The organism is Nonomuraea sediminis, from assembly GCF_018531495.1.
GTDB classification, from domain to species: domain Bacteria; phylum Actinomycetota; class Actinomycetes; order Streptosporangiales; family Streptosporangiaceae; genus Nonomuraea; species Nonomuraea sediminis.
The window spans coordinates 392,834-448,087 of sequence record NZ_JAHDTI010000007.1 but is presented as its reverse complement, the minus strand read 5'-3'; the positions used below and the strand labels follow the sequence as shown (position 1 = coordinate 448,087).

55 protein-coding genes and 1 pseudogene (2 of these 56 only partly in view) are annotated in these 55,254 nt (G+C 68.9%); 21 read left to right on the top strand and 35 right to left on the bottom strand.

What is annotated here, in order from left to right; all coding sequences use genetic code 11:
- Positions 1–383, bottom strand: partial view of a MarR family winged helix-turn-helix transcriptional regulator gene (locus KIK09_RS30540; RefSeq protein ID WP_214322841.1) — the 5' portion only. 115 nt of this gene lie to the left of the window's left edge; 383 of the gene's 498 nt are visible here — the first part of the coding sequence; its start codon is at positions 381–383; its stop codon lies beyond the left edge, outside the window.
- A gap of 81 nt (positions 384–464) precedes the next feature.
- Between KIK09_RS30540 and KIK09_RS30535 the strand changes: the two genes are divergently transcribed.
- The 3 genes from KIK09_RS30535 (at position 465) to KIK09_RS30525 (ending at position 3,605) form a co-directional block, all read left to right on the top strand.
- On the top strand, positions 465–1,664 hold the full coding sequence (locus KIK09_RS30535) for a flavin-dependent oxidoreductase (RefSeq protein WP_214322840.1): 1,200 nt from the start codon (positions 465–467) through the stop codon (positions 1,662–1,664).
- The gene (locus KIK09_RS30530; RefSeq protein ID WP_250573978.1) at positions 1,661–2,134 is read left to right on the top strand and encodes a DUF3237 domain-containing protein; all 474 of its coding nucleotides are present in this window, start codon (positions 1,661–1,663) and stop codon (positions 2,132–2,134) included. The genes KIK09_RS30535 and KIK09_RS30530 overlap by 4 nt, the downstream gene beginning before the upstream one ends.
- A gap of 274 nt (positions 2,135–2,408) precedes the next feature.
- Positions 2,409–3,605, top strand: a complete 1,197-nt coding sequence (locus tag KIK09_RS30525) for an esterase-like activity of phytase family protein (RefSeq protein ID WP_250573977.1) — start codon at positions 2,409–2,411, stop codon at positions 3,603–3,605.
- A gap of 478 nt (positions 3,606–4,083) precedes the next feature.
- Here the strand turns inward: KIK09_RS30525 and KIK09_RS30520 are convergent, their stop codons facing one another.
- The 5 genes from KIK09_RS30520 to KIK09_RS30500 form a co-directional block, all read right to left on the bottom strand.
- Positions 4,084–4,380 (bottom strand): DUF1905 domain-containing protein, encoded by a 297-nt coding sequence (locus KIK09_RS30520; protein WP_214322839.1) that lies wholly within the window; start codon positions 4,378–4,380, stop codon positions 4,084–4,086.
- A gap of 534 nt (positions 4,381–4,914) precedes the next feature.
- The gene (locus KIK09_RS30515; RefSeq protein ID WP_214322838.1) at positions 4,915–5,775 is read right to left on the bottom strand and encodes a hypothetical protein; all 861 of its coding nucleotides are present in this window, start codon (positions 5,773–5,775) and stop codon (positions 4,915–4,917) included.
- Positions 5,772–6,323, bottom strand: a complete 552-nt coding sequence (locus KIK09_RS30510) for an RNA polymerase sigma factor (RefSeq protein WP_308164370.1) — start codon at positions 6,321–6,323, stop codon at positions 5,772–5,774. The genes KIK09_RS30515 and KIK09_RS30510 overlap by 4 nt, the downstream gene beginning before the upstream one ends.
- Before the next feature lie 3 nt (positions 6,324–6,326).
- On the bottom strand, positions 6,327–6,503 hold the full coding sequence (locus KIK09_RS30505; protein ID WP_214322837.1) for a hypothetical protein: 177 nt from the start codon (positions 6,501–6,503) through the stop codon (positions 6,327–6,329).
- 219 nt (positions 6,504–6,722) lie between these two features.
- Positions 6,723–7,157: a DUF6196 family protein gene (locus KIK09_RS30500; RefSeq protein WP_214322836.1), complete on the bottom strand. Its 435-nt coding sequence runs from the start codon at positions 7,155–7,157 to the stop codon at positions 6,723–6,725.
- Positions 7,158–7,239: 82 nt separating this feature from the next.
- Between KIK09_RS30500 and KIK09_RS30495 the strand changes: the two genes are divergently transcribed.
- A complete protein-coding gene (locus KIK09_RS30495) occupies positions 7,240–7,518 on the top strand; it encodes a hypothetical protein (protein WP_214322835.1) in 279 nt (92 codons plus the stop codon).
- A gap of 61 nt (positions 7,519–7,579) precedes the next feature.
- Here KIK09_RS30495 and KIK09_RS30490 read toward each other — a convergent pair whose 3' ends face one another.
- On the bottom strand, positions 7,580–9,001 hold the full coding sequence (locus tag KIK09_RS30490; RefSeq protein ID WP_214322834.1) for a DHA2 family efflux MFS transporter permease subunit: 1,422 nt from the start codon (positions 8,999–9,001) through the stop codon (positions 7,580–7,582).
- A gap of 90 nt (positions 9,002–9,091) precedes the next feature.
- On the opposite strand from KIK09_RS30490, the gene KIK09_RS30485 reads away from it, so the two are divergent.
- Both KIK09_RS30485 and KIK09_RS30480 read left to right on the top strand, forming a co-directional pair.
- Positions 9,092–9,589, top strand: a complete 498-nt coding sequence (locus tag KIK09_RS30485) for a winged helix-turn-helix transcriptional regulator (RefSeq protein ID WP_214322833.1) — start codon at positions 9,092–9,094, stop codon at positions 9,587–9,589.
- A gap of 316 nt (positions 9,590–9,905) precedes the next feature.
- Entirely contained in the window at positions 9,906–10,559 is a 654-nt protein-coding gene (locus KIK09_RS30480; RefSeq protein ID WP_214322832.1) for a hypothetical protein, read from the top strand.
- A 183-nt stretch (positions 10,560–10,742) separates the two neighbouring features.
- Here the strand turns inward: KIK09_RS30480 and KIK09_RS30475 are convergent, their stop codons facing one another.
- Both KIK09_RS30475 and KIK09_RS30470 read right to left on the bottom strand, forming a co-directional pair.
- Positions 10,743–12,029, bottom strand: coding sequence for an MFS transporter (locus KIK09_RS30475; protein ID WP_214322831.1), 1,287 nt, complete (start codon positions 12,027–12,029; stop codon positions 10,743–10,745).
- Entirely contained in the window at positions 12,026–13,375 is a 1,350-nt protein-coding gene (locus KIK09_RS30470) for a M20/M25/M40 family metallo-hydrolase (RefSeq protein WP_214322830.1), read from the bottom strand. The genes KIK09_RS30475 and KIK09_RS30470 overlap by 4 nt, the downstream gene beginning before the upstream one ends.
- A 73-nt stretch (positions 13,376–13,448) precedes the next feature.
- Between KIK09_RS30470 and KIK09_RS30465 the strand changes: the two genes are divergently transcribed.
- A complete protein-coding gene (locus tag KIK09_RS30465) occupies positions 13,449–14,000 on the top strand; it encodes a winged helix-turn-helix domain-containing protein (protein ID WP_214322829.1) in 552 nt (183 codons plus the stop codon).
- A gap of 96 nt (positions 14,001–14,096) precedes the next feature.
- Here the strand turns inward: KIK09_RS30465 and KIK09_RS30460 are convergent, their stop codons facing one another.
- Positions 14,097–17,153 (bottom strand): NPCBM/NEW2 domain-containing protein, encoded by a 3,057-nt coding sequence (locus KIK09_RS30460; RefSeq protein WP_214322828.1) that lies wholly within the window; start codon positions 17,151–17,153, stop codon positions 14,097–14,099.
- A gap of 818 nt (positions 17,154–17,971) precedes the next feature.
- Between KIK09_RS30460 and KIK09_RS30455 the strand changes: the two genes are divergently transcribed.
- Entirely contained in the window at positions 17,972–18,967 is a 996-nt protein-coding gene (locus KIK09_RS30455) for a CAP domain-containing protein (RefSeq protein WP_214322827.1), read from the top strand.
- Positions 18,968–19,002: 35 nt separating this feature from the next.
- Here the strand turns inward: KIK09_RS30455 and KIK09_RS30450 are convergent, their stop codons facing one another.
- The 4 genes from KIK09_RS30450 to KIK09_RS30435 all read right to left on the bottom strand — a co-directional run bounded on the left by KIK09_RS30450 (position 19,003) and on the right by KIK09_RS30435 (position 23,658).
- Entirely contained in the window at positions 19,003–20,586 is a 1,584-nt protein-coding gene (locus KIK09_RS30450) for a sigma-70 family RNA polymerase sigma factor (protein WP_214322826.1), read from the bottom strand.
- A gap of 469 nt (positions 20,587–21,055) precedes the next feature.
- Complete coding sequence (locus tag KIK09_RS30445; RefSeq protein ID WP_214322825.1) at positions 21,056–22,423, bottom strand: protein kinase domain-containing protein; 1,368 nt, start codon at positions 22,421–22,423, stop codon at positions 21,056–21,058.
- Positions 22,424–22,971: 548 nt separating this feature from the next.
- Complete coding sequence (locus KIK09_RS30440) at positions 22,972–23,163, bottom strand: hypothetical protein (RefSeq protein ID WP_250573976.1); 192 nt, start codon at positions 23,161–23,163, stop codon at positions 22,972–22,974.
- A gap of 186 nt (positions 23,164–23,349) precedes the next feature.
- The gene (locus KIK09_RS30435; RefSeq protein WP_308164389.1) at positions 23,350–23,658 is read right to left on the bottom strand and encodes a PPOX class F420-dependent oxidoreductase; all 309 of its coding nucleotides are present in this window, start codon (positions 23,656–23,658) and stop codon (positions 23,350–23,352) included.
- A 91-nt stretch (positions 23,659–23,749) separates the two neighbouring features.
- Between KIK09_RS30435 and KIK09_RS30430 the strand changes: the two genes are divergently transcribed.
- Positions 23,750–24,226: a MarR family winged helix-turn-helix transcriptional regulator gene (locus tag KIK09_RS30430; protein WP_250573975.1), complete on the top strand. Its 477-nt coding sequence runs from the start codon at positions 23,750–23,752 to the stop codon at positions 24,224–24,226.
- Positions 24,227–24,265: 39 nt separating this feature from the next.
- Here the strand turns inward: KIK09_RS30430 and KIK09_RS30425 are convergent, their stop codons facing one another.
- Positions 24,266–24,871, bottom strand: coding sequence for an Lrp/AsnC family transcriptional regulator (locus tag KIK09_RS30425; protein ID WP_372455697.1), 606 nt, complete (start codon positions 24,869–24,871; stop codon positions 24,266–24,268).
- On the opposite strand from KIK09_RS30425, the gene KIK09_RS30420 reads away from it, so the two are divergent.
- Together KIK09_RS30420 and KIK09_RS30415 are read left to right on the top strand one after the other, a co-directional pair.
- Positions 24,854–25,915 carry a Glu/Leu/Phe/Val dehydrogenase family protein gene (locus KIK09_RS30420; RefSeq protein WP_214322824.1) on the top strand — a complete coding sequence of 354 codons (1,062 nt, stop codon included), beginning with the start codon at positions 24,854–24,856 and terminating at the stop codon, positions 25,913–25,915. The genes KIK09_RS30425 and KIK09_RS30420 overlap by 18 nt on opposite strands.
- Positions 25,912–26,349, top strand: coding sequence for a DUF2000 domain-containing protein (locus KIK09_RS30415; RefSeq protein ID WP_308164369.1), 438 nt, complete (start codon positions 25,912–25,914; stop codon positions 26,347–26,349). The genes KIK09_RS30420 and KIK09_RS30415 overlap by 4 nt, the downstream gene beginning before the upstream one ends.
- A gap of 67 nt (positions 26,350–26,416) precedes the next feature.
- On the opposite strand, the gene KIK09_RS30410 is transcribed toward KIK09_RS30415, so the two are convergent.
- Genes KIK09_RS30410 through KIK09_RS30390 form a run of 5 tightly spaced genes read right to left on the bottom strand, consistent with a single transcriptional unit; the run spans position 26,417 to position 31,672 of the window.
- Positions 26,417–27,364, bottom strand: coding sequence for an N-acetylglucosamine kinase (locus tag KIK09_RS30410; RefSeq protein WP_308164368.1), 948 nt, complete (start codon positions 27,362–27,364; stop codon positions 26,417–26,419).
- Entirely contained in the window at positions 27,355–28,602 is a 1,248-nt protein-coding gene (locus KIK09_RS30405; RefSeq protein ID WP_214322823.1) for a 6-phospho-beta-glucosidase, read from the bottom strand. The genes KIK09_RS30410 and KIK09_RS30405 overlap by 10 nt, the downstream gene beginning before the upstream one ends.
- Entirely contained in the window at positions 28,599–29,420 is an 822-nt protein-coding gene (locus KIK09_RS30400; RefSeq protein ID WP_214322822.1) for a carbohydrate ABC transporter permease, read from the bottom strand. Before KIK09_RS30400 ends, KIK09_RS30405 begins: the two co-directional genes overlap by 4 nt.
- Positions 29,417–30,352, bottom strand: a complete 936-nt coding sequence (locus KIK09_RS30395; RefSeq protein WP_214322821.1) for a carbohydrate ABC transporter permease — start codon at positions 30,350–30,352, stop codon at positions 29,417–29,419. The genes KIK09_RS30400 and KIK09_RS30395 overlap by 4 nt, the downstream gene beginning before the upstream one ends.
- Entirely contained in the window at positions 30,353–31,672 is a 1,320-nt protein-coding gene (locus tag KIK09_RS30390; RefSeq protein WP_250573974.1) for an ABC transporter substrate-binding protein, read from the bottom strand.
- 144 nt (positions 31,673–31,816) lie between these two features.
- Between KIK09_RS30390 and KIK09_RS30385 the strand changes: the two genes are divergently transcribed.
- Both KIK09_RS30385 and KIK09_RS30380 read left to right on the top strand, forming a co-directional pair.
- Entirely contained in the window at positions 31,817–32,572 is a 756-nt protein-coding gene (locus KIK09_RS30385) for a GntR family transcriptional regulator (protein WP_214322820.1), read from the top strand.
- Between the two features lie 15 nt (positions 32,573–32,587).
- The gene (locus KIK09_RS30380) at positions 32,588–33,592 is read left to right on the top strand and encodes a glycosyl hydrolase family 18 protein (RefSeq protein WP_214322819.1); all 1,005 of its coding nucleotides are present in this window, start codon (positions 32,588–32,590) and stop codon (positions 33,590–33,592) included.
- Positions 33,593–33,625: 33 nt separating this feature from the next.
- Here the strand turns inward: KIK09_RS30380 and KIK09_RS30375 are convergent, their stop codons facing one another.
- From KIK09_RS30375 to KIK09_RS30365, 3 genes are all read right to left on the bottom strand, one after another.
- Complete coding sequence (locus KIK09_RS30375) at positions 33,626–34,051, bottom strand: hypothetical protein (RefSeq protein ID WP_214322818.1); 426 nt, start codon at positions 34,049–34,051, stop codon at positions 33,626–33,628.
- A 137-nt stretch (positions 34,052–34,188) separates the two neighbouring features.
- Positions 34,189–36,087 (bottom strand): GAF domain-containing SpoIIE family protein phosphatase, encoded by a 1,899-nt coding sequence (locus tag KIK09_RS30370; RefSeq protein WP_214322817.1) that lies wholly within the window; start codon positions 36,085–36,087, stop codon positions 34,189–34,191.
- Positions 36,084–36,500 (bottom strand): STAS domain-containing protein, encoded by a 417-nt coding sequence (locus KIK09_RS30365; protein WP_214322816.1) that lies wholly within the window; start codon positions 36,498–36,500, stop codon positions 36,084–36,086. The genes KIK09_RS30370 and KIK09_RS30365 overlap by 4 nt, the downstream gene beginning before the upstream one ends.
- A gap of 163 nt (positions 36,501–36,663) precedes the next feature.
- On the opposite strand from KIK09_RS30365, the gene KIK09_RS30360 reads away from it, so the two are divergent.
- Entirely contained in the window at positions 36,664–37,032 is a 369-nt protein-coding gene (locus KIK09_RS30360; RefSeq protein ID WP_250573973.1) for a helix-turn-helix transcriptional regulator, read from the top strand.
- A gap of 72 nt (positions 37,033–37,104) precedes the next feature.
- On the opposite strand, the gene KIK09_RS30355 is transcribed toward KIK09_RS30360, so the two are convergent.
- From KIK09_RS30355 to KIK09_RS30335, 5 genes and pseudogenes are all read right to left on the bottom strand, one after another.
- Positions 37,105–39,381: a molybdopterin oxidoreductase family protein gene (locus KIK09_RS30355; RefSeq protein ID WP_214322815.1), complete on the bottom strand. Its 2,277-nt coding sequence runs from the start codon at positions 39,379–39,381 to the stop codon at positions 37,105–37,107.
- A 46-nt stretch (positions 39,382–39,427) separates the two neighbouring features.
- A pseudogene (locus tag KIK09_RS58085) lies at positions 39,428–39,694 on the bottom strand (LLM class flavin-dependent oxidoreductase); the annotation flags it as partial.
- 166 nt (positions 39,695–39,860) lie between these two features.
- The gene (locus tag KIK09_RS30345) at positions 39,861–40,430 is read right to left on the bottom strand and encodes a hemerythrin domain-containing protein (RefSeq protein ID WP_214322813.1); all 570 of its coding nucleotides are present in this window, start codon (positions 40,428–40,430) and stop codon (positions 39,861–39,863) included.
- Positions 40,431–40,578: 148 nt separating this feature from the next.
- Complete coding sequence (locus KIK09_RS30340) at positions 40,579–40,944, bottom strand: STAS domain-containing protein (protein WP_214322812.1); 366 nt, start codon at positions 40,942–40,944, stop codon at positions 40,579–40,581.
- A 401-nt stretch (positions 40,945–41,345) separates the two neighbouring features.
- The gene (locus tag KIK09_RS30335) at positions 41,346–41,693 is read right to left on the bottom strand and encodes a helix-turn-helix transcriptional regulator (protein WP_214322811.1); all 348 of its coding nucleotides are present in this window, start codon (positions 41,691–41,693) and stop codon (positions 41,346–41,348) included.
- An 84-nt stretch (positions 41,694–41,777) separates the two neighbouring features.
- On the opposite strand from KIK09_RS30335, the gene KIK09_RS30330 reads away from it, so the two are divergent.
- The 4 genes from KIK09_RS30330 to KIK09_RS30320 all read left to right on the top strand — a co-directional run bounded on the left by KIK09_RS30330 (position 41,778) and on the right by KIK09_RS30320 (position 43,200).
- Positions 41,778–42,272: an STAS domain-containing protein gene (locus KIK09_RS30330; protein ID WP_214322810.1), complete on the top strand. Its 495-nt coding sequence runs from the start codon at positions 41,778–41,780 to the stop codon at positions 42,270–42,272.
- Positions 42,273–42,585: 313 nt separating this feature from the next.
- Positions 42,586–42,828: a WhiB family transcriptional regulator gene (locus KIK09_RS30325; protein ID WP_214322809.1), complete on the top strand. Its 243-nt coding sequence runs from the start codon at positions 42,586–42,588 to the stop codon at positions 42,826–42,828.
- A 28-nt stretch (positions 42,829–42,856) separates the two neighbouring features.
- Positions 42,857–43,006 carry a GPGG-motif small membrane protein gene (locus tag KIK09_RS58080; protein WP_250573972.1) on the top strand — a complete coding sequence of 50 codons (150 nt, stop codon included), beginning with the start codon at positions 42,857–42,859 and terminating at the stop codon, positions 43,004–43,006.
- 20 nt (positions 43,007–43,026) lie between these two features.
- Positions 43,027–43,200 carry a CsbD family protein gene (locus tag KIK09_RS30320; RefSeq protein ID WP_214322808.1) on the top strand — a complete coding sequence of 58 codons (174 nt, stop codon included), beginning with the start codon at positions 43,027–43,029 and terminating at the stop codon, positions 43,198–43,200.
- A gap of 187 nt (positions 43,201–43,387) precedes the next feature.
- Here the strand turns inward: KIK09_RS30320 and KIK09_RS30315 are convergent, their stop codons facing one another.
- Positions 43,388–44,560: a serine/threonine-protein kinase gene (locus tag KIK09_RS30315; protein ID WP_214322807.1), complete on the bottom strand. Its 1,173-nt coding sequence runs from the start codon at positions 44,558–44,560 to the stop codon at positions 43,388–43,390.
- A gap of 292 nt (positions 44,561–44,852) precedes the next feature.
- On the opposite strand from KIK09_RS30315, the gene KIK09_RS30310 reads away from it, so the two are divergent.
- The gene (locus KIK09_RS30310; protein WP_214322806.1) at positions 44,853–46,514 is read left to right on the top strand and encodes an alpha-amylase family protein; all 1,662 of its coding nucleotides are present in this window, start codon (positions 44,853–44,855) and stop codon (positions 46,512–46,514) included.
- An 84-nt stretch (positions 46,515–46,598) separates the two neighbouring features.
- Here KIK09_RS30310 and KIK09_RS30305 read toward each other — a convergent pair whose 3' ends face one another.
- On the bottom strand, positions 46,599–46,943 hold the full coding sequence (locus KIK09_RS30305) for a PRC-barrel domain containing protein (RefSeq protein ID WP_214322805.1): 345 nt from the start codon (positions 46,941–46,943) through the stop codon (positions 46,599–46,601).
- Positions 46,944–47,144: 201 nt separating this feature from the next.
- A complete protein-coding gene (locus tag KIK09_RS30300; protein WP_214322804.1) occupies positions 47,145–48,110 on the bottom strand; it encodes an Lrp/AsnC family transcriptional regulator in 966 nt (321 codons plus the stop codon).
- An 85-nt stretch (positions 48,111–48,195) separates the two neighbouring features.
- On the opposite strand from KIK09_RS30300, the gene KIK09_RS30295 reads away from it, so the two are divergent.
- Positions 48,196–49,053, top strand: coding sequence for a VOC family protein (locus tag KIK09_RS30295; RefSeq protein ID WP_214322803.1), 858 nt, complete (start codon positions 48,196–48,198; stop codon positions 49,051–49,053).
- Between the two features lie 8 nt (positions 49,054–49,061).
- Positions 49,062–50,285 (top strand): carboxylesterase family protein, encoded by a 1,224-nt coding sequence (locus KIK09_RS30290; RefSeq protein WP_214322802.1) that lies wholly within the window; start codon positions 49,062–49,064, stop codon positions 50,283–50,285.
- A gap of 49 nt (positions 50,286–50,334) precedes the next feature.
- Here KIK09_RS30290 and KIK09_RS30285 read toward each other — a convergent pair whose 3' ends face one another.
- The 4 genes in view from KIK09_RS30285 to KIK09_RS30270 are tightly spaced (each overlapping or abutting the next) and all read right to left on the bottom strand, a layout consistent with a single transcriptional unit that may run on beyond the window.
- Complete coding sequence (locus tag KIK09_RS30285) at positions 50,335–51,519, bottom strand: M20 metallopeptidase family protein (protein ID WP_308164366.1); 1,185 nt, start codon at positions 51,517–51,519, stop codon at positions 50,335–50,337.
- Positions 51,516–52,664 carry an amidohydrolase family protein gene (locus KIK09_RS30280; RefSeq protein ID WP_214322800.1) on the bottom strand — a complete coding sequence of 383 codons (1,149 nt, stop codon included), beginning with the start codon at positions 52,662–52,664 and terminating at the stop codon, positions 51,516–51,518. The genes KIK09_RS30285 and KIK09_RS30280 overlap by 4 nt, the downstream gene beginning before the upstream one ends.
- On the bottom strand, positions 52,654–53,910 hold the full coding sequence (locus KIK09_RS30275) for a type I glutamate--ammonia ligase (RefSeq protein ID WP_214322799.1): 1,257 nt from the start codon (positions 53,908–53,910) through the stop codon (positions 52,654–52,656). Before KIK09_RS30275 ends, KIK09_RS30280 begins: the two co-directional genes overlap by 11 nt.
- On the bottom strand, positions 53,907–55,254 hold the 3' portion of the coding sequence (locus KIK09_RS30270; protein WP_214322798.1) for an APC family permease. It continues 92 nt past the right edge of the window; only the last 1,348 of its 1,440 coding nucleotides appear in the window; its start codon lies off the right edge, out of view; the stop codon is at positions 53,907–53,909. Before KIK09_RS30270 ends, KIK09_RS30275 begins: the two co-directional genes overlap by 4 nt.

The following is a 55,254-nucleotide window of genomic DNA, read 5'->3' as shown; positions in this document are numbered from 1 at the left end:
GCCACGCTGACCGCCTGCCTGCCCCGGTCGGTGAGCGCGACCATGACACTGCGGCGGTCATCCGGCACACCACGGCGCTCCACCAGCCCATCACGCTGCAGGGTGTTGACGGCGTTGGACACCGCCGAGCGGGTCATGGCGGACATCTCGGCGAGGTCGCTCACCCGGGTCGGCCCGAGCAGCCAGAGCTTGAACATGAGCCGGAACCCGGGAAGCGTCCAGCCCTTGGGCCGGTGGATGCGCGACTCCAGGTCGGCCACGAGCACGTACGACAGGTGCAGCAGGTTGTAGGCGAGCCCGAAGACCGACGCGTCGACGTCGGCGGGCAGCTTGGCCACGTGATCGCGCGCGTAGCGCTCGTACCAGACGTCCAGCTGTTCCACCTGGGAATCCTCCCACCTCTTGTCGCCCTCAGATAGATGTGCGCACAATAGTTTTGGCCAAACCAATCTACGGGAGTTGTCATGCGGATCCTCATCGTGGGCGGCGGTATCGGCGGCCTTGCGGCGGCCCTGAGCCTGCACGCCGCCGGGTTCACCGAGATCACCGTGACCGAGTCGGTCGAGGAGATCCGGCCGCTCGGGGTCGGCATCAACCTGCTCCCGCACGCCGTACGGGAACTGACCGAGCTGGGACTCGCCGAGCAGCTTGAGGAGACAGGGCGGGCCACGGCGGAGCTGACCTACTTCGACCGGCACGGCAGCCTGATCTGGAGCGAGCCGCGCGGGCTGGCGGCCGGATACCACTGGCCCCAGTTCTCGATCCACCGGGGCGAGCTGCAGATGTTGCTGCTGCGCGAGGTCGAGGCGCGGGGCGTGCCGGTGCTCACCGGGCGCAGGCTCACCAGGTTCGACGAGGCGGAGGCGGAGTTCGCGGACGGCTCGACGCTCGGGTTCGACCTGCTCGTCGGGGCGGACGGCATCCGCTCGACCGTCCGGGCCTGGTTCTATCCTGACGAGGGACCGCCGCCGTGGAACGGCCTGGTGCTGTGGCGGGGCACGACGAACGCGCAGCCGTTCCTGTCCGGACGGTCGATGATCATGGCCGGCGACGGAGAGCGGAAGTTCGTCGCCTATCCCATCAAGGACGGCTTGATCAACTGGATCGCCGAGCGGCCCGTCGTCGGCGAGGCGGCCGACCGGGGCGACTGGAACCGGCGGGTGCCCGCGCAGGAGATCCTGCCGCACTTCGAGCAGTGGCGGTTCGACTGGCTGGACGTGCCCGGCCTGATCGCGGGCGCGGAGGCGATCTACGAGTATCCGATGGTGGACCGTGACCCGTTGCCGCGATGGACGTACGGGCGGGTGACGCTGCTCGGTGACGCCGCGCACGCGATGTATCCCATCGGGTCGAACGGCGCGTCCCAGGCGATCCTCGACGCCCGCGCCCTCGCCTTCCACCTGGCGCGGTCCGGCGATGTGGACCATGCGTTGCTCGCCTACGAGCAGGACCGGCGCGAGCCCACCACCGCGCTCTGCCTGGCCAACCGCCAGATGGGCCCGGAGATCGTCATGAAGCTCGTCCACGAGCGGGCCCCCGACGGCTTCACCGACATCGAACAGGTCCTCCCGCGGGCCGAGCGGGAGGCCATCGCCGCTTCCTACAAGCGGCTCGCCGGGTTCCACCCCGACCTGCTCAACCAGCGCCCCTCCTACACGCCATGACGACCTACGAGCCGATGCGACCGGGCCTGGAGCCGCTGGCCCGGTTCCGGGTGGAGTTGGCCGCGGTCAAGGAGCTCGGCCAGACGCAGTGGGGCCGGCGGCGGGTCATCGACGTCCTCGGGGGATCGTTCGAGGGGCCAAGACTGGCCGGGGAGGTGCTGCCGGGCGGAGCGGACTGGCAGGTCGTGCACGCCGACGGCAGCGCCAGCATCGACACCCGCTACACGCTGCGCACCCACGACGACGCTCTGATCTACATACAGACCCAGGGGCTGCGCCACGGGCCGCCCGACGTGATGGCCGCGCTCGGCCGCGGCGAAACCGTCGACCCGGCCACCTACTACTTCCGGCTCGCGGTCAGGTTCGAGACGGCCGCGCCCGGCTATCTGTGGCTCAACAGCACCCTCGCCGTCGCCTCCGGCATGCGCGCGGCGACGGCCGTGTGCTACGACGCCTACGCACTTTCCTAGACAAGACGGGTACGCATCGTGATCCCACCCGATGCGACATAGATCGCACTCCCCCGAGGCGCCTCGACAATCGTGAATATTTCCATCTCCGACGCGATAGGGCCTGAGCTGCGGTTAAGCGTGGTGGTATTCGGCACCAAGGAGTGGCTGATCAACGTCGCCACGGCCTGCCGTACCCGAGCCATGCATACGGCGGGCCGCTGCGCTCGTCGTGGTGACGACACGTTGCCCGCCGTTCGGAATCCCGTCATGTGACCGCCCTAGGGTGCCCGCCATGAGAAGTATCGCCATCATGATGTGTGCGGGCGCCATGGCTCTCGCGGTGGCCGCCCCCGCCGCCGCCGAGCCCGAGCGTGGGGAGTTCGGCAGGGCGACGCTGACCGGCTTCGCCTCGCTGCCCGCTCAGACCTACGTCCCAGGCAGCGAGCCCTCCGGCTCACAGCTGGGCACGACCCCGATCAACGGGATCACCCCGCCGTTCCCGGGGCAGCCCGTCCAGGGCTTCAGCGGCATCGCCCGCCGCCACGACGGCACCTTCGACGTCCTGTCGGACAACGGCTACGGCGCCAAGGCGAACAGCGCCGACTTCCTGCTGCGCGTGCACCGGGTCAAGCCCGACTTCACCGGGAAGACCGTGCAGGTGCTGGGCGGGTTCTACCTGTCCGACCCGCGCGGCCTCGTACCCTTCCCGCTCACCAGGTCCGACCGCAAGCTCACCGGGGCCGACTTCGACGTCGAATCGATCGTGCGCTCCCTTGACGGCAGCTACTGGATCGGCGACGAGTTCGGCCCGTTCCTGCTGCACTTCAACGACAGGGGTGAGCTCCTCGACGCGCCGATCGAGCTGCCCGGTGTCAGGGCGCCCGAGAACCCGAACCTCGGGGGTGCCCAGCCCAACCTCGGCCGCAGCAAGGGCTTCGAGGGCCTGATCAGGGCGGTGGACGGTCGCCACCTCTATCCGCTGCTGGAGGGCACCGTCACCGGCGACCCGGCGGGCACGCTGCGGATGCAGGAGTTCGACCTGCGCAAGCGCGCCTACACCGAGCGCCGGTGGACGTACAAGCTGGACGACCCGGCCAACTCGATCGGCGACGCCATCGCGGTCGACCGGCACCGCTTCCTGATCGTCGAGCGGGACAACCTGCAGGGCGCCGCCGCCAGGACCAAGCGCATCTATCTGGTGGACAACCGTGACAGCGACGGCGACGGCCTGCTCGACAAGACGCTGGTCGCCGACCTGCTCGACCTGGCCGACCCGCGCGGCATCGGCGGCGGGACGGGCGGCACGTTCACGTTCCCGTTCCAGTGCATCGAGGACCTGATCATCCTCGACGACCGCACGGTCGGGGTGCTCGACGACAACAACTATCCGTTCTCATCGGGCCGTACGGCGGGCCAGCCCGACAACAACGAGTTCATCACCATCGAGCTCTCGCGCGGCCTCAAGGCCGACCCGCGGGTCTACCAGTAACCCAGGGTGCCAGCGGACGGGCGGCGCAGGTGATCCGCACGATCCAGTCCGAATCCCCCGCCGCCCGGGTCGCCGCCGGGCCCCGCGCCTGCCGGACATTCCATCCAGGCAGCTCAAGCGCCGTGAGAACTTGTGGAGTCCTGGCGTAGTAGGCAAGTACGCGATGGAACGCCTACGCGGGTTGCCCTGTGCGTGGCACGGTCGTCCCTGATCGGTGAGGGGTGTAGACGGCGCCGTCGGGGCGGCCCAGCCGGGCGGAACCGCGAGTCAAGGACGCATGGCTGCTCGCGGGTACGCGGGACCCGCGACGACCGCGTGGACCAGCGGCAGACCATCACGGCCAGCGCGATCGCGGCGGGGACGGGGGCGACGAAGCGGCGCAGCAGGGCGGCACACAGCGTTACGCCCCTGACGCTGACGGCAATCGTGAACATGGTGGAAGGAATCGCCACCACGCGACGCTGGCCGACATCAATCTTCAGGCGTCGAGAAGCTCGACGGTCACGCTCGCGACGTCACCGGCGCTGAGGCCTTCGGCCTCGCGAACGGCCCGCTTGATCGGCAGCGCGTAACAGCCGCGCCCCTTGTCGGGAAAGATCGAGGTCCTCCAGTTGCTCCCGCCGATCGTCACCTGCACCCGCAGCGAGCCGAACCCGTGCCGCGACCTGCCCATCAGGTCCTGGATCTCCTCGGAGTCCTCGACGGGCAGGCTGACGAAGGTCCAGCTGTCATCCCGCCGCGCATCCCAGATCCACAGCTCACCATCGAATTCCACGACCACGAGCACAGCATCGCAGGCGGGTCCGACAATCATCACGGAGTCTCCGGTCGGGGGACGAGGCAAGCCCCTTGGCCGGGGACAATGATGTCGGCCACCACCGCGCGGGCGAGGCCGGGTAGGCCGCAGTCGAGGCGGGCCGGGGCGGGGCGGGGGTGGAGTTGCGGCCCAGGATTCGCCGAGGCTTTGTTACACACCTCGCTCGCCCTGATGACCTACCTCCGCCAGAAGTGCGCGGCCGGCTTCCAGTGCGTGCTGAGCTTCGGGTCGCGGCGGGCCGTTGCCTCCGGCTCGCGGCGGGCCGCCGCCTCCGGCTCCCGGCGGGCTGTTGCCTCCGGCTCCCGGCGCGCACGCGGTGGGGGCCCGAGAAGGATCGGGCATGCGGCCTGGGGGCCGGCGCCGCCAGCGCGTGCACGCCGACCGGCCGGGGCGTGGGTGCGACCAAGAGCAGGTGTGGCAACCGAGGGTTGGCGCGTTGGGTAACGGGTGAGCAGCCGTTCCGCACCAACGAGTGCCCACCTGTTCTCCGCGTCAGAATCCGGGCGGTGGAGTCACGCCTGCCCCTGGCTCGACGTGCACGATGATCACGCCGTCGTTATAGGTTTCGGCTGTCGCCACCTTCCAAGTCGGATCGATGCGGGAAGCGGGCACGTCTTGCTCGTAGCGGACGCCCTTGCCCCCGTCCCGGAGCGGCCAGTCGAGCTCGTAGGCCACCTTCAGGTCGTGCTCGCGCACGACTTGTACCGCCTCGGCCACCGAACGTCCCTGAAGCTTGACTCCAGCCAGCGCCTCGCCTGGCCAGCTCGCATCCGCAGGGTAGGCGTACCTCTCGCCGGGCTTCGCCGGGCGGCCCAGGCTGAACTGCGCGGGCCCCTTGATGCCGGCGGTAACGCGGAAGGCCGTCAGACACCCTTCGACACGCTTGCCACAGTCGGACAGGGTGGACGACATGCGGGCGTCGGGATCACTCTTGTCGAACCCGACGACGGGCGCGCGCTGCTGCGGCGAGACGGGGATCAGCTTGACCGTGACGTTGTCCAGCCCAACCTTTCGGAAGGCCTTCTCCAGCTCGGCTGGATCGGGATCACCGTCAGTGATGTAGAAGACGAACCAGTCACCGTCGCGGTCGATGGTCACGGCCTGGCTGGCGTACACCTGCTCGGATTCGTTGAAGAGGGATGGCACGACGACAAGGGCTCCAGCCAGGACAGCCGCTGCGGCCAGGCCCAGCAGCGCGCGGCGGGGTGACCGAGTGAGTCGCCGCCGGGCCGGCTCCTGCTCCAGCAGGACGATCTCCGCCAGTAGCGCGTCCGCCCCCGCGGTGGACGCCCTGCCGACCAGGTCCTCGTCCAGCACCCTGGCCCGGTTCTTGAAGATCTGATCGTTGTTCACCGTGACTCCCTCTCGATGAGCGGCCGCGCTTCGAGGCGGGCGACCGATGGGCGGGTCTTCTCCAGCGCCTTGGCGAAGCGCTTGCGGGCCCGGTGCAGGCGGATGCGGGCGGCGTTACGTGAGCAGCCCAGCACCGCGGCGATCTCTCCAGGGTCGAGTTCCTCCCAGACGGCCAGGGCCAGCAGCTCGCGATCACCGTCGGAGAGCATGTTCATGGCCTCACCTACTTCGTCAGGCCCGGCCTGAGGAGAGGGTGTGGCGTAGAGGACTTCAACCTCGGCAGTGAGCTCGGCGTGCCGGGTGGCTCTGCGTCGCTCGCCACGCCGGTGGTTGGCCAGGACCCGCCGGGCCACGCCGTACAGCCAGAGTCTGCCTGCCTCGCCATGTGGAAGCTCTGCTATCCGCCGCCACGCGATCACATAGGTCTCGGCCACGACATCGGCCGCGTCCTCGGGAGAGGAACACCGCCGCATGGCGTAGCCAAGGATCTGTTCATATGTTTGCCGGTACATGGCGTCGAACCGGTGCCGGCTGTCGGTTTCATCCACGCGTCATCCCTCATCGGACCTTTCGAACGCTTTGGGTTTCGTTCTCTTCGTGTCCGCGAGCGACAGCAGAATTTCAGGCGACAGCGGCAGCACCGTGCCGGTCATCGCCCGGCTGGTGCAGGCCGATAGGGACACCACGATCCACCGCTTCCAGGTACGGTTGCCCGACCGGTTGGCCATGACCACGCCCTACCTGCGCCGGCGCAGCACCCAACGCCGCCACCCGGTCGTGCTGGAGGCCCAACGCCGCGAACGCGCCCGCATCCGCTCCGACCGCGGCCCCCGCTGGGCCGTCCCCACACCCCAGCAGCACCGAAGGCGTTCACGGACTCCGCACCAGGTCACAAGATCGACAGACCCGTCCAGAGCGCGATGGCCTCGGCCCGGGACACAGCCAGGTCAGCTGGTGCGCAGTGTCATGATGAGCGCGGTGGCCTCGTTCAACATGTTGATGGGGCAGCCCCAGTAGTCATAGATCCCCCCACGGGCACGGTTACTGCCGCAGACGACGAACACGCCGGTTCCCAGCTCAGCCTTCAGGTGGGTGGCCAGCCAGCCGACGAAGCCGCTGTTGTCCAGCTCGGCCGGGAAGTGAAAGGAGAAGATCCCGAACCGTTCGACATCTTGGTGCCGCTGGTCGTGTGGAACCAGGCAGCTCCAGCTTTCGTCGTCTCGGACCACTGCCAGTGTGTCGGCGGTGAGCGCCGGTGGCCGGTCTGCGGGCGACTCCTCAAAGCACCAGATGCCGTCGTGAACGACGAAGTCGGCTAGGGCGATCACATGGCGCAGGCGTTCCTCGGTCTGCTGCGGAGTCTCCCTGCTGACACTGACCATGACGTGCTCTCCTGATTCTTGCGGCCCTCTGGGCTCGTCCGGGGGGTCGTGGCATGCCGGAGAGATCCCTCAGCATGTTCGCATGGGCGAGGTTGTGCACCGACAACCGGTAAGGCATGTCAGATGCCCAGCCATCCATGCCTGTCCCGACCTGCCCGGCCTCTCCGACGCGGTGGACCAGCCGACGGTGGCGGAGATCGTGGCGCTCGGGCCCGGCGGACGGCCCTCATTCGAGGTGCTGCGGCACCGGACGCACGTGCGGGATACGCGACGGATCGCCGCCCTGATTGAACAGCACTGGACGCATGTGCGGGATACGCGACGGATCGCCGCCCTGGCTGAGCAGCACCCGCCGCCCTGATGCTGATGCTGGTTCGTCATGACCCTCACGCTAGCCAGGGTTTCTGGTACGCCCGGAATCGTTACGTGTCGGCGGGTGAGCTGCGGTCGCCGCGGGGTGTGAGGCCGAGGGCGGTGACGGCGCCGAGGGCAGCGGCTCCGGCGATGAACCACCAGGCGCCCTGGAAGCCTGCGGCCGTCTGGTGCGGCGAGGTGTCGAGCGTGCCGAGGACGGCGACCAGGACGGCCACTCCGAGGACGTATCCGAGCTGGCGGCCGGTGTTGACCACGGCGCTGCCGGTGGCGGCCTGGGCGGGCCGCAGGTCCGCGGTCGCGGCGGCGATCATGCTGGGCAGCGCGAGGCCGATGCCGATGCCGGTCACGATCCATCCGGGCAGGATGTCCGTCGCGTACCGCGCATGCGCGGAGGCGCTCACGGCCAGCATCGCCGCCCCCGCGCAGAACACCAGGTTGCCCACGGCGACGAGCGGGCCGACCGGCAGGCGCCGGGCCAGCCGCTGACCGACCATCGCGAAGATCGGGACCATCAGAGGCCCCGGCAGGATCGCGACGCCGGTGGTGATGGCGCTGTATCCGGCGCTGTTCTCCAGCCACAGGACGACGCTGGGGAACAGCGCCCCGAACGCCGTACAGAACACCAGGACCGTGACGTTGGCCCAGGCGAAGGTCGGCACCCGCCACAGGGCCGGATCGATGACGGGCGCCGGATGCCGCAGCACTCGCGCGACCAGGACCGCGATGCCGAGCACCGCGACGCCGAAGGCGCCCAGGGTCGCCGCGCCGGTCCAGCCCCACTCGTCGCCCTTCACCAGCCCGAGCGCGGCCGCGCCGATCGCGACGGCGAGCAGGCCGGCGCCGAGCGGGTCGGGCAGCCGGGTGATCGAGTTGTCGCGTGACTCCGGGATCAGGCGGAGCGCTCCGACGAAGGTCACGAGGCCGACTGGCAGGTTGATCAGGAACACCCAGTTCCAGGACACCTCGACCAGCGCCCCGCCGACCACCGGGCCGACGGCGGCGGCGAACGAGCTGGTGGTGGCCCAGATCTTCACCGCGCCCGCGCGCCGCTCGGCGGGCAGGGCGGTGAGCAGGAGCCCGAGGCTGGTCGGGGTGAGCACCGCGGCGCCGGCGGCCTGGAGCACCCGGAACGCGACCAGCCACGAGAGCGTCGGCGCCACCGCGCAGCCCGCGCTGGCGAGGGTGAAGACGGTGAGCCCGGCGAGGAAGCCCGCCTTGCGGCCGTGCCGGTCCGCCAGCCGTCCGGCCGGGATCAGCAGGGCCGCGTAGACGATCGTGTAGGCGTTGAGCACCCAGCTCAGGTCCGCCAGCGAGGAGCCGTGGAAGCTCGCGCCGATGTCGGTGAAGGCGACGTTGACCACGAAGACGTCGAGCATGGCCATGAACGCGGCCAGGCAGAGCACGACCACGATGGCGTCCGCGCGCTTCCGCTGGGGTCGCGTCCCGGCCGGCAGTGCCGCTTGATGCATGAGGATCTCCCGTTCAACCCCTGACTACACATTTGTGAAGCCAGCAGGCTGACTATACATAGGTGTAGTCATGGGCGGTAGTATGAATTCATGCCTGCCGTGATGGAGGGTCCGCTCGCGGATCTCAGCTCGTGGAAGACCGACCACTGCTCACTGGTCAAGGCCCTGGAGATCGTCGGAACCAAGTCGGCGCTGCTGATCCTGCGGGAGGCCTTCTACGGCACCACGCGGTTCAGCGCCTTCGCCCAGCGGGTCGGAATCACCCAGACGGTCGCGGCCCGGCAACTGCGCCACCTCACCGAGGCCGGCCTGCTCAACAAGCAGCCCTACCGTGACGAGGGCGGTCGTACGCGCGACGAATACGTGCTCACCGACATGGGCCGCGACCTGCTCCCGGTCGTCCTCGGCCTCATGCAGTGGGCCGACAAATATCTCCAGGACGGCGGTCCCCCGCTCCTGTACGTCGACCACGACACCGGTTCCCCGGCTCGGGTCGAGCTGCGCAGCGACGCAGGTGACCCCATCGAGCTGGAGGAACTCGGCGTACGGCTCAACCCCGCCTGGCGCAGGCCCCCGTCCGCCACCTGATCTGTCGCCTGGGACGCGCGGGGCTGAACGGCGTCCCGGCGGGCACGCAGAAGCTGTCGACCATTGGTCCAGCGCCTGTCCCGGCGGGCGCCGCTGAACGGCCTCGAGCCCGGCGGCCAGGAGTGCGATGAAGAGCAGCCCGGAGTGGTAAGAGCAACCGCGCCGCACCAGCCGGGGTTGGCCCGCCGTTCATAGGAGTCCAGCGGGTGATGTGGCCCGCCGGGTCGGGATGGCCGGAGCCGGACGCTGACGTCGCTTGACAGCACCCTTCCGGGTGAAAGGCTGAGGTTCTTCTCCCTGGTCAAGGAGGACCACGATGACCGCGACGCCCCCCGAAGCCCTCACCTCGGACCCCGCGGCACCGCAGATCGCACACTCGCTGGCAGAGATCCATACCAAGGGCGCAGGCCTGTTCTCCCGGGCGCTGGTGATGGTCAACGGAGACCTCTCCTTCGACGAGGCGCACAGCTACAGGACCCCGGTCGCGGGAGCGCGTTCCGGAGGGACGACGCGCTACTCCCTGGCGGAGACCAAGGACGCCGACCGGAGCTACCAAGGACGCGTCGACAAGGCTCAGGCGCGCATGTCCAAGCAGGACAGCGAGGTCGCCGTCCTGCAGGAAGCCTGGGACTGGATCGAGGCGCTTCATGCCTCGTTCCCTCATGGCGCCCACATCCGGGTCGTGGTGGTCGGCAACATCGGGCCGTGCACCGGATGCAAGGCCCGCCTGAAGCTGTTCCGGCAGGACCTCATCAGCGTGTTCGGACCCGGGCGGGTGATCGTGGAAAGCGTCTACGACACCAGCCAGATGTTCATCACGAAGGACTACGTAGAGAAGTACCAGGACTACGAGACGGGGACTACGAGCACGGTCTCGACGACGTACGGATACGAGGGCGCGACGGTGGAAACCTACCGGCCGCCGGGTCCTCCGCAGAGCGTGTCGTACTGGCTGTACCAGGTGGGGTAGGCGGTCCCGGGGCACCCGCAATCGCGACGCCGGGCAGGCGTCGCGAGGTCTTGCTCAGCGTGAGGCTCGGCTGCGCTGATGCTGCTGAGTGACCCCCGGCCGGAACACGCAGCCGGGGGTCACCGAGCAGTCGTTTCGGTAAGCGGGAAGCGCCTCCGGACGACCTGCGAACCAGACGCGCCTTCACACCTTCTCGGGCTGGCCTGTCAGATTGATCTGGCTTGCCGTACGGACATAACGGTCGCTGGCCAGTACGCTGACGAACGAGAGCGCGGCGAGCGCGACGAGCCAGAACGCCGGCGCGAGGGGCGTGTCGAGGGCTGCGAGCAGCCAGGTGACGGCGACCGGGGTGAGGCCGCCGAAGAGGATGGCGCCCACGTTGTAGCTGATGGACAGGCCGGTTCCCCGGGCTGTGGTCGGGAAGAGTTCGGCCATGCGGGCGGCGAGAGGTCCTGTGTACCAGGGTTTGATCAGCCCCATCAGCGTCATGACGATGGCCATCGTGACAAAGCTCGGCGCGGCTCGGAAGAGCAGGAACAGCGGGATGCCGGAGACGGCGATGCCCGCCGCCGCGATGGTGAGCATCCTGGTGCGTCCGATGACGTCGGAGACGTGGCCGGCGAGCGGAGCGATCAGCACCATGACGGAGCCGGTGATGATGACAGTGGTGAAGCTGGTCGACGCGGGCAGGCCGTACTGCCGGATGGCGTACGTCGGCATGTAGGTGATCAGATAGGAGTAGCCGGTCGACACGGCGAGGATCCCGATGCAGAGCGCCATCCTGGCCTTGTGTGAGCGCAGTGTCTGTGCCACGGGCGGCTTCAGCTGGTCAGTACGGCGCGCCTGGCTGAACTCCGGTGTCTCGCTGAGGTTCTTGCGGATGTAATAGCCGACAGGGCCGAGCAGCAGACCGAACGCGAAGGGAACACGCCAGCCCCACGACTCGAACTGCGCGTCAGACAGGGTGCCGCTGGTGATCGCGAGCAGCAGGGTGGCCAGAACTGTCGCGAAGGCCTGGCTGGCACCCTGCCAGCTGGCCATGAAGCCGCGCCGGTTGGCGTTCTGCTCGACGAGATAGCCCGTGGCGCTGCCGAACTCTCCGCCCGCGGAGAAGCCTTGCAGCAGCATCGCGAGCACCATGCCGATCGGTGCGGCGATACCGATCGTGTGGTAGCCGGGCAGGAACGTGATGATCAGCGTGGCGAGCACCATGATGCGGATGGAGGCCATCAGTGCGGGCATCCGGCCCGCGCGGTCGGCGTAGGCGCCGAGCACGAGCGCGCCGATCGGGCGGACGACATAGGCGAGTGCGACGGTGCCGAATGCCAGGAGCAGCGAGCTCTTCTCATCCTGGCTGGGAAAGAATTGTTTCGCGATGGTGCTGGCAGCCAGAGTGTAGGCAGTGAAGCTGAGCCATTCCAGCGCGTTCCCCACCGATGCCGCGGCCACGGGCCGCCACTTGCCGCTCATAGTGCACCACCGATGCTGCGCAGGACCGCGGCCGCGGTCACGATGCCGTCATGGAACCGGGCGAGTTCGAAGTTCTCGTTGGGAGCGTGGTTGCGCTCGTCGACGTTGGCCAGCGGAATGCCGTAGCAGGGCAGTCCGAGCCCGTCGGTGATGCCCGCGATCGGCAGGCTGCCTCCCATCGCGGGCGCGAACAGCGCTGACTTGTCCGCCGTGGCGCTCACCCCATCGAGCACCGCCTGCGCATAGGGCGCGTCCGGCAGGGTACGCGAGGGCTCCATCATGGCCTTGAAGACGACCTCGGCGTGCGGAAGCCGGGCGGCCACGTGCTTGCGTACCGCATCGACGACCGTGGCGGCCCGTTGGCCGCAGGCGAGCCGCATGTCACAACGGGCGATCGCGACCGACGGGATCACCGACCGGTGCTCCTGATTGTCCAGGCACGTGAGCGAGTTGATGCTGAAGGTGGGCAGCGCCAACCGCTCGTTGACCCCGGCATCGCCGTACGGGTCCATGCGCTCGAGCCCGACCCCGGCGAGCAGCTCCTGCGGGGCCACGGGCAGCGCGTCGAGTGCCGCGCGCTCGGCCGTGGTCAACCCGGTGGTGCCGGCGTCGTAGCCCTCGACGAGGACGCGCCCATCGGGTGCCCGCATCGTTGACAGCAGCCACACCAGCTCCCACGCCGGATTGGCCGCGACGTTGCCCCAGTTCCCCGAATGCAACGCGGTATCCGCGCCCCGGACCGTGATCTCGAAACTCACCACGCCGCGCACGCCGAGCAATACCGTCGGCTCGTAGCTGTCGTGAACCGGCCCGTCGCTCCACACCGCGACGTCCGCGTCGAGGTCCGTACGCATCGCTGCGAGCGTAGCCGCGAGGTGCGGACTGCCGATTTCCTCCTCACCGTCGAGCAGCACCGTCACCGAGCAGGGCAGCCCCTCCTCGCTCGCACGCAGCGCGCGTACGGCGAGCAGCTGCGCGAAATGCTGCCCCTTGTTGTCGCCTGTGCCGCGCCCGTACATCCGGCCGTCACGGATCGCGGCCTCGAACGGCGGGCTGTCCCACTGCTCGAGCGGGCCGGCGGGCTGCACGTCGTAGTGCCCGTAGATCACCACGTGCGGGCTGCCGTCGGGACCCGGCGCGTGACCAGCCACCAGCGGCCACCCGCCCGTCTCGAAGAGCCGCGGCGCGAGGCCGCTTGCGGCCAGCAAACCCTTGGCGTGCTCGGCTGCCTCCGGCATGCCCTCCCCGGTGGCACTGACGCTCGGCATCCCGATCCAGTCGGCCAGCTCTTGTTCGTGCCGCGCCCGGTTACGCGCCACGTAGTCCTTGATGTCCTCGATCGACATGCCACCGCCCTTTGCGATTGCTTCCACAAAGTGAAATCGATCCCAATAATGAACATCGGTTATACTGCTGTCAATGGCTGAACCAACGCTGTCGACGGCCGAACCGGCACCGCGCAGGCGGGCGACCCCCCAAGACCTGCGCGCCCTGACACACCCGCTGAGCTGGCGCATTCTGCGCCTCTGCCTGGAGAAATCACAGACCAACCAGCAGCTCGCACAGCGGCTCGGCGTCGCGCCGGCCACACTGCTGCGCCGAGTGCGAGCCCTCACCGACGCCGGCTTCCTCATCGTCGAGCCACCCCGTCAGGGCGAACATGGAGCATGGGAACGCCCCTACCGCGCCACCGGTGCGACCTGGCGTCTCGACCTCGGGACAGATGCGAACCAACTGACAGGTCAGATCGATCTGGCCATCGTCGATGCCCACCGCGCTGAACTCGTCGAGAACGGCCCGCCCCTCAACCGGCACACCCGACGCGCGATCCTGCACCTCGACGCCGAGGCCCGCGCGGAACTCGACCAGCGGATCGACGCCCTCCTCGACGAATTCGAGAACCGATCCACACCGGATGGCACGCCGATATCCGTCCTGTGGAACGCGGCCGAGCAGGGAAACACGCCGTAGGGCGGGCGCAGGCTGCCTGTCGTACAGACAAGATCTGTGGCTGCAGTACGAGCCGGCGGGCGCCTGGAGGGCTCCCGCCGGCTCGGCTATGGGTGTTTACCGCAACAGTTTGGCCGCTGCCCAGTCTGCATGGTCGCTGTTGATGCCGTCGCCCGCGTCCGTCACCTTCAGCACCAACGAGTTCACGCCCGCGACGCTGACGTCGATGGACTGCGTCGCGCTCGAAGGCGTCATGACCGAGGGACTCTCATACAACTTGACGCCATCACCCCAGACCTGGAACTTGATCGTCGCATTCGCGCCGACCTCGTCATCCACGCCGACATCCGACTGGAACCTCGCATACCCACCGTTCAAGGCGTAAGTGATCGTGCCATTGGCGTGCGTGCCGATGCCCTTGGCGTAGGCGGTGCCGTTCAGCCTGATGGGGTTCCCGTCGACGCTCTTGTCCTTGCGGACGGTGCCGAAGTCGCTCCTGGCGTCGGTCCAGGTGAGATCGCTGAGGGACGTCGGCGTTTGAGGGTTCCCGATGAGCTTGGCCGCGGCCCAGTCGGCGTGGTCGCTGTTGATGCCGTCGCCCGCGTCCGTCACCTTCAGCACCAACGAGTTCACGCCCGCGACGCTGACGTCGATGGACTGCGTCGCGCTCGAAGGCGTCATGACCGAGGGACTCTCATACAACTTGACGCCATCACCCCAGACCTGGAACTTGATCGTCGCATTCGCGCCGACCTCGTCATCCACGCCGACATCCGACTGGAACCTCGCATACCCACCGTTCAAGGCGTAAGTGATCGTGCCATTGGCGTGCGTGCCGATGCCCTTGGCGTAGGCGGTGCCGTTCAGCCTGATGGGGTTCCCGTCGACGCTCTTGTCCTTGCGGACGGTGCCGAAGTCGCTCCTGGCGTCGCTCCAGGTGAGATCGCTCAGATCGACCGTCTGTCCGTTCCCGCCCGTGGTGGTCGTGACGGAGACGGTGTTGCTGGCCTCGGAGACATTCTTGGCGGCGTCGACCGCCTTGACCGTGAAGGTGTACGGCGTCGCGGCCGACAGCCCCGTCGCGGTGAAGCTCGTGCCCGTCGAGGAGCCGGCGAGCGTGGTGCCGCGGTAGACGTTGTAGCCGGTCACGCCGACATTGTCGGTCGACGCCGTCCACTTCAGGTCCACGCTGTTCGACGTCACGTTGCTGGATGTGAGGTCGGTCGGCGCGGTGGGGGCCGTGGTGTCGCCGCCCGCGGTGCCGGCGGTCGCGGTCACGGATGCACCGGCGGGCACCGGCGCGGTCACGTAGGACACCGGCTGGCCGTACAGCGACTTGGTCTGCGGTGTGTAGGCGGTGCCGTTCACGGTGATCGTGGCGGGGGTGCCGTAGAACTGGGCTTCCCAGGTGATGGTGCCGCCGGAGTTGTTGGTCAGCGTGGAAGTCGTCGTACCGGTGTGCTTGAGCTTGAGGTCGTTGTCGCCGACCTTGAGGTGGTCGATCTCCACCCACGGGGTCTCGGACGTCAGCCGTGAGACGGTGGCCACCTTGGCGTGCGGGGCGTCCGGCTGGACGCCCATCATGCCGTCGATGACGTTGCTGACCGTCGTGAACGAGATCTCCGGATAGGTGTTCCTACCGGTCATGAGCTTCTTGAGCCAGGCCCAGCCTTCCGAGGACCGGTTGTACTGGTAGTACGTCTCCGGCAGATAGGAGGTCGCCTCGACGTTCAGGTTGTCATCGTTGGCGGCGACGAAGTCCAGGTAATTGCCGGTCCTGGTGCCGTAGTCGCCCAGCCCGGTGAGCATCGTCAGGTAGCTGGCCTCGTGCCCCCAGCTGCTGTAGCCCGTGCCGGCGGCGTCCTTGCCGCGGAAGTACCGGTTGTTCGACGCGTCCCACCAGTTCGTCTCGAAGTAGTCGCGCACCCGCTGAGCGCGATTGGCCCACTTCGTGCTGTTGGCGTTGTCGCCCTTCGCCTTCAAGATCGCCGCATACGCCAGCATCGACTGGTATTGGTACCCGAGCGCGTCGCCGGCGGAGACGAGATTCTCATTCGGGAACTCGAAGTATGTCGCCGTGTATTCCCCGGTCTGCTTTTTCGCCACTGGCTGCTCGCTGGACGGGTTCGCGTCGTTCCACGTCACCTCGTGGCTGGTCAGGAACGACCCCATGGTCGAGTCGTAATACGCCGAAAGGGTCGGATCGTTGATCCAGTCCGCGTTGCCCGTCCACAGGTACTGCTTGTACGCCTTGGCCATCACGTTGAACGGCGACGGCAATTCCCGGAAGCCCGTGCCGTCGATGTAATACATGATGCCGTAGGAGCTGTGCGCCCACAAAGGCCAACCATTCTGGCCCTGATCGTCGGCATCGCCGGCGAACGTCTTCAGCATGTTGAATGTCTCGGCATCCAGGCCGAGCGCGTGCGCGCCATCCGACTGATGGGCGATGTCCCGGTTGTAGAAGGCTTCCCGATTGACGTAGGAACCCCAGTAACCGGGCGCCATCGTGGTGTGCGTGGAATCCTTGAGGCGCCACCACTCGGATTCGTGCCCCATCATCGGGTTCCCCGGGTAGAACGTCATACCCAAGGCTCGATTCTTGCCCCAGTTGAAGCCGTCGTTCAGCGTCGCGTTCGGTGAATCGATGATCAGCGTGCTGGTCGGCGGCCCCACATATTTCTGGATCGTGATCCTGTCGACGCGCGGCACCTCGCCGGCGGACGCAGCCGTCAGCTTGACGGTGTCACCGGCGTTAAGCGTGACCTTGCTCGACGTATGGTTGTCGATGTTCACCGGATTGGTGTAGTCGTCGCCGTACCGCTGGGATGTTGCCCACGAATCCACGGTGGCGGAATTCACGGAAATCGTGTACGTTACTCCGCTTGCGGTCTTGCCGTTGTAGCGCGTGATGATGTCGTAGGTTCCAGCGCTGCCGGTGAAGGTCTGGGTAGCGGTGCTGGTCTGCCCTGAAACGCCCTGGATGTAGGTGACGGTCTCGATTGCCGCGCCGTTATAGGTGTGGTTGACGGTGGCTGTCGTGAAGTTGGCCAGCGTCATGCTCTCGGCTTCGATAACGTACGGCCCCGCCGCCTCGGCAGGTAAGCCGGGAAGGCCAAGTGCAGTAAGGGCCGATACTAATAAGGCAAACAGTGCACAGGTAAATCGGCGCATGCGCGATCGATTCCTTTCGATATATTCGGGGTTTCGAGAACGGGCGTCCTCTGGTGTGCCGGGCGGCGCCGGCAGCCGTTGGCGGTCCGGACGACCTGCGTTTGCATGCGGCCGGTCACGTTGCTGAGGAAGTCGGCTGGTGCGACCACCCGCCCCCGAGGCCGTCGCCATCGGCGAAGCTGCGCGGGTAGATCTGGTAGATGACGGCATCTCGCCACCAGGCACGGGCGGAGTGGCTGGTCAAGGCTGCTGACCTCCGGTCGGGGCACGCGGGCGGGGCCCGCAGGTCGGGAGGGCACGGGGTGCGCGAGAGGTCCGCGCGGGGCGCGACGGGCGATGCGAGAACCAAAAAATGAACGTTCAAAATCACGCTATGACGTTGAGGAAACAACTCGCCCTGATCGCTGTCAACCCCTGAGATGCCCCGGGTCGTGGTACGGCGCCGCTCGGGCTACCGCTGGAGGCCCGCACCACCAGGCTCGGGGTGAGCAAGCGGGCGGTCGGCTTCCTCGGTGAGGGTGTGCAGCAGCCGGTCCAGGGTGGCGGCGACGGCCCCCGGCGCGTGCGGCCGGATCCGGAAGCCGAGGTTGACGTGCTCCCATGCCGGGCGGCAGCCTCTCCCTAACGATTTGAACGTTCAACACACCATGCGTCCTGCCGGCCCATGGGGTAGCCCCCACCGACGCGACGGGCGACGGGTGTGCCGGGGCCGGACGGACTTTTAGGAATTTCTTCGCAAGATTTGTTATCGCCCTTGCTTCGTGAGGTCTCCCATGCGCCGGATCGACCGGCCATCTGCGAGACAGAGCGGAGCATTCATGCAGCACGACGACGAGAGCACCTCCGTCAGGACGCGCGGGCGGCGCAAGCGGCGCAACCGCCGAGGTGGGCTCTTGGCTGTCGGCGCCACGGCGGTCGTCGCCGCTGTCGCCGGTATCTACATATTCGGCGGGGCGGGCGACAGTATCGAGCTTGTCGACACCGCGGGAGCCGTACCCACGAAGGCGGTGGCCGGTGGCGCAGTCAGGCACCCCACGCCCGCGGCGGCCCCTAGCTTGGCGCGCCCCACGACGAAGAGGGGCAAGCGGCGCCCCACCGAGCACAAGCCGAACCCCATCAAGACCGGCGTCAAGAGCTCCACAGCCACCCCCACGAGAGTCGCTGAGACGTCCCGGCCGGAAACCACTGCCCCGATCGACACCAGCCGCTTGGTCATGCCCGAGCCCGAGGTCACCGCCACCCCCAGAAACCCTCAGCCCGACCCCACCACCGGGTGGCCCCAACCCCACCCGACCACCACGACTGGCAGGCCTCGGCCCGAGCCCACGACCACTGGCAAGCCCCAACCCGGACCCACCACGACCAAGCCCGGACCCACCACGACCAAGCCCAGACCCACCACGACGGGTCAGCCTCAGTCGGGGGACGCCTCCCAGTACGTCCAGCAGATCCTCACCCTGACGAATGCCGAACGCGCCAAGGTTGGCTGCGGGCCGCTGCGCATGGAGAGCCAGCTGCAGGCCGCCGCTCAGGCGCACGCCGACGACATGGCCGCCCGCGACTACTACTCCCACACCAGCCTCGACGGGCGGAGCCCGGGCGACCGGATCACGGCGACGGGATACGGCTGGCGGGGCTGGGGCGAGAACATCTACCGCAGCCCCAAGAGCCCCGAGGAGGCCATGCGCGGCTGGATGGACAGCTCCGGGCACCGCGCCAACATCCTGAACTGCTCATACAAGGACATCGGCGTGGGCGTGAACCTCAGCGCCAACGGTCCCTGGTGGGTGCAGGACTTCGGTATCCCGAGCTGACCGGCGTCGGGGCACGGTGTGGTCATGGTGCGGGATCAGGCCGGTTTTGCCAGGTCCTGGACCCACACCGTGCCCTCGGGCCCGAGGACGGCTGCCACACCGGTGTCCCGGTACTGGCAGTTCAGCATGTTGTCCTGGTGCATCGAACCGTCCATCCAGTCCTTGAACGCCGCCGCCGGGTCGGTGGTCCCCCTGTCCAGGTTCTCCGCCCACATGGACCAGCCATAGCCCGTGGCCGAGATCCGGTCGGCAGGGCTGTGTCCGTCCTGGCCGGTGTGGTCGAAGTAGCCATGGGCCACCATGTCCTTGGCATGCCGGAGAGCGGCGAGGCTGAGGCGGGGATCCATCCGGAGCGGGGCGCACCCGTCCTGGGCCCGCCGAGTGTTGATCAGCGCGATGAGCCGCCGTTCAGGGCTCGCGGCAGGCCGGGCGGTCTGGCGCAGGGTACGGCGCGCCATCACCAGTCCCGATATCCGCACCGCCGGGGAAGACGACGGCGCCGCGACCGGGCGATGCTCGCCGGGATGCGAGGCGGGAGGCTGGGTGGTGGGCCAGAGCAGCGTCGCGAGCAGGACCGCCCCCGCCGTGCCACCCACCGCCGCGGTCACGCGCGCTTTCCCGGCATGCCGGATCCTGCCGACGATATGCCCTCCCCCGGGTCCCCCCGCTGATCCGGCCACCCCGTGCTGCCCGGCCCCGCCCATCTGCACAACCATCCCGTGCTGCCCGGTCCCACCCGCCTGCACAACCACCCCGTGCTGCCCGGTCCCACCCGCCGCAGGAGCCATCCCTGATTGGCCCGTGGCGGCGATCACCGCGGAGTGGCCGGTCGGGGCCGTGAGGTAGGTGTACAGCGGCACCACCAACGCCAGGCCGGCGAGCAGTCCCTCGACGGGCACCAGATCCGACTGGCGCCCGGAACAGGCGGCGCACTCCCGGACGTGCCGGGCGATCCGCTTGCGCCACACGGGCGCCGGACGCCCCTCCCAGGTCGCGGTGATCAGCGCCAGCTCCTCGCAGTACGGCTCGGCGGCGAGCGCCCGTACCACCACCCGCCCGACGTCCAGCTGGGCCTTCATCCGCTGGATACGCACGGCGGCGTGTTGCGGGGTGACGCCGAGCGCCTCGGCCAGCTCGGTACGGGTGAGCTGTCCCGCGGCCTCCTGCCACCACAGCGACAGCAGCTGCCGATCGGCCGGGTCGAGCCAGCGGGTCGCTTCGGCCACTTCGCGGCGCTGCCCGGATAACCCCAGGCGCAAGATCGTGAGGTCGACGAAGTCGCCCGCAGGATCGGGTGCCTCCACCGCCCGGTCCAGGGACGCCATGGCCTGCTGAGCGGCCCAGCGTTGCCTGATCTGGTTCATCGCGATGGCGACCAGCCAGGAGCGGAAGCTGGAGGGCTCGCGTAGCCCGCCGAGCCCGTCCAGGGCGCGGAACATCGTCTCCTGTACCACGTCGTCGACGTCCGCGTGGCCGTCCAGCGCCCGGCCGACGATGTTGTACACGAGCGGAAGGTAGCCGGCGACCAGCCGTTCCCTGGCCCGGCCGTCACCCGCTTGGGCCGCGCTCACCAGCTCCGGAATGTACTTGTCGTCCCTGCGCATGCGTTCCTCACCCACTGTCCGTGCGATCCCTATCAATGGGAGATGCGCTCGCATGGAAGGCATAACAGGAACCGGCCGACAAATGCCAACGCTCGACGTCGCTCAGGGGTGGGCGAGCCAGGACTGCTCCCAACCCTGCATGAACTGCCGGTGGGCGAAGCTCGCGGTGAGGTGGACGGTGGTCCCCAGCACGTGGACGCCTCGGCTGATGTGCTCGATGACGGCCGGCGCTGCCCAGTGATGGTGACGGTCTCGATGAAGTCGCAGGCCAGCAGCGCATCGGCTGGGAACCCAGGAAGTCAGCCCAGGTGGACGCCCGTTCGGGTACGGTGCGATCGTGATGCCAAGCGCGGTGAGCTCACCGTGCACCCCCCGAAACCCCCAGGACGGGTTACCGACACCCACCCCTGGACGGCGAAGGGCCGCCGTGACGGCGATGCGGTTGACCGTGGCCATGCCGTACGGGCGACGCGCTCGCGGCGGGTCAGGGGACGTAAGGGCGAAGGCTCATGTTGACGCCGAGTTCGAGCTGCGAGATCTGACGCCGGAGCTCCTGGAGGTGTGTCTCGTCCATGCCGTAGCGGTGCTCGTCCTCCAGGAGGGAACACAGCAGTTCCAGTGCGTGCACCGAGTCTCCCAGCTGCGCGTGGCATTTCGCCTCCATGTACCTGCAGCGCAGCACGCGCGGGTCCGCCGGCGTCATCCAGCGCGTCAGGTCGGGGACGAGTCTGGCGAAATCGTCGGCGGCCGACAGGTAGTCGCCTGACAGGAAGCGCGCGTCCGCCAGTTCGACTCGTACGTGCAGAGAGTCCGCTCCGGAAACGCGCTCCATGATCCGGGCCAGCAGCTGCGTCGCCTGCACGTACCGGCCCTCTGACTTGAGTCGTCGCGCCCTCTCGCGAACGCCGTCGACTTCCTCCGGGAACGCCGTTCGGCGCATGCCGCTGTGCCGAGTCATTGATGCGTGGACGGAGGACCCGGAGCTCTGCCGTGCCGTTCCCACGTTGCCGACGACGGCCGCGTACATGCGTAACGGGTGGTCGGCGCCCGGCTCCACGTACCCGGCGAGAGGAGGGAGCCGCCGGCAGTGGGCGGCCAGCCGTTGATAGACGTCGAAAGCAGAACCGGGGCGTTCGGCGGGATCCTTGGCCAGCAGCTGCAGAACCAGGTGCTCGAGTTCGGGTGGCGCGTCCGACCGCACCGCGCGCACGGGCCTCGGAATCAACTGCATCTGGTTCCGCATGGTGGCCAGTGCCGTGGTGGCACCGAACTGATTGTGGCCGGCGAGCATCTCATCGAGCAGGACGCCCACCGCGTAGAGGTCGCCCTGCGGGCTGGTGACCCCTTTCTCGGCCTGCTCGGGAGCCATGTACTGGGGAGTGCCCATGGCGGTGCCGACGTGGGTCAAGGTGGGTTCGTACGCGGTGTGTGCCGCGGCTATCCCGAAGTCGAGCACCTTGACGGTGCCGTCGGGGCAGAGCATGAGGTTGGCCGGTTTGAGATCTCGGTGCACGAGCGAGTGGGCATGTGCCACGGCCAGCACCGAGCAGACCTGGGCAGCGATCGCCGCCGCCCAGGCGATCGGCAGCGACCTTACTTCCGCGAGTATCGCCGACAACGGCGAACCGTCGATGAGCTGCATGACCAGGTAGTGGTCGCCGTCCACGGTTCCGCAGTCGTACACGACGGGCACGCCCGGGTGTTCCAGACGCGCGGTGATGCGCGATTCGCGGACGAAGCGCTGCACGAGTTCGCGCCTGCGCTGCTCGTCGTCGGCGCAGACCCGCTGAATGAACTTGACCGCCACCGGCCGGTCCAGCTTGGTGTCGTAGCCGAACATCACCTCGCCCATCGCTCCCGCTCGGCATGAGTGGGGGTCCAGCTCGTATCGCTCACCGATTGTTCTTCTGTTCAAGCGGGATTCGCCTCCCGTGGAGAACGCGATAAGAGGGGTCATAAGGTATTGCCCTCGTGCCACCCGAAGGTGACCCGTCTTGCGTTGCCCATGGCCTGACCGCGATATTCAGAAAGCGGAATGCCATGCGGGGTGCAGGTGGAATCCAGAACACATTCCTGAGCCGCGACTCAGGAATGTTAGCAGCATCCAGGCGAATTGCCAGACGAATGTGGCAACACCGGCCGCGAAATCCGCATGGCGTTCATCGCGTGGCCGCCGGGCTTTGATGACGCTGCGTAAATAGGCGCTCGAGGACCTGGGCGGCGGAACGGATGTAGGCGGAGTACAAGCGCACGTACATGAGCGCCGACCCGTACTGGCGGTGGCGAGCCTAGGGCCTCGAACCGCCGGACACAACACAGCCCCCGCTCCTCATGCCTGCCCGCCGTCACCGGTAGCGCACGGATCGCCGTACCGCGGCGTGTCTTCCTGTCGTATGAGCACTACCGGGGAGCCTCATCCGGTGGCACGGCCACACGCTCGAGCTTGGTCCAGCCGGTCCAACCTCGCTGCTTCAGCAGCTCGATCAACCGGCGCGCGGGCGGCACGGTGTCGAACGCCATCGTGTCGCCGTCATGGTCGCCGTACGGCTTGCGCAGTCCGGCGACCTCGATCGCACTGGTTTTCGTGGTCATGTCACCATGCTGAGAGACTGACCCAGCGTCAGGGTCAAGCGGCGCGGCGACAAGACGTCCGCACTGCGCCTGCCGACGCAGTGCAGGCGGCATGTCGGTATCCGTGGAGGGCTCCGCCGAGCCGATCACGTCGGGGATGACATCATCGGCAGGCGCAGGGCGGAGCGGTGGCAGAGCCTGGTCAGGTCACTGGCTGGTGGTCTTGACCGGCCGGACGACGAGGACCACCCGGCGCTCCCTGTCACCGACGGGCGGCTCGTACGGCAGGCCGTACCGCCTGGCCAGCACGTCGAAGAAGGAGCCCTCCGTGTCGGGCTCGATCGCCTCGACCACGCCACGGATCTCCAGATAGCGGTACGGCTTGTCCGGGTCGTTGACCGAGATCGATACGCGGGGCTCGGCGGTCACGTTGCGGCACTTCTGCCGGTCCGTGGTCGTGGTGAACCGCAGCACCTCACCATCCCAGATCTGCCAGACGGGCTGCACGTGCGGAATGCCCTTGGGCCCGATCGTCGCCAGATGGACGAACAGCGGCCTGGTCAGCAGGTCCTATGGCTCTCAGGAATCATGCCGTGAAGTTATCAACATGTTGATGATTATCGCAAATGCGATGACCGAAGGTATGCTGTTGGCCATGGGCCCTGAAGAACGGCTCGGCCTGGACATCAAGCGCGCCGAGCAGGAGTTGATGGCCGCCAAGCACACCGCGCTGAAGCCGACCGGCCTGACCGTGCCACAGTACGCAGCGCTGTACACCCTGGCCGGCAACCCTGGCATCAGCTCCGCGGCCCTGGCCCGAACCTGTCTGGTCAGCCCGCAGGCCATGAACGTTCTCCTCAAGAACCTCCAGGAACGCGGCCTGGTGGAACGCACCCCGCATCCCTGGCATGGGAACGTCCTGGAGACCACGCTCACCGAGGAAGGCAGGGCGGTCCTGGCCGCCGCCGACGCACGTGCGGTCCGGATCGAGCAGGCGATCGCCGACGAACTCACCCCGGACGAGCGTGACACCCTGCGTACTCTGTTGGACCGCTGCGTCAAGGCCGTCCGTCACGCAGGTTAGTCACCCGAACGGCGGCCGCGCTCTGCCGTTCACCACATTTCACGTCGTTTCGTTCACGTCAGGGAGTCTGGCCGGGGCAGTGTTGTGCACCTGCTTGAAGATCACCGAGGTGCGGAAGCCCGCGATCTCCCGGCGCTTGCTGAGCCGATCGAGCAGGAAGGCGTGCAAGTGGTCGAGATCCTGGACGGCGACGTGGAGAAGGAAGTCGTCGCCACCGCCGAGCACGAAAACGGCGAGCACTTCGGGCATGGCGCTCGCCGAGTCCATAAAGGCATTGATGACCGTGCGGCTGAGGGGGCGCACCTGTACCGACACCATGGCTTGGACGCCGCGGTTGAGCGCAGCCGGGTTGATCTCGGCGTGGTAGCCGCGGATGACGCCACGGCGGGTGAGCGCTCTGACGCGTTCCAAGCAGGTGGAGGGCGCGATGCCGAGTCTGCGGGCCAGTTCGCGGTTGGACTGCCGTGCATCTGTCTGGAGAAGCCGGATAATCTCCGAATCAAGTTCGTCCATGTACGGCAGTTTGCCAGCCATTCCGATCATTCGTTCGGCCAAGCCGCCATTGCGCATCCGTATGCCCAATGCTTGCAGAGCAATGCCGCTCGCATGACACGGAGGTTCGCCGGCATGTCCACTCTCGATCACGAACAAGTCCTGATCCGCACGGGACCGCGCTCGGGCCTGCCGGTCATCGTCGCCGTGCATTCGTCCAAGCTCGGCCAGGCGGTCGGCGGATGCCGGCTGTGGCGCTACGCCGACTGGCGCGACGGCCTCACCGACGCGTTGCGCCTGTCGGCCGCGATGACCGCCAAATGCGCCGTGGCCGGGCTTGCCAACGGCGGCGGCAAGACCGTCGTCGCCATACCCCCGGGCGCCGAGCTGGACGCGGCGATGCGCCGCGCGTTGCTGGACGACGTGGCCGACACCATCGCCTCACTGGACGGCGCGTATGCCACCGGTCCGGACGTCGGAACGACTCCAGAAGACATGGCGGTCATCGGTGAGCGCACCCCTCACGTCTTCTGCAAGCCGATACAGCACGGCGGCAGCGGCGACTCCTCGCCGGCCACCGCGAGCGGCACGCTGGCGGCTCTGCGCGCGGTAAGCCAACGCCTCCACGGCACGCGGGCGCTCACGGGCGTACGGCTGTCGCTGGTGGGGCTGGGCAGCGTCGGCCTGCGGCTGGCGCGCCTGCTCGCCGAGGAGGGAGCCGATCTTCTCGTCAGCGACATCGATCACGCCAAGCAGGCGGCAAGTGAGGAACTCGGCGCAACCTGGGCTTCGCCAGAGCAAGCCCTCACCTCCGACGTCGACATCCTCGTTCCTGCCGCGCTCGGCGGCATCCTCACCGAGGACGTCGTACCGCGGCTGCGCTGCGCCGCCATCGCAGGGCCTGCCAACAACCAACTGGCCACGCCGACCGTCGCCGACCTCCTGCACCGGCGCGGCATCGTCTGGGTACCCGACTACGTCGTCAGCGCGGGTGGAGTCATCCACGCGCTCACCATGGAGCTGCACCACCAGCCCCCCGACGATGCACGCGAACGCGTCGAGGCCATCGAGCACACCGTCGCCGGCCTCCTCGACACGGCGGAACACCAGCAGGTGACACCCGCCCAGGCCGCGACGGAACTGGCCCGGCTCCGCCTCAACGCCTCTCCCTCCAACTCGCGACCCGCGTCCTCGTGAGCAAGAACGGAAGATCCACCATGCCCTTGGCCACGAAGCTGGTCCTCGTCGTTCGCGACGGCCTCGAGCCTGCACTCGCGGTGAACGCGGCGGCAGTCGTCGGGCTCAGCCTGGGCGCACGCCTGAACCACCCGCTCGGCAGCGACGGCGTCGACGCCTCCGGCCGATCCCACGCGGGCTTGAACCCGCACCCGGTGCCGGTGCTCACCGCCGCTGCCGACGAGCTGCGGGAATTGCACGACCGTGCCCAAGCCCGACCTGACCTGATCACTGTTGGTTTCAACGAGGTGGCCCGCCGCGCCCGCGACTACGACGACTACCTCGCCATGTTGAAGGCCACTTCCGCTGAGCACGTCGACTTCGTGGCGGTCGCCGTGTTCGGGCCACGCAACCGTGTGACCGCCCTCACCAAGCGCCTTCCCCTGCACACCTGACCGGAGGCTGAAGCCCACACCAGCCGGGTCCGCCACTCCCTCGGCGTGGGCTTTCGATGAGCCGCGGTCATCCTGAAAGTTCGGAGCGGAGCCGATCCCTCGCCTCGGCGGCAGCGGCGAAGTGGTCGAGCGCGGACAGGGCCGCGCCGAGGAGGGGCGGGGCAGTGACGACGACCGGTTCGGCCGCGGGAGCCGCCCTGGCCAGGCCGTCCTCGATCCTGCCGAACAGGCGAGCCTGCCGGGACGCGAGGACCCCGCCGCCGAGCACCACCTCGCACGGCTCGCCCAGCAGATCGAGCCGCCGCAGTGCCACCACCGCCATCGCCAGGACCTCATCGGCCAGCCGGTCCACGATCCCCCGCGCGACCGGGTCCTCCGTCGCGAGTACGGCGGGGGCGAGCTCTCTCAGGCGGGTGGCGGGAAGCTCGCCGTAGTGGAGCGAGGTCACCACGGCGGCCACCGTCGGCAGGCCGAAGTGCTCGCTGATCACGCGCTCCAGCACGGTGCGCGGGCCTCGCCCGTCCTCTCCGCGTACGGCGTGCCAGAGCGCCGCCCTTCCCACGTCCTCCCCACCGCCCCAGTCGCCGGAGATCGCCCCCAAAGCGGGAAACCGGGTGGTCCGCCCGTCTGCCGCCACCCCCACGCAGTTGATGCCGGTCCCGCACACCACCGCCACGCCGTACGGCCGAGCCGTACCGGCCCGGAGCAGAGCGAAGGTGTCATTGGCCACGCGTACCGACGGCGCCCAGCCGCGTGCGGCGACCGCTTCCTGGAGCGCGGCTTCTTCCTCAGGCAGGTCGGCACCGGCCAGAAACGCGGCGACGTGCCCGAACGCGCCGGATCCGACCTGCCCGAGGAGATCGTCGAGGACCTTCATGGCCGCGGGGACGCCGACCACCTGCGGCCTGAAGCCCTCGCCCCGGGCCCTGGCCAGCACCGCGCCCGCGCTGCTCACCACCGCGAGGTCCGTCTTGCTGTTGCCGCCGTCCACCGCGACGGCGACGTTCACGTCCACGGCAGGTACCTCCGGTTGGCGGCGACGAGCCGATCGGCGAGGTCGTGGGCGACGGTGGCCTGGCCGATCAGGGGGTGGGCGAGGAGCGCGTCGGCGACGCGGGTGATGCCGCCGTGCAGCGCGGCCTCCAGCGCCAGTTCCTCGTAGGCGGACACGTGCGCGATGAGTCCGGCGTAGCGGGGCTCGACGGGCGACACGGGCAGGGGCTCCGGACCTAGCGCGCCGATGGTGGCGGGCACCTCGATCACGGCGTGGTCGGGCAGGAAGGGCAGGGTGCCGCGGTTACGCAGGTTCACGACCTGTGTGTCTCCTTTGTTCTCCACCAGCGAGGCGACAAGCTGCACCGCCGCTTCGGAGTAGTACGCGCCGCCGCGTTCCTCCAGCAGCGCGGGCTTGTCCACCACCGCCGGGTCGGCGTACATCGCCATCAGCTCGCGCTCGATCGTCGCGACCCGCTCGGCCCGCGACGCCTCGACGCGCTGCTCGGCCACCACCTCGTCGTGGGCGTAGAAGTAGCGCAGGTAGTAGGACGGCACCGCTCCCATCCGGCGAATCAGCTCGACGGGGATCTTCGCCCGATCGGCAAGCTCCTGGCCGTGCTCGGTGAGGATCCGCTCGGTGATGTCCGCCCCGTCCAGCCGTACGGCGCGCTCCCAGGTGAGGTGGTTGAGCCCGACATGGTCGAGTTCAAGCCGCTCGGGCGCCACGTCCAGCCAGGAGGCGAAGGTCCGTTGCAAGCCGATGGCCACGTTGCACAGCCCCACCGCCCGGTGTCCGGCGTCGAGCAGAGCCCGGGTCACGATCCCCACGGGGTTGGTGAAGTCGACGATCCACGCCTTGGGCGCGAGCCGTTCCACGCGCGAGGCGATGTCCAGCACGACGGGCACCGTGCGCAGCGCCTTGGCCAGCCCTCCGGCGCCCGTCGTCTCCTGTCCGACGCACCCGCACTCCAACGGCAGCGTCTCGTCGACGTGCCGGGCCGCCTGACCGCCGACCCGAAGTTGCAGCAGTACGGCTGTCGCCCCGTCGATCCCCGCATCCAGATCCTGATATGTCATGACCCGGGCTGAATGGCCGCGGCGGGCGAGGATGCGTTGCGCGAACCCGCCGATGACCTCCAGCCGTTCGGCGGCCGGATCGACCAGCGCCAGCTCCGAGACCGGGAACCCCAATCGTGCGAACCCGTCGACCAGCTCCGGCGTGTACGTGGAGCCGCCCCCGATGACAGTGAGTTTCATCCCTTAACCCCGGTGAGAGTCACGCCTTCGATGAAGGCCTTTTGCGCGAAGAAGAAGACCGCGATGAGCGGCGCCATGACAAGCAGCGTCGCCGCCATGGTGAGGTTCCACTGCACGGAGTGGACCGACTTGAAGGAGGCCAGGCCGAGCGACAGAGTCCAGTGCTCGGCCGCCTCGCCGGTGTAGACCAGCGGGCCGTAGTAGTCGTTCCAGGCATAAAAGAACTGGAACAGCGCCACCGCCGCGATGGCCGGGCGGATCATCGGCAGGATCACCCTGACCAGGACCCTGAACTCGCCGCAGCCGTCGATCCTGGCCGCCTGCGCGTACTCCTCGGGAATGGTCAGCAGGAACTGCCTGAGCAGGAAGATGGCGAAGGCGTCGCCGAAGAGCAGCGGCACGACCAGCGGCCAGAGGGTCCCGGTCAGGTGGAGCCGCGCCCAGATCAGGTAGACCGGCACGACCAGCACCTGCGGCGGCAGCAGCATCATGGCCACCACCAGCAGGAACGCCGCCCGCCTGAAACGGAAACGGTAGCGGGCGAGCGCGTAGGCCGCGGGCACGCTGGACACGACCGTGAACACGGTGGCCGGCACCGCGTAGAGCAGCGTGTTGCCCAGCCACGTCAGCACGGGCGCGCGGCTGAAGACCTCCACCAGGTTGGACCACTGGAAGTGGTCGGGCCACAGCGAGGACGTCAGGGCCTGGCGATCCGACATCAGCGCGGTCAGCGCGATGAACACGAGCGGCCCGATGAACGCGATAGCCAGCGCCACCGCGAGGGAGTGGTCGGCGAGCCAGACCAGGCGGCGCTTCATCTGGCCCTCCGCAGCATCAGGGCGGTGAAGCCGAGCGAGACGACGAACAGCAGTACGGCCAGCGCGCACGCGTAGCCCATGTTGAAACGCTGGAACCCCTGCGCGTACAGCCAGTAGGGGAAGGTCAGCGTGGACCCGTCGGGATAGCCGGGCACCTGCGCGGAACCCGTGATGTCGGCGCTGCCCGCGGCGACGGTGCCCGCCACGACGGCCTGCGTGAAGTACTGCAGCGCCTGGATCATCCCTGTCACCACCGCGAACAGCAGCACGGGCGCGATGCTCGGCAGCGTGACGTTGCGGAAGATCTGCGGCGCGGAGGCGCCGTCGATGGCCGCCGCCTCGTGCAGTTCCCTGGGCACGTCCAGCAGCGCGGCCAGCAGGATGACCATGACGTTCCCGCTCCCCCACAGCGCCAGCAGCACGAGTGCGGGCTTGGACCAGCCGGGGTCGCTGAACCACAGCGGCCCCTCGATCCCGAGCCAGGACAGGAACCGGTTGACGGGCCCGGTCGCCGGGTTGAACAGGAACACGAACGCGACGGTCGCGGCGACCGGCGGGGCCAGCGACGGCAGGTAGAACAGCGTACGGAAGAACCCGGCGCCACGCTTGATCCTGGTCAGCAGCAGCGCCGTGCCGAGCGCGAACAGCACCTGCGCCGGGACCATGACCACCAGGAACCAGCCGGTGTTGCGGATGGCCTGCCACACGTAGGGGTCTTCGGCGAACAGGTAGACGTAGTTCCTGAGCCCGACGAAGTGCGCCCGGTCCAGCATCGTGTAGTCGGTGAAGGAGAAGTAGAACGTGGCGGCCAGCGGATAGGCGAAGAACACCGCGACGCCCACCAGCCAGGGCGCGAGGAACGCCAGCACGGTGAGCCGCGTCCGGCAGCGCGTCCTGACGCGCCGCCGGGGCAACGAGAGCACGGCTGCCATCTACGAGCCCAGCTTCAGCGCGGTGTCGTTCTGCCGGTCGAGCTCCTTGAGCCCGGCCGCCAGGTCGGGCACCCTGCCCTGCTGCCACTTCTCGGCGAAGGCGCCGAAGTTGGTGAGGTAGGCGCCGCCGTCGGCGCTGGCCGGGAGCGAGCCGCTGCGCGGGTGGGCGAACACGTCGAGGAACGGCCTGAACAACGGGTCCTTGGCGAGTTGCAGATCAGGCGACTTCAGTGCGGCCAGGGTGGTCGGCACGTTGTGGATGGCGTCGGCGAAGGCGACGAGCGCGCCGGTGTCGGTGCTGGCGAACTTGACGAACGTCCAGGCCGCCGCGGTGTTCTTGGCGCCTCGGGGGATGCCGATGATGTTGCCGCCGATGGCGCCGGCGCCGTACAGCTCGGGTTTGTCGTCGGCGGCGGGCATGGGGGCCGTGCCGTACTCGACGGAGGAGCCGTCGTGCTTGATGAAGGACGTGCGCCACTCACCGTCGACCATCATGGCGAGCTTGCCGATCTCGAAGGCGTGTTGTGCGGAGAACTCGTCGCCGAGCCCGGCCTTGAACTTGGCGAGCTTGTCCGCGCCGAACCAGTCGACCAGGTTCTTCTGCCACGTCAGCATGGCGGTGAAGCCGGGGTCCGAGCCGAGGTTGGAGGTGCCGTCCGCGTTGAGCCAGGTGGCGCCGAAGCTGGGCGTGAAGTGCTCGGCGACGGACTGGTAGGTGCCGAGGTACGGCATGAAGCCCGCCACCTCGATGGATCCGTCGGCCTTCTTGACCGTGAGCTTCTTCGCCATCTCGGTCAGCTCGGTCATCGTCTTCGGCGGCGCCTGGTATCCGGCCGCGGCCAGCAGCTTCTTGTTGTAGTAGAGCGCGAAGGTGTCGGCGAGCAGCGGCATGACGCAGCGCTTGCCCCTGAACTCGGTGTAGGCGCGCACCGCGGCTGGGATCTGCTCCAGGTCCACCTTGTCCCGGGTGATCAGCGGCGTCAGGTCCTGGAAGGCCCCGGTCGCGCACCAGGCGCCGACGCTGTTGGCGTTGAAGGACAGCGCGACGTCCGGCGGGTTGCCGCCGCGGATGGACTGGGTGACCTTGTCGGCGTCCTGCGCGGAGACGGCCTTGACGGTGATCTCGGGGTGGGCCGCGTGGAACCTGTCGAGCACGGTCTGCACGGCCTTGAGCTCGTTCGGGTCCTTGAGCGGGTGCCAGAACGTGATCGTCCCCCCGGAAGCCCCGGAGGTGCTGGGCGCACCGGAATCCGCCGGGTCCGGCGCACAGGCCGTCACCGCGAGGGCGGCCAGGAGTACGGCGTAGCGGTACATCTTCATGCCATACCTACCACTTCTTTACCAGTTGACGCGGGCCAGTTTGAAGTGGTCTTTGCGGTAACGTCAAGAGGGTGTCGCAGAATCTTTGGCGGCCAGAATGAAGAGATATTGACCACTAGTTGACCACTGTGGGAAGGTGCCCTCGTGACAGCCAGTCTCAGAAAACGCGACCAGATCAGAGAGCATCTGATCGCGCTGATCGAGGCCCGTGCCGTCGGGCAGGCCATCCCGTCCGAGCGGCAGCTCTCCACCGAGCTGGAGGTTTCCCGGCCGACCCTCCGTGCCGTGGTGGACGAGCTGGTCAGAGACGGCTGGCTGGTCCGCGAGCACGGCAGGGGTGTCTTCGTGGCGACGCCGAAGATAGCGCAGCAGCTCGTCACGAGCCCCATGCCAGGCCTGGCCGCCTATCCTGCGGCCCCGGGCAAGTGGACCAGCCGGGTGATCGACCACTCGGTCGTCCCCGCGGGCATGACCATCGGCAGCAGGCTCCGCGTCGAGGCGGGCACCCCCGTCCTGCGCATCGCCCGCCGGCGCCTGGTCGACGACGAGCCGATGGCGCTGGAGACCATCCACGTGCTCAACGAACTCGTGCCCGGGGCCACCGCCGCCGACATCGAGTCCGGCTCGTTCTACGCACTGCTCCGGGAGCGGTACGGCGTGATCCCGACCGAGGCCGAGCAGACCCACGAGGCGACCGTCGCCGACCCTCTGCAGGCATCCCTGCTGGGCATCGGCGCCGGGTTCCCCGTGCTGTCGCTGGAGCGTGTCACCCGCGACCAGCACGGCAGGCTCTTCGAGTACACCAGGGCCATCTACCGGGGCGACCGCTACCGCCTCACCTCGAAGCTGGCGCTCACCGGGCCACCGGACGACGCCACACCCAGCATCACCCAGATCTGACGTAAGGAGCTTGTCATGCGTCGATTCGCCATGTTCGCGTTAGGTTTAGCCCTCCTCACCAACGCATCCCCCGCCCAGGCCCGGACGGCGCCCCAGATCCAGGCCTGGCTCTACCCCGGATCCCCCGGCGACCCGCAGTGCAAGGGTGCCTCGGAATATCACGACGGCAGGCTGCGGACCGGCACCCTCAAGCCGGAATACTGGGCCGTCCGAGCCGACGGCACCCTGGAGCAGCACAGCGGCCTGTGCAACGGCCCGGAGAGCGCGGCAGACGTCAAGGCCTGGTCGGCCCGGCAGTACGCCACCGTCTCCGCGATGGACACCCCGACCGTGCGGGCGCTGGTGAGCTCCTCCGCCAAGCGCTCCGCCGCCATCACCAAGATGGTCAACCTCATCAAGAGCATCGGCTTCACCGGCGTGGACGTCGACTTCGAGGACTTCTGGTCCTGGACGTCGACCGACCGGGCCAACTACGAGAAGTTCCTGCGCGAGCTGGCCACCGCACTGCACGCGGCCGGCAAGAAGCTGCAGGCCGACGCGCCCGCGATGGTGGAGGACGCCGACTTCTACAGCTACTCGGCCGTCGTGGCGGCCGGGGTGGACGAGCTGGTCGTCATGGCCTACGACGACGAGTACGACTCGGTCGCCGGGTCCAAGTGCCTGCCCATCCAGCCCTTCGAGTGGACGAAGACCCTGGTGGCCTACGCCCGGTCCCAGGTGTCCGACGACAACCTGGTCATCGGCCTGCCCTCGTACGGCTACAGCGCCCCCACCAGGTGCGACTCCGACAAGATCGAGGGCAACATCGCCCTGTCCGTGATGCGCACCAAGCCGGGCTTCACCACCTCCGAGTCCCGCCGCGACCCCAGCTCGGGCGAGATCCGCTGGACCTCGGGCGGCAAGCTCTACGACTACGTCGACCAGAAGGCCATGGACCAGAAGCTCGCCCTGCTCACCAGCCTGGGTGTGACCAAGGTGTCGGTGTGGTCCCTGGGCGGCAACCCCTGGTTCAGTCGCTGAGCCTGTCTTTGAGCAGGCGTCTCTTGGGTTTCGCTATCGCAGGTCAGCGCTCACTGTCTGCGATACGCGCTCAGCGTTGGAAACGTAGCCGCCTCCGCCCGGGTAGACCCAGGAGCCGTTGAGGGTGCGGTCGTCGGGGCTGAAGGTGCCCTGATAGTAGGCAGGTGAGCCGCGGTCGCCGGCCCAGATGGTGAGGGTGTCGCCCTCGATCTCGTAGGTGTAGTCCAGCGTGCTGCCATCGTCACCGTAGTAGCGGGACTTGATGTCGGCGCTGGGCTCGGCCATCAGCTTCCGCTCCCGGCCGATGATCTCGATGCCGAATGTGTCGCCCAGATGGACGTCCTGCTGGAGGAAGTGGTCGTTCAGCCAGTGGTAGGTCACGGTCCCCTCGTGCCCGCCGGTGATCTTCCAGGTGCCGACGAGCCTGGCCAGGGCCTGCAGTGCGGGGTCGTTGCTCATCGCGGTCTCCTTCGGAGCGGGGGTGTCGTCACTACTGACCGGTGCCGGCCCAGAAACTCATCGGTCCGTGACACCCATGTCGTTCGGGAGGAGACCGCCGTCACCGCCTTGATGGGAACTCCTGCCCACTGAGCTGGTCAGGGGGCTCGCAGATCCGACTGGGCGTTCAGTGGCACCCGTACGGCCAGCAAGGCGATGTCGTCGCCGGGATCAGGACCGGCGACGGCGGCCAGTGTGTTCAGCAGGTCGGGCAGCGGCTCGTGCCGATGGGCGGCCAGAGTGCGGGCGACCTGCTCGGTCGTCTCTTCGATGCTGCCGTCGCGCCGGTCGACGAGCCCGTCGGTGTAGAGCAGCAAGACGCTGCCCGTACCGAGCCGCCGCCGGTGATCGCGGCGACGGCCGGGATCCAGGCCGGGATGCAAGAGCAGATCATGCTCCTGCAGGCTCTGCACCCGGCCGTCGGGCTGCACCAGCAGCGGCCAGGGATGCCCGGCGTTGGTCCAGGTGAACTCCCAGCCGGCCGACGCCGGGACCAGGCGGCCGAACAGCAGTGTGCCGGTCACGTTCAGATCCAGCACCTTGCAGGCCTGCTCCAGCGCGGTGACCGCGGCCGCGGGCCCGTGATGGGAACGGTCCAGCATGGCCTGGCGCAGCATGCTGCGGGTCTGTCCCATGATGGTGGCGGCCTGCATGTCGTGGCCGGTGATATCCCCGACCGCGACCGCGACCCCGGCATCGGCGCCCGTGTCGGCCCTGCTGCGGCGTACCGGCAGGAGGAAGGCGTCGTACCAGTCCCCGCCCACGAGGTCGGCGGCGGCGGCGGGCAGGTAGAGCGCGGCCAGGTCCAGGCCCGGGATCGCGGGTAGATCGGTCAGCATCGCGCGCTGCAACTGGTGGGCGACGCTGACGCGCTCATCCAGGACACCGGCCCGTTGCACGGCATGGGCGGTGTAGCTGCCGATCGCGGTGAGCACCGCCCGCTCGGAGGCGTCCACTTTACGCGGCTGGTCCCAGCCGACCAGGATGACCCCGAGCACCTCGCCGCCGTCCACCAGCGGCACGCACACCACCGAGCGAAGGCCCAGCCGAGCGAAGGCAGCCGCAGCCTCGCCGAAAGAGGGGCCCGGCCGGCCAAGGTCGGCAACGGCGATCACACGCCGGTCCCGGGCCGCACGGGCCATCGGATGAGCGGCCCCAAGCTCGCAGGACTGGGCATCGGCCTCAGCGGGTAGCTGCCGGTCCGGGTTCGGCACCGAGCGCAGCCGTCCCTCCTGGATCAGGCTGAGCCCGACGTGGACGGGCTTGAACGTATCGTCGAGCAGATCCCGCAGCCGGAGTTGGACGTCCTCCTGCGTTTCGGTGCCCGCCAGCTCCTGCGAGGCGTGCAGCAGCAGCTCGGCGGTGTCCCATCCGGTTCGGGCACGCTCGCCGGCCCATTCGGCCTCTGCCAGGGCCTTCTCCGCGAAAAGCTGTTCCTGCTCGACGTCGCGCCGCCGATCCTCGGCCTCGTGCTGTGCCCCCAGCGCGCGCTGCGAGGCGGTCCTCAGCCGCAGCTCCGCCGAGCAGGCGGCGGCCAAGTCCGCCAGGCCTCGCAGCTGACCATCGCTCCAGTCCCGCACCACGGTGTCGATCGCGCACAACGCGCCCACCACCTTGCCGGCGGCCGACAGCGGCATCGCGGCATAGGCGAGCATGCCCCACTCCCGCTCCGGAACCGGCACGGTCGCGGCGAACCCGTCATCGGCCCGCGCGTCCGCCGCGATCAACGCCCCTCCCGTGGCCACCACCCGCTGGCACAGCGAACCCGGCAAGGGCATCTCACGGGTGGCGGCCCACGGCTCATCCAGCCCCACCAGGCCGGGCAACACCAGCCGGTCAGCCTCCACCAGCGCGACCACCGCCACCGGCACATCCATCACGCCGGCCGCCAGCCGGGCGAACCGCTCCATCCCGATGTCCGCGGCCGACGACAACCCGATCCGGCGGACCACCATCGGCTGCCCGGCCCCTGGCACAGCCTCGATCGGTCCGCTCACCGGTGCCCGCCCGGCCTCAGACCGCCGCGCGTGCGGTTCTGGCGGAATTGATGTTGACGTGCTCCGGCAGCGCGAGAGGCCGCCAGGAGGGCCTGCTCGAGAGTGGCGAGCAGATGCAGGCGGGTCAGCACCCCGGTGATCTGTAGCACCCGCATCGGCGTGTGCTGCACGCCGACCAGGTACATGCCGTCGCCGTCGCGTTCGGCGGCGGTGTGCGTATCCAGCAGCACGCTCAGACCGGTGCTGTCCAGGAAGGTCATCGAGCTCAGATCCAAGATCAGTGGCTTGCCTGGGCGGCGGCCCGCGACCAGAGCGGATGCCAGCCGGCTGGAGTTGGTGACATCGACCTCGCCGCTGACGCTGATGAGCGTACTGTCGGGCAGATCGCTGCATGTCATGGAAAGAGCGGTCATGATGTGCTCTCACGGTGAACTGACAGGCATTGACTTCCTCCGTATCGGCGGTGCGACGGAGTCCGTTCTCCCCCACAATAACTCTGGAAATTGTTTTCGGGAATGGGTGTTCTCGCTTCTGTGTGGGCAGGAGCAGGGTGAGTCCCTGATATGGGAAAGTGTGATGATCATGGGCACCGATGATCGTTCAGCATGGACGTTCCTTACCCATCACGCACGGGTGCTGTTGGAGATCGCCCGCGATCCGGAGATCCGCCTGCGTGACATCGCCGCGAGCATCGGTATCACCGAACGGGCGGTGCAGGGCATCGTGACCGACCTGCATGAGGCCGGTTATCTGATCCGGGACCGGGTGGGCCGCCGCAATCGCTACCGGCTCAACCTTGAGCAGAGTTTCCGCTATCCCACCGAGGCGCATGCGCCGGTTCGCGCCCTGGTCGAGTTGTTCGCCGCCTATGAGGAGCGCCTCGAACCGGCGATCGATGACGACGAGGCCCTCTCAGCGTCTCCACCTCCCCCGCCCGCTCGCTGATCGCCTCTCGCAGGTGGATATCCGCAGATGGGACCACCGTTGATGGAGGTCGTGGCAGGCGAGGTACACACATCAGGCCTTGATCAGGCGGGCGGCTGACAGCTTGTAGATGGGCTGTTTGGACACCGGGTCCCAGGCCGTCAGGGTGGCCTCGTTGGCCGCGGTGGGCGGCCCATCGTGCGGCCCGGCCGTACCGGCGTCCCAGTAGCCGTAGTGGAACGGCGCGAACAGTGTGCCGGGGCGCAGGCCCGCGATGCGGGCGGGCGCCTCCATCGCGCCCCTGCGGGTCTCCACGCGGACCAGGTCGCCTTCCTGAACGGCGAGCCGCGCGGCGTCCTCGGCGCTGATCTCGATCCACGGCCGCGGCGCGGCGCGGTCGAGTTCGGGGACGCGGGCGGTCTTGGTCCTGGTGTGGAAGTGATAGACGGTGCGACCGGTGGTCAGCAGCATCGGATAGTCGTCGTCGGGCTGCTCGGGCGGCGGCTGGTAGGGCACGGCGTGCAGGAAGGCCCGGCCCGCCGGGTTCTTGGCCCGGTGCGCGGCCTCGTCCTGCGGCTCCCCGGTGATCATGTCCTGGCCGTAGGTCTCGCAGTAGTCGGTGTCGGTGTTGAAACGGCCGTCGATGTAGAGCCGCTCGCCGCCCCACTGGATACCGCCCTCGCGCAGCCGTTCGTAGCCGAGATCGGTGTAGTCGCAGGGACGGCCGGCCGAGCAGGCCTGCCAGGCCTCGAAGGCCTGCTCGGCCGTGCTCCACTGGATGAGCGGCTTGCCGTCTTGGTCGCGGAAGTTCATCCGTGCCGCGTAGTCGCAGAAGATGTCCAGGTCCGAGCGGGCTTGCCCGGGCGGCTGGACGGCCTGTTCCGACAGGTGGACCGTGCGGTCGGCGTTGGTGAAGGTGCCTCGCTTCTCGCCCCAGGCGGCGGCCGGCAGCACCACGTCGGCCAGCATCGCCGTCTCGGTCATGAAGATGTCCTGGACCACCACGAACAGGGCGGGGTCGGACAGCAGCCGGCGGATCCTGGGTAGCTCCGGCAGCGACACCGCCGGGTTGGTGGCCGAGATCCACAGCAGCCGGATGTCGCCCTCCTCGGCCTTGCGGAAGATCTCCATGGCGTGGGTGGGCCGGCCCTGCGGCAGCGTGGCGGCATCCACGTTCCACAGCTCGGCCAGCTCCTCCACGTGGCGCGGGTTGGCCCAGTTGCGCATGCCTGGCAGGTCGCCGTCGGCGCCGGTTTCGCGGGTGTTCTGGGCGGTCGGCTGGCCGTTCATCTGCAGGACGCCGGCGCCCGGGCGGCCGAGCATGCCGCGCAGCAGGTGGACGTTGTTGACCTGGCAGGCGGCCGCGGTCGCCTGGTGCGACTGGTAGAAGCCCTGCAGCACCGTCGAGACCAGCGCCTGGCAGGTGCCGAGGATCTCCGCGGCCTGCTCGATCAGCCGGGGCTCCAGCCCGCAGATCTGGGCGGCCCGCTCGACCGGGTAGTCGGCGGTGACGCGCTGCAGGTCCTCGAAGCCGATGGTGTGCGCGTCGACGTAGCCGGGGTCGTACCAGCCGCGGTCGATGAGTCTGCGGATGAGCGCGTTCACCAGCGCCAGGTTGGTGCCGGGGCGGACGGCCAAGTGCACGTCGGCCTCGCGGGCGACGGGCGTCTGGCGGGGATCGACGGCGATCATCGCGGGCGGCGTGGGGCCGCGGCGGCGATCGAGCATGCGGGACCACAGCACGGTCTGCGTCTCGGCCACGTTGTGACCCCACAGCGCGAGCGCGTCGCAGAAGTCGACGTCGGTGTAGGAGCCCGGCTGGCCATCGGTTCCGAAGCTGGCCTTCAGCGCCGAGGCGGCGGTCGCGGTGCACAGCCGCGTGTTGCCGTCCAGGTGCGGCGTGCCGATTCCGGCCGTGGCCAGGACGGCGAGCGTGTAGTACTCCTCCAGGAACAGCTGGCCGCTGGTGTAGAAGCCGAACCTCTCAGGTCCTTCGCGCAGCAGCTCGCGCGAGTGGGCCGCGATCAGGTCCATGGCCGCGTCCCAGCTCGCGGGCACCAGCCGGCCGCCTTCGCGCACCAGCGGGGTGGTCAGCCTGTCGGGGCTGTGGTTGGCCTGCCAGCCGTACAGGTCCTTGGGGCCGAGCCTGCCGTGGTTGACGCGGTCATCGGCGCGTCCGCGCACGCCGACGATCTGCCCCTCCAGCACGGCCAGCTCCATCGCGTCGCCGTTGGAGTGCAGCACCGAGGCGGTCGGCACCCACTCGACGTCAGCGTCGACGGTCAGCAGCTGGTCCTGGCGCACCGGCCAGCGCTCTCCTGGCCCGTACGGCGTGCGCTCGCCCCACGGGTCCGCGATGCGGTCGTTCATGACACCTCCGGCAGGATCCTGTCGGCGTAGAAGTCGAAGAAGGCGTCGTGGCCGCGGCCTGCGCCACGATCGCCGGGTGCATGAGCACCAGTGGGCAGGTGACGGCCGTGGTGATCGGCAGCGACACCGCCTCGGAGACCGCGCCGACCACCGACCACACGAACGGGCTCTGCCCCTGGGCCTCGAGCCACGGATGGTAGTGATCGGAGATCCACAACCCCTGGAACCCTGCCTGCTCGGCGAGCTTGGCCTGCCGTACGAGCTCCTTGGGGCCGTGCTCTTCGCAGGACAGGAAGTATCCGAAGCGCGTCATGGTGACCCTCCCTCGCGTTCGAAGCGAGCCGTGATTGGAAGCCCGCTACCCCGCGCAGACCTCCGGTGCATCGGCGGCTGGGCGGGACGCCCAGCCGCCGATCTGCGTCTCCCCTCGTCGGCGTGCACGCATTCGGCGTTCGGCGTCATGATCTGTCGTGCGGTGCTCAGTCCTTGCCTCGGCCGCTGACCAGGTCGCGGATCCGGTCGACCAGCCCGGCACCAGGTGCGAGCAGTTTGTTGGCCGGCGGCGTGTCGGGCGCCGACGGGTGCGGCCGGGTCGGAGCGACCTTCTTGATCGCGTTGATCTTGCTGCCGAGTTTGCGCAGTTCGTCGGCGTCGGCGTGCTGCGCCAGCTGCGGGAACAGCTGCGACTCCTCCTCGGCCGCGTGCTCGCGGACGTCCTTGATGAGGGTGGTCAGCAGCTCGGCGAAGCGCAGGTCGGTGGTGTCGGTGCGTTCGAGCTCCTTCATGAGCTCCTCGGCCTCGGCATGCTCGGCGATCTCCGTGTCGGCCAGTGCGTCGCCGCCGGGCACGAACTTGCGCGTCGCCGGATACAGGTACGCCTCCTCGGCGACCGAGTGCTTGACGAGCTCAATGATCACTTTGTCCGTGACGTCGCGGACCTGCTCGGGATCGCCGACGGCGAGCAGCCTCTCCAACTCGGTGAACAGGTCCTCGACCTCGCGATGATCCGTCGTCAGGATGCTGATGACGTCGTCTCCATGATCAGTCATGATCCCTCCCCGTGTGTGTGAGGGTTGCCTCTACCCCTGAAGGCGAGGGCCGAACTTCCGCAAGCTTTTTCGAGCAGCCGCCGAGCCGCCTCGCCGTACACCGGCATGCGGGGAGGGGATGTCAGCGAAGCTCCGCAGTGCCATGCCGTCACATGGGTTGAGCTCGGCTCGTGGTATCCAGTTCGAACACCTCGACAAGATCCATCAGCCGACACCAGCGCATCAGACGCGGGCCCAGGTCCGCGATGCGCAGCCGTCCCGAGATGGTGGCGAGCCGCCAGCGGACCCCGAGCAGCAGCGTCCAACCCGCACCGTCGCACGAGGTGAGCTGCAGGGCGTCGAGCACGAACGTACGGTGGCCCTGGTCGATCAGCTCGCAGAAGGTTCCTCCCAGCAGGTAGGCGTTGGCCACGGTCAGTTCCCCGACGAGCGAGATGATGATCTGGTCGGCTTCCCGGCTGACCGCGAGCTCCAACCCCGTCGCGGCGGCGCTGTGTGATGGCGTGGCATGCATGGTGGCCGCCTTCCCCGAACGGACGGCAACGGCCAGGCAGCCACGCCGTACTCACAAACATCCAATATCGCTGCGTAATTGTTGTATCACGCTAAGTGTCTGGATGTGGGAGATCGCCTTCCCGCTCGAGCTTCACAAATCGATCAGCCAGCCGATGATCCGCCTCACCCCATGCGCCCGCCAACCCCTCGTCAGCTTTGTGAGAGGCCACGCACCTCTGACGCGCGCCCGCGTTCAGGGAATCGTTCCCGAACCAGGCCGCCGTCTTGCCGATATCGCGGTTTCGACACACTTCGGCAGGGCCAAGAACCGCACACAGTCGCCCCTGTGCTCAAGGACGTCCGCACGCCGGGGCGGCAGGACGCGCCAGGAGTCTCCGTAGCGGCCGAGGATCTGTGGCCTCAGCTGAGGCCGTACAGGGAATCGATCGGCTCGGGCAGGGAATCGCCAAGGGTGTCCCGTTCGGTGAACATGTCGACGAGGACCTGGATGGGCAGGTCCGCCTCGGTCGGGTAGCGGAAGTGCTTGTCCATGTTCAGCCCGTAGTGGTTGCGCCGTCCGACCCTGGTGCGGGTCAGGTAGCCGTCCTCATGAAGGTCATTCAGGATGCGGTGGGCTGCGCGTTCGGTGATTCCGATGGTGGCCGCGATGTCGCGCACCCGGATCTCTGGGTCCCGGGCGACCTCCACCAGGACACGGGCGTGATGGGTAAGGAAGGTCCAGGAAGGGCGATACCCGTCTGGGTCCACGTCGATCCACCCCCAGCGTCCTGTGCAGCCTTACCTGCAATCTACCATTGCGATTCATGACAGGTCTTTCATGTATGACGAGTCATGACTAATCTGTCCATAGGGCTCTCCGTCAGCATCCGGGGAGGTTGCCATGTCCATCCCGCGCATAAGCGCCCCCTGCCCTGCCAGGATCCGTCAAACACCGGCGCCTCCGTGGTGGCCGGCCGGAGCGCCATCGTGAAGCCGTGGCCGCAGGGCGCGGGCCCGGGGGAAGCCGTTCTCTACACCGACAGCCAGCTGTACATCATGCACAGACCGCAGCCTCACCGCGTCACCGTCCGATTGATCGGCGAGGTCGACGCGACCAACCACACGGCGCTAAGCCGTACTCTCACCCAGGTTCACGACGGCACTCAGCAGGTGATCGTGGACGTTCAGCTGCTGCGCTTCATCGACAGCCGCGGAATCGTCATCCTGAATGACTTCAGCCGCAGAGGCTGGATCCAGCTGGCCAACATGTCGCCGCAGTTCAGCCGCCTCTGCTCGATCATGCACATGACCTTCGAAGACTTGGGCGAAAAGTTCGCCATGGGCTAGCGGCAGCAAGCGAGCCGCCGGGCATTTCGGGGGCTGCCCCGGCGGCTCGCGTCGCCAGGTAGCGCCCCAGAGCGGCCGCACGATGCGCATGCTGGGCGCCTCGTTGTGGAACCGCGGACGTTCCGGCGGAAAGATTCGCGCATAAGGGCGGGGCTTTCGGGGTGTCCTTGGCGGCGGCACTTCGGACTGCGCTTCTGGTTCTTGGACGTGTTCGGGGTGGAGGTGGACGGCCTGCCGTACACAATCTTCGAAGGGACGCCGGAGCAGCGGATGCATGACGCGCCCCAGCGGGGTAGGCGCACCCTTCATGGCGATGACGACGCACGAATGGACCGAGCGGGCCGCGTGTCTGGACACCGATCCGGAGCTGTTCTTTCCCATCTCCGCGGAGGGCCCGAGCTCGCAACAGTTCAGCAGGGCCAAGGCCGTGTGCGGCCGCTGCCAGGTGCGCGAGCAGTGCCTGGCCTACGCGCTGGAGACCCGCCAGGCGCACGGCGTGTGGGGCGGCACCGACCCACACCAGCGCAGAGCCTGGATCAGTTCGGTGCCTGTTTAGAGGAGGTTCTCCAGGGCAGTCGCGGTTCATGGCAACGCTGCTCTGGATAATCGCAGTAATCCTCGTCATAGCCGGGATCTACGTGATTCTGGCCAGACGCCAAATCCTATGGGGAATCGTGCTGATCATCCTCGGATGCCTGGTCGGCCCGGGAGGCATCAGCATATTCCACGTATAGCCAACGGGGGAGGTCACGACATGGCCGAGCAGGAAAAGGCCAAAGGAAAAGCCGAAGAAATCAAGGGCAGGCTCAAGGAGGGCATCGGCGACGCCGTCGATGACACATCGATGCAGCTGAAGGGGAAGGCGGAAAAGGCCAAGGGCGCTCTCAGGCAGGCCAAGGAGAAGGTGAAGGACGCAGGCAAGAAATAAGCGACCCACCACGGCGGAGGCTCACTCGTCATGAGCCTCCGCCGAAACGTGCCGAGATGATTCGTCCGGGAGCAGGGGGCCGAGGTTCAGGTCCCCGGGGGTCGAGGAAGCGTTCGCAGAGTCCGGTCATGGCCGCTTCGAGCCGCATCAGCAGCCTCGGGCTCCTCATCGAGCCGCTCTCGGGGATTTAATTGTGGTGGCCCTTCGCGTGTCCACGGCCGCGGGGCGCGCCGGAGGCTGGGGGTTTCGGCGTCTCCCGGATGAGGAGTACGGCGCGCCGCTCATCCGATACGCGCAGCGGTGCCGCCACCTCGATCCGGGCGGGCCGGTGGAGCGTTGGTTCCTCGTGGATCGACGTGCCTGCCGAGCGCCATGCCGCGGTGGCGATCGCGACGCCGATCAAGGCTCCCATCGCCACTGTCTGCCGCCAGTGGGCGGCCAGGGACCGGCGCCTACGCCGTGCCGTGACCTGGCTGTTCAGCGGGCCCGTCTCGGCCGGTTTCATGTCTTCGGGGACGGCTGTGGGGCCGTGCGAGTCCAGGTGGTGCAGGGCGGCCAGCCGTACCAGCTGGTCCTGGAGCTCCGCGGCGTCCGGGCGCAGGTCCGGATCCTTGGCGAGGAGCGCGGAGATGATCGGCGCGAGCGGCCCGGCGTGGCGGAAAGGCTCGGGGACGGCGTTCACCACCGCGGACAGGGTGGCCAGTTGTGTGCTGCCGCCGAACGGCGCGCGGCCCTCGACCGCGGAGTAGAGGGTCACGCCCAGCGACCACAGGTCCGAGGCCGCGTAGGAGGGGCCACCGCCGGCACGTTCCGGAGCGACGTAGGCCGGAGTCCCCATCACCATGCCCGAGCTGGTCACGTCGTCCTCGCCAGGCGTGGAGGCCAGGCCGAAGTCGGTGAGGATCGCCCGGCCGTCGCAGGTCAGCAGGATGTTGGCCGGCTTGACGTCACGATGCAGCACACCGGCCGCGTGCGCCGAGCGCAGTGCCTCCAGCACCTCCAGCCCGATCCGGACCACCTCGGACACGGGTAACGGACCGCGCTCGGCGATCTCGCCGGCCAGGCTGCGGGAGCCGACCAGTTGCAGCACTATCCACGGCCTCCCGTCGGCCACGACCACGTCGTGCACCGTGACGATGTGCGGGTGAGCCAGCCGCGCGACGACGCGGGCCTCGCGCATGCTCTGCCGCGCCAGCGCCTGCTGCTCCTGCTCCGGCAGCTCATCGGGGATGACCACCTCTTTGACCGCGACCTCGCGGTCGAGCAGCTCGTCCCTGGCCCGCCAGACCCGGCCCATGCCGCCCCGCCCCAGCTCCCCGAGCAGGCGATACCGCCCGCCAAGCAACCGCGCGTCGAACATCTACGTACTCCTCCAGCGGGCGATGGCGGGCTGCGGGAACCAGACCCGACCGGCGAACAGCGCTAGGCCGTACAGGTGGTCGGCCACGACGGACGTCATCGAGATGATCAGAGCGAGGCCGCTGCGCCGGGTGAACAGCACACCGACCCGCTCATCGTCCGACGCATGTGACCTTCTGATGATGTCTACTCCCTACGCCTGAACAGGCTTGTCAGGTCTACTAACTGCCCAGCGCATGCCGGCGAAACATGCGGTTGTCATGAGAAGCGGCTGAGCGGGTAGCCGACGGGCCATGCGACTCACCTACACCTCCGACCTGTGGTGGAAGAACGCGGTGATCTACTGCCTGGACGTCGAGACATTCAAGGACGGCGACGACGACGGGATCGGCGACTTCCGCGGCCTCACCCAGCAGATCGACTACCTGGCCGGGCTGGGCGTGACCTGCCTGTGGCTGATGCCGTTCTTCCCGACGCCCAACAGGGACGACGGCTACGACATCACCGACTTCTACGCCGTGGACCCGCGCTTAGGAACGCTGGGCGACTTCGTGGAGTTCATGCGGACGGCGCGGGACCGCGGCCTGCGCGTCATCGCGGACCTGGTCGTCAACCACACCTCCAACCGGCATCCGTGGTTCCTGGACGCCCGATCGGGCCGGGACTCGCGCTACCGCGACTGGTACGTCTGGTCGGACGAGCCGAAGCCGGACGACCCATCGCAGATCGTCTTCCCTGACAAGGAGCACAGCATCTGGCAGTTCGACGACCAGAGCGGCCAGTACTACCTGCACTCCTTCTACCGCCACCAGCCCGACCTCAACGTCGCCAACCCCGAGGTGCGCGACGAGATCGCCAGGATCCTGGGTTTCTGGATGGAACTGGGCCTGTCCGGCTTCCGGGTCGACGCGGTGCCCTTCCTGATCCAGAACGTCCATCCCGCGCTGGGCAGCCCGCACGAGTTCCTGGCCGACCTGCGGGCGTTCATGACGCGCCGCTCGGGCGGGTCGGTACTGCTCGGCGAGGTCAACGTCCCCTATGACGAGCTGACGGGCTACTTCGGCGAGGGACTCGGCGACCAGCTCACCCTGTGCTTCGACTTCATCGGGATGCAGCGGGCGTGGCTCGCGATGGCCCGCGGCGAGGCCGGACCGCTGGCCGAGGCGCTCGAGCAGCGGCCCACCCCGCCCAAGGACTGCCAGTGGGCGGTCTTCCTGCGCAATCACGACGAGCTGACCCTGGACAAACTCACCGAGAACGAGCGCGAGGAGGTCTTCGACGCCTTCGGCCCCGAGCCGCGCATGCAGCTCTACGGCCGCGGACTGCGGCGGCGGCTGCCCAGCATGTTCGGCGGTGACCTGCGGCGGATGAAGATGGCCTACAGCCTGCTGTTCTCCCTGCCCGGAACGCCGGTGGTGTTCTACGGCGAGGAGATCGGCATGGGCGAGAACCTGGACGCCGAGGACCGCATGGCAGTCCGGGTCCCGATGCAGTGGTCGCGGGAGGGCGGTTTCAGTCAGGCGGAACCTGAGCGCGACTCGCCCGGTGGCGCCTTCTCCCCCGGCCGGGTGAACGTGGCCGACCAGAAGCGCGACGGCGACTCGCTGCTGCGCTGGTTCCAGCTCCTCATCGAGCGCTACCGGGAGTGTCCCGAGCTGGCCTGGGGGATGCACACCGTCCTGGACGCCGGCCACCCCGCCGTGCTGGCGCACCGATGCGACGCCGACGGGGCCACCGTGCTCGCCGTACACAACCTGTGCGACGCGGAGCTGGAGATCGACCTCAGGCTGGACGGGCTGGAGTCGCAGATCCTCACCGACCTGCTGGTGGGCGGCCGGCTCGAGATCGGCGGCAACGGCGGCGTCCGCATCGCGATGTCACCGTACGGCTGCCGCTGGTTCCGCGCCTCCGAACCAGAGGTGCCGCCGGAGGACGCCTCGGTCAAATCCCGATAACTCGTAGCGTCCAGCCGGCCTTCACACGCCGGTGAGGCCGCGCCCCCTCCCGGGACGCGGCCTCACGTGCTGCTCGCCCGTGCCCTAGACCGCGGGCCGGCCGTAGTAGTCGGTCAGCCGAGTACGGTACTCGGCCTCCTTGAACGTGCCCTCGTCGAACTCGGGAGCGTCCTTGATCTCCTGCTTGGTGCGGGAAACGTGCACACGGCGCTCGTTCGGTTCGATGCTGACGATCGTCGACGCGGGAAGCATGACCTTCTTCCCGAAGATCCACGGGCCGGTGTCGACGACGAGGTAGCTCTCGCCGACCTCGTACGTCGCCTCGTCCACGGTCCCGATCTTCCCGTCGGCGGCCTGCACGTGGTAGCCCGCCAGGTCGAGCGGCTTGCTCCGGTCATAGACGTCAGGTCGATAGTCCCAGAGCTCCATGAGGGGCTCCTTTCCTACGATCGCTTGTCTTGCCTCGGCCGCTGTCCTCTACCCAAGGTGATTCGGCCAAACATGCGTTTCCGCCATACCGCAGCGCGCGACCCTGGCCGCCAACCCAGGCATCGACGTGACAAATGCTCACCGAGGTCGCAGTCGGCCGCCGAGCTCACAGCACGAAACCCTGTTTCCGAGCGGGACACGTCAAACGGCCGGCCCCGCCGTCGGAGGCCCGATGCGCTTGGAGTAGCCGCTGATCGGAAGTGCTTCCATGCTCTGGAGGCCGGCCATCGCCCCTACCCGGTCCGCCAGATACTCGTAGAGGACGTCGGCGTCTCTGCACACTACGAACGCCATCAGGTTCGCCGAGCCGGTGACCGCGGCCACAAAGGCCACCTCGACGTCGCCGGACAGCGTCCGGCCCACTTCGGTCAACCGGCCAGGCGCGACTTGGAGCCACAGCATGCACTCCACGCCGTAGCCGAAGAGCCTGACGTCGGTCTCGATGCTGAACTGCAGCGCACGCGCACGCCGCAGTTCGGCCAGGCGCCGCCGTACCACCGATTCCGACCAGCCGACCGACCGCGCCAGCGCGGGGAACGCGGCCCGGCCATCATGCGCCAACGCCGACAGCAACCTGCCGTCGAGGGCGCTGTACGGCAGCTCGGATGGCCTCGCGGGATAGTCGGGGCGCAGCCGTGCCACCTGATCGGGCGTCAGCGCCGAGATCCGGCCCCGCCAGCAGTTCTCCTCGTCCATGAAGGCGCGCAGCATCCGCTGCGCCTCGACGGAGGCCAGCCCCGGCCAGCGCCCCAGCTGGTCCAGCAGCAGGCGCTCCGGCCCACGCAGCAGAAAGACGACCTCGCTCCCGCCGGACAGAAGCGTCACCCAGGAGGTGTCGCTCCGGCGGGCCAGCGCCCGCGCGATCGCCATGGCTCTGTCCGGCAGGCAACGCAGGCGGACGAACCAGTGGGCATCGCCGGTCCAGCCGGTAGTCGCCACCCCCAGCACCCGCACCGCGCCAACCTCACGCAGCCGGGCGTAGCGGCGGGCCAACGTGCGGTCGGCCACGCCGAGCACGGACGCGATGCGGCTGAAGGGCGCGCGGCCGTCCAGCTGAAGTGCGTGCAGCAGTTGCCGATCGAGGTCGTCCAGCGTGACCGAATCCACCTCATAACGGTAAACCCGTGTCGGAATGCGGCGCCGGAGCAGAGAGCCGACGACAGACGGCGGACCGGCGGGCACGCTGGCCTGCATGACAACCGACATCCGCCGGATCGACCACACCGGCATCCTGAGCCGCGACCTGGACAAGCTGGAGCAGCGCTACGAAGCGCTCGGCTTCACCCTCAGCCCACGCTCGCGGCACCTGCTCAGCGCGCGCCCCGATGAGAAGCCTGTGCTCGGCGGTACCGCCAACCGGTGCGCGCTCTTCGGGGAGAGCTACATCGAGCTGCTCGGCATCGTCGACCCGTCCGCTCCCGATCCCTGGCGGACCAAGGAGGTGCCCGACGGCTTCCGCATCTTCTACGTCGGTTCCGACGATGCCGACGCCCAGGCGCGCCGGCTGGCCGGGGCGGGCATGCCGATCATGGGCGTTCGTTCCCTGGAGCGCGAGGTCGACACCGTCGACGGCCCGCGCTTGATGCGGGCGCGTGCCCTTCACATCGATCCGCGTTTCACCCCGCAGGGCTACATCGGGATCGCTCAGCAGCAAACGCCCGAGTACCTGCACCAGCCGCGCTACCTGACCCACGCCAACGGAGCTACGGGCATCGCGAGCGTGCTCGTCGTGGTCGGTGACGCCGAACTCGACGAGACCGTCGAGCGCTACGCTCGGATCCTGGACGTCTCCCCGGCCTCGCAGGACGATCGGCAGGTCCTGCGGCTGCCTTCCGGGCGGCTGGAGTTCGTCCCCGCCGGCGTTGCGGACGAGATCCTGCGCGGCTTCGCGCCGTACGGGCTGGCGGCCATGACCATCGCGGTCACCGACGTGGGTGCGGCGCGGCGCTTGATCGACGGCAACGGGATCGCCACGCTGACGACCAGTGACGGCTTCCACGTCAGCGCTGACGACGCCTTCGGCGCCGCGCTGTTCTTCACCGCTCGATGATCGTCGAGATGGCGTCAGGACGGCTGCGCGGCACCGCGACGGCTTTCCTGGGCATCCCTTACGCCAGCGCGACCCGCTTCGAGCCCCCGAGGCCGGTGCCCGCGTGGAAGGGCGTGCGCGATGCGGTCGCGCCCGGCCCCGCGGCCCCGCAACCGGCGTCCCGGCTGGAGCGGGTCATGGGCCCGCAGCAGTCGCATCAGGCCGAGGACTGCCTGACCCTGAACGTGTGGCGGCCTGTCGCCACCGGGCCGCGACCCGTCCTGGTGTTCCTTCACGGCGGTGGCTTCGCCACCGGCTCGGGTGGCTTCGACTGGTACGGCGGCGCCGTCCTGGCCGAGCGGGGCGACATGGTCGTGGTCACCGTCAACTACCGGCTGGGTGCCATGGGATACCTCCACCTGCCCCCGGTGAGCCAGGGCAACTTGGGACTGCTCGATCAGCTCCAGGCGCTGCGCTGGGTGCGGGCGAACATCGCCGCGTTCGGCGGCGACCCCCAAGCGGTGACGGTGGCGGGACAGTCCGGCGGAGCGCTGTCGATCCTCGCGCTGCTGCCCGCGGGCGAAGCCGACGGCTTGTTCCGGCGCGCGATCCTGCAGAGCGCACCCGCCGGCATGCCTCCACAGCCGCCCGAGCGCGCCGTCGAGCTCGGCAGAACGTACCTGGAACTGCTCGACCTGGCGCCGGCAGAAGCTGGAAGGCTGCGCGACCTGCCCGTGGCCACGCTGCTGGCGGCGCAGCGGGAACTCGCCCGCATCACCGCCGGGCCGGGCCTCGCCCCGCCGTTCCAGCTGGTCGCGGACGGCGAGCTGGTCGCGGCGGACCTCGTCCATGAGGCGGGGACACGGGCCGGCCCGCTGGACATCCTCATGGGCACCACACGCGACGAGGCGGCGGCCTTCTTCGACCTCAGCGAGGCGAGCGAGCGCATCACCGACACCATGTTCGTCGACCCCATGCTCCGGCTGACCCGGCTGCGTGCCGAACGGGGGAACCCGGTTTGGCTGTACCGCTTCGACTGGCACCCGGCCGGCAGCCCGTACGGCGCGTGCCACTGTATCGAGCTCGCGTTCGTCTTCGGCGATCCCGCGGCCTGGCGGCAGGCTCCCATGCTCAGGGGCGAGATGCCGCCCTCGCTCGTGGCCGAGGTACAGCGGGCATGGAGCCTGTTCGTCCATGGCGGCGATCCGGGCTGGGAACGATGGCCGGCATCGGCCCACCACTTCGTCGCCTGAAAAGAAGCTCCGCCGAAGGAGCGGCGCACTGATCCGTGCGGGCACGGGCCTACTTGACACGATTCTCGGCGCCCGCGGGCTCGATGAGGATCCGTGCCGCCGCGAGATAGGCGGCCAGCAGGCTTTCCGCGACCGCCGCCACGCTCTCGTCCGCGGGCAGAAACGTGGGAGTGTGCAGCCCCGCCGTCGTGTCGGTGCCGACGAAGAGCATCAGCGACGGCACATCGGCCGCGTAGTAGGCGAAGTCGTCGGCGCCGCACGACCGCAGCGGCGCCGAAACCGTGTGGCCGAAGCCGCCGAGCAGCGCGGTGGCCTCGGCGGCGAGGCGGGCGTCGTTCACGAGCACCGGCTCGCCGCGGAGGATCCGCACCTCGGCCTCGCAGCCGTGCGCCTTGGCGACGCCCTCCGCGACCGCGTGGAAGCGTTCGTGGAGCTGGGCCCGCCAGGACTCCGACATCGTCCTGAGCGTGCCCCGGGTGACGGCCTCACCCGGTATGGCGTTGGGCGCGGTGCCCGCCTCAAGCGTCCCGAAGGTGACCACGGTGCCCACCATCGGGTCGGCGTCGCGGCTGACGAGCTGCTGCGCGGCCACGATGATCTGGGCAAGCGCCGGTATCGGGTCCCTGGTCAGATGCGGGTAGGCGGCGTGCCCGCCGCTGCCCCTGACGGTCAGGGTGAACTCGTCGGCGCAGGCGTTGACCGGGCCGGGGGTGCAGGCGACGACTCCGGCGCCGAGCACGGGCTGGACGTGCGCGGCGACCATGGCCCGCACCTGGTGCCCGGCGAGCGCGCCCGACTCGACGATGTCGAGCGCGCCCGACGGGTAGGTCTCCTCGCGCGGCTGCAGCACCGCGAGCATCGGGGCAGGACCGCCGGCCCTGTCGACCGCCCTGGCCAGCGCGACCAGCGCGGCGAGGTGGACGTCGTGGCCGCAGGCGTGCATGGCACCGTTGCCGGCCGCCCAGGACACGTCTGTCTGTTCCGCGATCGGCAGGGCGTCGAGCTCGCCGCGTACTCCGACCGCGGGGCCGTCGCCACCGATGCGGACCAGGGCGCCGGTGCCGGCCACCGGATCCGGCGCCGCCGCGACGGGCAGGGCGTCGAGCACCTGCTTGAGGGTCGGCCCTTCCTGACCGGACACGCACGGCTCGGCGTGCAGCCTGCGCCGCAGCTCGCAGGCCGCGGGGAGCTCGGCGCGCAGCGCGGCGAGCAGGCGCTCGATCCGATCCGTCACGCGTCGTCTCCCAGGCGGTAGACGCGACGCGCGTTGTCCGCGCCGATCATGGTGGCCACCCGGGCTGCCTGGGCCGGCGACCACTCTCCATCGGCCACGAAACCGCCGAGGACGCGGGTCATCGCCCGGCGCCACAGCAGGGCGCCCAGGTGGTGCAGCTCGGCCGGGCCCCAGGCGTCGGAGGAGAAGAGGATCTTGGCGAACGGCGCCAGCTCCAGGCTCTCCGCCACGACGGCCACGCTGCGCGCTCCGGTGTAGTTCACGCCAAGGCCCACGTCGAAGTAGACGTTGGGGTAGACCTGGGCGAGGTAGCCCGCGTTGCGGTGGAACGGATAGCAGTGCAGCAGGAGCAGCGGCACCCCGCTGGGCTCGGCCCGCTCGATGAGCCCCCGCAACAGCAGTGGGTCAGAGCGGTGCAGGTCGACGTCTGGGTCACCGTAGCCGATGTGGAACTGCAGCGGCAGCCCGCGCTCGATCCCGGTCCAGATCAGGTGGCGTAGCAGCACCGGATCGTCGACCCGGACCGTCGTGGTCTCCTCGACCGCCCGCAGCCACCGCCCGGCCGCCGCCGTCACCTCGGCGGGGCTGGGCGGGCTCGGGTCGAGGTCGAGCCCGTGGCGGTAGGCGACGATCGTCTTGAGGCCGCGCGCCGTACGGCTGCGCTTCCACAGCAGTTCGGCGAAGCGCGCGGCGAACCCGGCCGCGCTGACGCCCTCGGAGACCACCTGCTCGGCCACCGCCTCCAAGCGGACGACCTCCTCGGCGGGCCGCCCGGTGGCCTCGGCCATGCCCGCGGGGCTGAGGATCTCGTCGCCGCGGTAGCCGGTCTCCACAAGGAAGTGGCCGATCCCGCTCGCGGTCAGCAGCCGCCTGTTCACCTCCGCGGCGCCGAGCTCAGCACGCCGCGCCAGATACGCCTCGGGCGGCGTGTGCGGGTCGAGGCCCAGCACGGGCGCGCAGTGCCGCAGGATCGCGAAGCCGATCTGGGAGTCGAACTGGGTCATCCAGCCGGGTACCGGCCGGTCCGACTCGGTGATGAGCTCCTCGAACTCCGCCCTGGACAGGTCGTGGCCCGAGGCGCCGTGGACATGGTGGTCCACCAGCGCGATGGCCTCGATCGACTGATCGAGGGACTCAGAAGACATCGGCGATCCTCCGGCAGCTTTCCGCGTCGTCCAGGCCGTCGAGCGCGCGCGATTCCGTCCGCTTGACCGACAGGTAGGTGTTGATGAGGTCGGGCGCGAACAGGCCGCGCACGACCTCGTCGGCCTCCAGTGCGTCGAGCGCCTCGCCCTGCGACTTCGGCATCGGCGGCACGGCCGCGAGCTCCGCCTCGGTCACCGACTCCGGCCAGACGACCGGCTCCGGGTAGCCGCGGCGGATCCCCTCCAGGCCGGCCCTGAGCAGGACGCCGAGCGCGAGCCAGGGGTTGGCGGTCGCGTCGGCGGCGCGGAACTCGATGTTGAACTCGGCTCCCGAGCCAGGGCAGATGCGCAGCATCGCCTCCCTGTTGCGCTCGGCGAGGAACACCCCGCCCGCGCTCCACCGGTGTGGGGTGAGGCGCAGGAACGACACCGGGCTCGCCGCGGTCACCGCGGTGAGCGCGGCGGCGTGCTGCAGGATCCCCGCACAGAACCTGGCGGCCGGCTCCGACAGGCCTCCCGGCCTGCCGGGGTCGTGCATGGCCCCGCCCTTGAACGACAGGTGGATGTGCACGCCGTTGCCGCTGCCCGCCGGGTGCAGGATGGGCGCGAAGCAGGCGCGAAGCCCGCGCCGCCTGGCGAGGTCGCGGACGAGCTCGCGCAGCAGCACCGCCCGGTCGGCGGCGGCGAGGGCGTCGGTGGGGGCGAGCGTGATCTCGTGCTGCGCCTCGCCGTACTCGGGCAGCCAGGTCTCGGGCGCGAACCCGTTCCCTTCGAGGAGCGCCACCAGATCGGAGCCGAACGGCTCCGCTGTCCTGTATCTCTCGAAGGAGAACGGCCCTGCGGGATCCGGCGATCGTGGCCCTGCCAGCGTGAATTCGTGTTCGAACGAGGCCACAGGGACGAGTCCCAGCTCCGCCTGCAGTTCCTCCACGGCGTCGGCGAGGAAGGTGCGGGGGCAGCACTCCCACGGCGTGCCGTCCGGCAGAGTCTGCCCGGCCAGGTACAGCCGTGTCCCCGGTATGTCGCCATCGGCCGGGATGTCGGCGCGCGTGGCTGGGACGGGCAGCAGCCGCAGGTCGCCCGTCGAGCCGAACGGATTCTCGGCGATGGTCCCGAAGCAGGTCAGGGCCAGGTCGGCAGGCACCCAGCCGGTGCCGCCGCGCAGCACCGCGGCCTCTCTCGAGGCGGGTACGGCACGGCCGCGCGTGTGCCCGGCCAGGTCGCAGGTCGCGATGAAGACGTTCATGCCGTGCTGACCGCCTGCTCCTCGGGACGGGCCAGCTCGGCGCTGAGGCCCTGCCCGATCCGACCGGCCAGGCCGGGAGCGGCCAGCACGACGGCCAGGCCGGCCAGGCACCAGGCCGCGGCGATCCACGGGAAGTAGCTGAGTGGGCTGTCCTGCCCCACTGACTGGTTGTAGAAGACGAAGCACAGGTAGGCGATCGCCAGCACCGGGATCGCGATCTCACGCCTCGGGATCCGGCCGCGCCCGTTGACGATGAACGCGACGACGCCCGCCCCCGCGACGGCATAGGCCACCAGCAGGCAGAGCACGCCGAGGGTGGCGAACCAGTAGTAGGCGTCGAAGGCGCTCACTCCGGCCAGGTCGAGGGCCACGTCGGCGAGCGCGGCCACGGCGAGGGCGACGACCAGAGAGACGGAGGGCACCCCAGTGCGCGGGTCGGTGCGGGCCAGGACGCGTGGGCCGAAGCCGTCGCGGGAGAGCGCGAACAGCAGCCGGCTCGCCGCCGCCGACGAGCTGATGGAGGCGGCGAACGCCGACGCCATCGCGGTGAAGGCGATCATGAGGGAGAACCAGGTGCCGATGTAGGCCTGGGCGAGGGCGGACAGCGACGACTCCGCCCCGGCGAAGGCGGCCACCCCGCCCTTGCCGGTGCCGAAGCCGATGGTCTGGGCGAACATCACGAAGACGTACAGCACACCGGTCAGCAGCACGCTGCCGGCCAGGGCACGCGGGATGTTGCGGCGTGGGTCGGCGGTCTCCTCGCCGAGCGACGCGCACGCCTCGAATCCGGCCCAGGACAGGAACGCGAACACGGTGGCGGTCATCACCGCGCCCACGGTGGTGCCTTCCATACTGAAAACCGACAGGTCGAGCGTCTGACCGCCGGGCGCGGTGCCCGCACCCGCGCGGGCCACGATGATCGCGCTCAGCACGAGCATGCCGACGATGCCGACACCTTCGACGAGCAGCAGTGTGCGAGCCGTCACGCGCGACTCGCGGGAGTTGACCGCCCAGACGCCCGCGGCGGCCACGGCGGCCACGGCGAACCAGGGCACGCCCCAGGACAGGCCGAGAGCGGACACGAAGGCTTCGGTGAACACCCCTGTGGCAGCCAGCGTGCACACGGCGAAGAACAGGTAGGTGCCGAGCAGGGCGAATCCGCCGAAGAATCCGGCACGGGGGCCGAGGGTCACTCCGGCCAGCGCGTAGACCGAGCCCGCATGGTTGAAATGGCGCGTCAGCCGGACGAATCCGTAGGCGACCAACGCCACGCCGATCAGGCCGAGGACGAAGACGAGCGGCACCGCCTTGCCCACCGTGCCCGCCACACCCGCGCCGTTGAGC

Coding starts and splice junctions, on each gene's coding strand:
- KIK09_RS30535 (WP_214322840.1), top strand. CDS start 465: ATGCGGATCCTCATCGTGGGCGGCGGTATCGGCGGCCTTGCGGCGGCC.
- KIK09_RS30530 (WP_250573978.1), top strand. CDS start 1,661: ATGACGACCTACGAGCCGATGCGACCGGGCCTGGAGCCGCTGGCCCGG.
- KIK09_RS30525 (WP_250573977.1), top strand. CDS start 2,409: ATGAGAAGTATCGCCATCATGATGTGTGCGGGCGCCATGGCTCTCGCG.
- KIK09_RS30505 (WP_214322837.1), bottom strand. CDS start 6,503: ATGGCCAACCGGTCGGGCAACCGTACCTGGAAGCGGTGGATCGTGGTG.
- KIK09_RS30500 (WP_214322836.1), bottom strand. CDS start 7,157: ATGGTCAGTGTCAGCAGGGAGACTCCGCAGCAGACCGAGGAACGCCTG.
- KIK09_RS30495 (WP_214322835.1), top strand. CDS start 7,240: ATGGGCGAGGTTGTGCACCGACAACCGGTAAGGCATGTCAGATGCCCA.
- KIK09_RS30490 (WP_214322834.1), bottom strand. CDS start 9,001: ATGCATCAAGCGGCACTGCCGGCCGGGACGCGACCCCAGCGGAAGCGC.
- KIK09_RS30485 (WP_214322833.1), top strand. CDS start 9,092: ATGCCTGCCGTGATGGAGGGTCCGCTCGCGGATCTCAGCTCGTGGAAG.
- KIK09_RS30480 (WP_214322832.1), top strand. CDS start 9,906: ATGACCGCGACGCCCCCCGAAGCCCTCACCTCGGACCCCGCGGCACCG.
- KIK09_RS30475 (WP_214322831.1), bottom strand. CDS start 12,029: ATGAGCGGCAAGTGGCGGCCCGTGGCCGCGGCATCGGTGGGGAACGCG.
- KIK09_RS30470 (WP_214322830.1), bottom strand. CDS start 13,375: ATGTCGATCGAGGACATCAAGGACTACGTGGCGCGTAACCGGGCGCGG.
- KIK09_RS30465 (WP_214322829.1), top strand. CDS start 13,449: ATGGCTGAACCAACGCTGTCGACGGCCGAACCGGCACCGCGCAGGCGG.
- KIK09_RS30460 (WP_214322828.1), bottom strand. CDS start 17,153: ATGCGCCGATTTACCTGTGCACTGTTTGCCTTATTAGTATCGGCCCTT.
- KIK09_RS30455 (WP_214322827.1), top strand. CDS start 17,972: ATGCAGCACGACGACGAGAGCACCTCCGTCAGGACGCGCGGGCGGCGC.
- KIK09_RS30445 (WP_214322825.1), bottom strand. CDS start 22,423: ATGGGCGAGGTGATGTTCGGCTACGACACCAAGCTGGACCGGCCGGTG.
- KIK09_RS30440 (WP_250573976.1), bottom strand. CDS start 23,163: ATGACCACGAAAACCAGTGCGATCGAGGTCGCCGGACTGCGCAAGCCG.
- KIK09_RS30430 (WP_250573975.1), top strand. CDS start 23,750: ATGTTGATGATTATCGCAAATGCGATGACCGAAGGTATGCTGTTGGCC.
- KIK09_RS30420 (WP_214322824.1), top strand. CDS start 24,854: ATGTCCACTCTCGATCACGAACAAGTCCTGATCCGCACGGGACCGCGC.
- KIK09_RS30405 (WP_214322823.1), bottom strand. CDS start 28,602: ATGAAACTCACTGTCATCGGGGGCGGCTCCACGTACACGCCGGAGCTG.
- KIK09_RS30400 (WP_214322822.1), bottom strand. CDS start 29,420: ATGAAGCGCCGCCTGGTCTGGCTCGCCGACCACTCCCTCGCGGTGGCG.
- KIK09_RS30395 (WP_214322821.1), bottom strand. CDS start 30,352: ATGGCAGCCGTGCTCTCGTTGCCCCGGCGGCGCGTCAGGACGCGCTGC.
- KIK09_RS30390 (WP_250573974.1), bottom strand. CDS start 31,672: ATGAAGATGTACCGCTACGCCGTACTCCTGGCCGCCCTCGCGGTGACG.
- KIK09_RS30380 (WP_214322819.1), top strand. CDS start 32,588: ATGCGTCGATTCGCCATGTTCGCGTTAGGTTTAGCCCTCCTCACCAAC.
- KIK09_RS30375 (WP_214322818.1), bottom strand. CDS start 34,051: ATGAGCAACGACCCCGCACTGCAGGCCCTGGCCAGGCTCGTCGGCACC.
- KIK09_RS30365 (WP_214322816.1), bottom strand. CDS start 36,500: ATGACCGCTCTTTCCATGACATGCAGCGATCTGCCCGACAGTACGCTC.
- KIK09_RS30360 (WP_250573973.1), top strand. CDS start 36,664: ATGATCATGGGCACCGATGATCGTTCAGCATGGACGTTCCTTACCCAT.
- KIK09_RS30355 (WP_214322815.1), bottom strand. CDS start 39,381: ATGAACGACCGCATCGCGGACCCGTGGGGCGAGCGCACGCCGTACGGG.
- KIK09_RS30345 (WP_214322813.1), bottom strand. CDS start 40,430: ATGACTGATCATGGAGACGACGTCATCAGCATCCTGACGACGGATCAT.
- KIK09_RS30340 (WP_214322812.1), bottom strand. CDS start 40,944: ATGCATGCCACGCCATCACACAGCGCCGCCGCGACGGGGTTGGAGCTC.
- KIK09_RS30330 (WP_214322810.1), top strand. CDS start 41,778: ATGACTAATCTGTCCATAGGGCTCTCCGTCAGCATCCGGGGAGGTTGC.
- KIK09_RS30325 (WP_214322809.1), top strand. CDS start 42,586: ATGACGACGCACGAATGGACCGAGCGGGCCGCGTGTCTGGACACCGAT.
- KIK09_RS58080 (WP_250573972.1), top strand. CDS start 42,857: ATGGCAACGCTGCTCTGGATAATCGCAGTAATCCTCGTCATAGCCGGG.
- KIK09_RS30320 (WP_214322808.1), top strand. CDS start 43,027: ATGGCCGAGCAGGAAAAGGCCAAAGGAAAAGCCGAAGAAATCAAGGGC.
- KIK09_RS30315 (WP_214322807.1), bottom strand. CDS start 44,560: ATGTTCGACGCGCGGTTGCTTGGCGGGCGGTATCGCCTGCTCGGGGAG.
- KIK09_RS30310 (WP_214322806.1), top strand. CDS start 44,853: ATGCGACTCACCTACACCTCCGACCTGTGGTGGAAGAACGCGGTGATC.
- KIK09_RS30305 (WP_214322805.1), bottom strand. CDS start 46,943: ATGGAGCTCTGGGACTATCGACCTGACGTCTATGACCGGAGCAAGCCG.
- KIK09_RS30295 (WP_214322803.1), top strand. CDS start 48,196: ATGACAACCGACATCCGCCGGATCGACCACACCGGCATCCTGAGCCGC.
- KIK09_RS30290 (WP_214322802.1), top strand. CDS start 49,062: ATGGCGTCAGGACGGCTGCGCGGCACCGCGACGGCTTTCCTGGGCATC.
- KIK09_RS30280 (WP_214322800.1), bottom strand. CDS start 52,664: ATGTCTTCTGAGTCCCTCGATCAGTCGATCGAGGCCATCGCGCTGGTG.
- KIK09_RS30275 (WP_214322799.1), bottom strand. CDS start 53,910: ATGAACGTCTTCATCGCGACCTGCGACCTGGCCGGGCACACGCGCGGC.